Here is a 57671-nt window from a genome sequence, read left to right as displayed (position 1 = left end):
ACCGCTTCCGCCAGATGATGGATAGCGGCCAGATCGCAGCCGCTTATTATTTTGATTGGGATGCAAGCACTTACGGTGTGTGGCGTTGCGGTTCGCTGACGCCAGCCGGTAAGGCTGCAACGGTGACGAAATGAAACTCAAGACTGTAATTATTGGTGGTTCCAACACTGTTATGCTGCCCGGCTATCTGCCGACGCTTCTGTCGACGATGGCGAAACGCGGGGTGGAGCTAGATGTCGTTGCTGATCTTGCGGTCGGGGGAACGACCAGCGCGCTTGGCCTTTATCAGCTCAAGCAGTTTGAACAGCTCGAAGAGTGCGAGCTGCTGCTGATCGAATATGCGATCAATGACGCCTTCGTTTATGGCGATGAACGGCGACCGTTTCGCCATTGGGCAAGGTTTTACGAAGGGATCATTCGTTACGCGCTTGAACGCAACCCGAATTTGCGGATTGCAACACTTGTATTTGGCGCGCGCAATGGCTCGTTTCTGAATTCTGTTCCATCGATTGATGCAGGCATCAATTACATCTCGCAATGGTACGGAACGATCTCAGCCGACGTTTCGCGAATGCTGATGCAGCAATATGGTCGTGATGTCGTCAGTAATCCGGCTTTCTATCTTGATCAGGGCCATTATGCGCGCCCTGTTTCGACGACCATTGTTGCGAACTTGATTGCCGATGTTCTCGAACCGGCCTTGTCTGTTCCACATCGTCCTAAAGCACTGCCATTTGCCATTGATCCAGACCACTTCGCCAATGCGCGTGCCCTGAGCGGTGAGCAGTTATGCAAGCGACTGGGTCGCGTTCCGGTCCAATACAGCAATCGCCGCTTCTCGATCTCGGCGCTCGATCTTGGTGCGGACAGGATGCGCTTTGAGGTTGATAACGGACAGTTGCTGGCACTTGGCTATGTCTGCGATCCGCGTATTCCGCCACTGGATGTGGCGATAGGCGGGGAGGTGCATCGCGCGGCAATGATGAAGGGCGGTGTACGCGACGGAACCTACAAATTCCTCGTTTCGATGCTGAGTTTCGAGTTTCTGTATGGCACGAAATTGCTGGATGCACGTGGGAATGTGGCGCTTGTCATGTCAGGTGCTGAAGGCGGAACCGAGCACAAGCTGCATGTTCCCAAAGACAGTGCTCACCACGAGGAACTGCCTGCGGAACCGGTGCTTCCGATAACCGGCATCCTGTTTTCCGGCAATTTGAAAGTCATGTCGCTGGAGAAGAAAGCTGCGGTAGACGCCGTTCTATCGGAAGCTGCTCAATAGGCTGTTATTCAACAAAAATCTTGACGCTGGCGGCTCGCCCGGCAGCATCAACCACAGTCAATGTTGAATAACCGGTTCCATCCGGTTGCCAGTTTGTTGTCCGCCTCCGCTCAATCTCAGCAATGGGTTTGCCATTGGCAAGCCAGCGAAACGGTGCGCGACCGCCTTGCAACTTCAGCACCAGCGGCGATGCATTGTCGGTCAGGGCTTTCAGTTCTACATGCGCGCCATCCGGTGGAAAGACAATACGCGGTGCAGGCTCAATCGTGGCTTTGAGAACCGGCAGCGGATCGCTGCTCGATGAAAAGCGTATCTGCGTTACAGGAAGATCGGCGCGTGCTGTGCGAAATGCGCCAGCAGGCGCACGCGGCAACGGTACGGAAGCAACACCTGAACGCACAAAGGCTTCAAACAGGATGGGCGCTGCCGAAACATAACCAGCAAGGCCCGGCACCGAGCCGCCATCGGCACGCCCGACCCAGACACCCAGCACATAACGCCCGTCATATCCGACCGACCAAGCATCGCGATAGCCATAGGACGTGCCGGTCTTGTAAGCGAGGCCGAGGCGTTTCGCACCTTGCGGCGGCACGACACCGGCCAGAATATCGCCAATCTGCCACGATGCCTGCTCGCTCAGAATAGGAGCCGATGGCTGCACAGGTTCTGAACCTTCGGTGCCGTCACGAAGGGCTGCCCCTCGCCCGCCATTGGCAAGGCCAGTATAGAGCTGCACCAGATCGCGCAGGCTAATGCCCGCGCCACCAAGGCCGATAGCCAGTCCCGGCGCTTCACCTTTCGGCAATTGCAGATTGACCGCCGCCTGACGAATGCGCGTGGTGAGCCGCGCAGGACCGATTGCATCGAGCAAGCTGATGGTCGGCACATTCAGCGACATTTGCAGCGCCTGACGGATGCTGACATCGCCCTGATAGCTCATATCGAAATTGCGCGGACGATAGCCTGCAAAATCCTGCGGGCGGTCTTCGATTATGGTTTCCTGCGCAATCAGTCCTTGCTCGAAGGCCAGCCCATAGATGAAAGGCTTGAGCGTGGAACCGGGCGAGCGCACGGCGCGTGTCATATCGATCCAGCCCTGCCGCTTGCCGTCAAAATAATCAGCGGAGCCGACTTCGCCTAAGATATTGCCGTTGCGACTGTCGGCCAGCACCATGGCGACCGATACTTTTGGCCCAAGCTTCGCAGCAGCTTCGCGTGCCACAACTTCAAGCCCAGCCTGCACCGACTTCTTAAGCGTCAGCTGATGCCGGGCCTCGGTCGGTGCCTGTTTCAAAGCGAGATCGGCAAAGTGAGCGGCCAATGAAGGCAAGGGATGACGCGTAGCGTATATGCGCTCACGCGATGCACGCTCGGCTTCTTCGCTCGTGAAAACATCAGACGAAACCATGCGTTTTAGAACGCGATCCCGTGCGGCAACCGCGTTCGCCATCTCGCGATCCGGGCGGCGGCGCTCCGGCAATTGCGGCAGGGCCACAAGAAGCGCTGCTTCCGATATGCTGAGGCGCAGCGGCTCCTTGCCAAAATAGGCTAATGATGCCGACCGTACGCCTTCCAGATTGCCGCCATAGGGCGCGAGTGTCAGATAACGTTCGAGAATTTCAGATTTGCTCAGCCGTCGCTCAATTTGAACTGCACGCGCCAGCTGGCGGAACTTCGAGCCGAAGCTGCGGCTTTCGCGGGGCTCAATAAGGCGTGCAAGCTGCATGGAAAGTGTGGAACCGCCGGAAACAATACGGCCGCTCCCTGCAAGCTGATACGCGGCCCGAAGAAGCGCTGTGAAATCAATACCGCCATGCTCGTAAAAACGCTTGTCCTCATAGGCGATCAGCATTTTCACGAATTTCGGATCGACATCTTCGATGCGGGTATTCAAACGCCAATAGCCGTCCGGCGTTGCATAGGCGCGCAGCAAAGCGCCGTCGCGATCCATAACTTCGGTGGAAATGGTCAGCCGTTCCGGCAAAGGCGGAGGATAGGCGCGGTCGAGCCAGTCAAGCCCGACCACGGTTCCGAGTGCAGCGATGCCGAGAAACGCGGCACCGCCAATCGCTATTTTCCAACGCCTTTTCATTTGTTTGAGCATGATCTTGTCCGAAAACCGGCTCCCACTTTTCGGGATCATGGCTTACGGTGCCGCCACCTCCATCATGCCTGTCGCCGTGCGCGCTGCAAATTGCGGACGATACATATCCTCAACCGTTGCCGCCGGATGGGTGTAAAGACCCGGCGTCACCGCACGCACAACATAAGCCAGCGTAATCGGATTCTTCTCGCCTGCAGAGCGATCGAAAGCGGCCACAAAACGATCATTGCGGAATTCGAGATGCGCTGCCTGCGTGCTTTCAAGCCATGGGAAATTGCCAAGATCGGCACTGGAAACAAGACCCGGATTGTCGATCTCGAAACCAGCTGGCAGCAGATCGGTCACAAGCAGACGCGACTGCCATTCCTGCAGATCGTCGATTTTCAGAACAACAACATAGCGCTCATTCTGATTGACCCCGGTGACATTGGCCGGCTCGCCATCAAGCGTATAATAAGTGCGCTCGATGTTGAAACCTTCTCCACCCGCAGGCAGTGACTGAGCGGGTGCCGCAACAGCCGTGACGACCGCATCAACCGAACCCTGACCCTTGTTGGTGACGACCAGCGGCTGCGTTTCAAGGGCTGCACCATTGAGACGCTCGGAGAACGCCCCCTGATGCGCTGTGCCATTGATGTCGAGGCTGATTGCGCCATTGTCATCCTGAAGCCCGCGTGCTGCAAGCAGCATCCATGCCTGATCCTGCGTGCTGAGATAACGTGCCTTTTCGCGCTGGAACTCGACCAGTGTAATCAGCGATGGCAGCACTTTCGGCGCAGGCTTGGTTTCTGACGCAAGAGCCAGCATTGCCGCGCCATCACGCAGCGGCGAACCATAATCGGAGCGATTATAGTCGTAGCTGGACTGGCTGGTTGCGAGCTGGAGCGACGCATTGAACACGCGTTCCGAACGCGGCTGATCACCATAAAGGGCAAGTGCTGCACCAAGCTGGGCAACGGCCATCGGGCTTGCAAAGTTTTCAAGCTGGGTATCGGCAAAGTAACGCAGATCGCCAACAGAAGCCTTCTTGTTGCGTGCCAGAACATAGAGCGCATAGGCAATGTCGTTGCCGCGTTCCTTGACGTCGGTGGTATAGCCGAGCGCATTTTGCAGATTAGAAAGTGCGGACAGCATCGCCTGCTGCGGCACGTCATAGCCCTTTTCGCGGGCACGCGTCAGGAAGTCAGTCACATAGGCGTCCATCCAGAGATCACCCGATCCCGGCGACCAGAGGCCAAACGAACCACTCGAAGACTGGTTGTTGAGCACGCGGAAGATGGAATCCTGTACGCGCTTTTTAAGTTCTTCCTGACTTTCCAGACCCGCTGCCGCTTCCGTACCTGCAGCCATTTCGCTCAAATAAAGCAGCGGCAGTGCGCGGCTGGTGGTCTGCTCTGTGCAGCCATAAGGATAGCGGTCGAGCGCCATCAACAAAGCTGGCACATCAAATGCGGCACTTCGCGTTACACCAACGCTGACAAAAGCACCATCAAGCAGGCTTTCAGACAGAAGGCCGCCATCGACTCGCACACTTCCGCCATTGGCCGTGAGATTGACGACATGGCGGCTCGTGACCGGCAGATCGACCGGACGCACCGGCAATGCCAAAGCCTGTTCAACATTGAGGCCTGCATCGTTGGAAAGCCGGATCGTCACACCACCCGCACCCGTGGCCACAGCATTGAGTGGAACGGTGATCGACTGCCGCTTGCCACCTTTAAGCGCGATGCTTTCAGGATAAGAGCCAACCTCAACACCGAGATTATCGGTGGTCTCAAGGCTCACACGATAATCGCCGTCCGGTGCATCCGTATTGGCAATATCGAAGCGGATATTGGCCTGATCGCCAGGGGCCATGAAGCGTGGCAGACCAGCGGTGATGACCACAGGATCGCGGATGATGACATCGGTCACCGCATGGCCAACAGCCTTCTTGGTCCATGCCACCGCCATGACGCGCGCGGTGCCGTTGAACTGCGGTATGTCGAAAGTAATTGTTGCCTTGCCGTCACTGTCGAGTTCAACCGGACCGGAGAACAGCGCAACCAGCTTTTCGGTGGGCGGGCTGCCTTCCGCTGCCATATTGCCACCATCGCCACCTGTGCGCAGCTTGCCGGTGACGCCGAGCGAACCATCGATCAGGCGACCATACATATCGCGCATTTCAAGGCCCAGCTGACGCTGGCCGAAGAACCAGTTTTCAGGGTTCGGCGGCTGATAGCGTGTCAGATTAAGAATGCCGACATCGACTGCCGCGACCATGACATAGGCCTGTTCGCCACCCGCATTTTCAACCGAAACCGGGATGGAAAGTGTGGAACGCGGCGTGATCTTTTCAGGCGGGGTCAGCTTGACAGCAAGCTGCTTGTCGGCAGGATCGACCTTCAGCCATTTAAGACCAATCGCACGGGCTGGCATACGGCTTTCAATAGCCTCACCCGGACGGAACAGCGTTGCCGTTACATAGGCGCCCGCACCCCAATCCTCACCCACCGGAATATCGATGGTCGTGCCACCTTCCGGCACGCTTGCGGTGATTGTCTTAAGCAGCTTCTCCGCACCAATGGTGATGAGCAACTCACCCGCAAAACGCGGGGAGATTTTCAGTTCTGCCGTGTCACCTGCCGCATAATGTTCCTTGTCGAGCGCGATTTCGAGCCCGTCCGGCGTTTCGGTCGAGGTTGAGCTGACAAACCAGCCTGCATCGAATTCATAGCTTGTGGCCGGGCCCGAAGCATCAGCTGTTTCGATTTCCAGACGGTAACGGCCCCAATCGACCGGCAGACTGATTTCAGCCTCGCTATCGGTTGTAAGGTCAATCTTGCCGTTGGCAATCGCCTTGGTGAAAGTGACCGGCTCATAGTTCCAGCTGTTGCCACTGCGATACCACTGATAATTACGCTCGATCTTGACCAGCGACCATTGTGCGCCATCAAGCGCCTTGCGATCACCCTTGCTGTCAGAGGCGATCAGGCTGAACTTTGCAGTTCCGCCCTGCGGAACTTCATCGCCAGCAAAATCCGGGCGAATGCCGATGAGATCAGTTTCCGGCTGAATGGCCACATCGATCTTACGCTCAACGGCACGACCACCGGTTTCGCGCATACGAACGGTCACGGCTGCGTTTACGAGACGCGTCGTTGACGGCATTTCATCGACTGTAACCGGGAAAGTCGCTTTGCCATTGTCATCGACTTTTGACAGGCCATCGAGCGGCAGGCGCGTGGCTTCGCCCTGTTCTTCATCGGCGAGGCCGAAATAATAGCCCTTGAAACGGTCCCACTGACGCTTGGTCGAAAGCGTGACTTCGCCTTCAAGCGCAAGACCGGCGGCAGGTGCGCCATAGAGGAAACGACCGTCCACGGTGATATTGGCGGTTTCGCCAACAGCGATTTCCGGCTTGTCAGACGTCAGATCGAACTCGATCCGGTCCGGCACGAAATCTTCAACCAGGAACATCTGCGTGGCAATCGCTGGCTGCTTGGGATCGGTATAGACCGAAACGTTCCAGGTGCCGCGCATGGCGTTCGACGGCAAGGTCAGGTCGATGGCATGACCACCGGCCAGTTTGCTGTCGGAAACAAGACGGCGATCTTCCACGCCATCGGGACGCGTAAAGATGAAGGTGAGCGGCAGATCATCGATTGCGGTTGCGGTGTCGTCACGCGCAAGCGCGCCTACATGCACAACTTCGCCCGCACGGTAGATACCGCGCTCTGTCCATGCATAAAGATCAAGCGCTTTCGGCACGGCACGGCCCGTCACACCACGATCTGAAAGATCGAAACCGGCGCGCGCCATATCGAGGAATGTGAAATCCTCATCATCGCTACTTGCCATCAGCACCGCTGGCACCATGCCGTCTGTGCCACGTGTCAGTCCCGGCGTAAACGTCGCACGGCCATCGCTGTCGGTGGTCGCTTCGCCCAGCACTTCATTGTTGCGTGCAAGCAGCGTCAGCTTCACGCCTTTAAGCGGCTCTGCGCTTTCCAGCGAACGAGCAAACACATTGATGCCGTCCTGTCCGGTATAGGTCGAAAGGCCGATGTCGGAAACGACAAACCACTGCGTTGCCTTGGTGCCATATTCATCATCGGACTTCTGAACCAGCGGCTCGGCGGTCAGCACATAGACGCCGGGCTTGCGTTCCGGCAGCGCTTCATCAACCGGGAAACTGGTCGTCACTTCCTTGTTCAGCTCATTGCCTGCAACCTCGATCTCACCTTCCCAGACAGGCGCACCCATCTGATCGGAAACCGTGCTGATGTCGTAGCTGTCCAACTGGCGCAGGAACTGATAGCCGGAGAGAAGCTGTGCCAGCGAACGGTCGCCGACGCGGTAGAGCTTGACCTTGGCTGTGCTCAAATTGACGCTGACCAGCGGAATGCCGCGACGGGCTTTCGCAGGCAGCACGAAGCTGTCGCCGGTAAAGCGCACCGATGGCGCGCGGTCCTGCACATAGATCGAAAGATTGACCGGAGCTGGCAGCACTTCGCCAACAGCCGATGGCAGGCCCTGACGAAAAGTCACCGTATAATTGCGGCCATGTTCCAGACCCTCGACGCAAATCTGGCGGTCCTTGGCGTCAACAGCTTTTGGCGCGCCATTATCGAGCGTAACGAAGCTCGAATAATCGACACCGCTTTTCACCAGTTCTTCCGAGAACTGCGCGCAGATGCGCGGCGCGGCATTATCATTATCGACCGTATTATTGACGATGCGGAAGCCTTTGCGGGCCTTCAGATCTTCATAGGCGTCACGAACGGATGCGGAATTGACGAGATCAAGGCTCGCTTCATAAGCCTGCAAGGCCGGGCGCGATGCATCGCGCTTTTCGAGTGCCTGCGCCATGACGGCAAGCGCTTGCGCGCGCTCATCCTTGGTGCGTGAGGTCTGGTAGGCAAACCACGAGGCCGACGTCGCATCGCGCTGGAATTTGGAGCGTTCCTGACCATTAGACGGCTCGGTCGCAAGCGCTGACAGTGCATATCCGGCCCAGATTTCGCTTTCGTCCGGCGACATGCTGGCAGCCAAGCGGAATTTTTCCATTGCCGTGCGCGGATCGCCATTCATGCCAGCAGCGCCTGCTTCATTGCGCAGATCGCGCAGGCTGTCAGAGCTTTCAAGGCCGCTGATTTCGCGCTTCAGACGGCGGGCTTCATCAACCAGATTGGTGGCAAAGAACGAGATGCTGGGTGGGGCACCGATATCTTCAACTTCACGCGCGGCTGCGGATTGCGTTACGACCTTGCCCGCAATGGAGCCAATGGACTGATTGAGCTTGTTGAAATCAGATTTCAAGAAGCACCATTTCACCTTCGGATTATAGGTGAAGGCGAGGCATGCATTGTCGCCCAGACAAATGCCTTTGCACTGGTCGAGCGAAACATTCTTCTCCGTACGCAAGTCGAAGCCGAAATAATCACTATCTTTGGTAATCTCTATCCGCCGGGTTTCGGCAGCCTGTGTCGTGTATGGAACTGCCGACAGACAGGCTGCGACCGCAAAAGCCGATAAAAGCCGGTTGAAACCAATACGCATTTGCATCCCCTCACGACGACCGGTGCCATTTCTAATTCTATTAGAAAAGGCAAAAAGAATTCGGCTCATGTGAAGCCTCACCGCGACAAACTGTCAAGGCGAATAGGGGATATCTACAACTATTAGGATAACTCTAGGGGAAAGTGCGTTCTGCGAGATAATACGTGCATCGCAGAACGTAGCCAGTACTTCAGATGACACCGCCATTGGCACGCAATGTCTGGCCGTTTACCCAGCCGCCATCCGGTCCAGCCAGGAATGCGACTACCGCCGCGATATCTTCCGGTGTGCCGAGACGTTCAAGCGGGCTCATTTTGGCCATGCGCGCGATCAGTTCTTCAGACTTTCCATCCAGAAAAAGATCGGTCGCCGTGGGGCCGGGCGCAATGGCATTGACGGTTATGTTTCGCCCGCGCATTTCCTTGGCCATGATGGCTGTCAACATTTCAACTGCGGCCTTGGTTGCGGCGTAGATACCGTAATTTTCCAGTTTCAAGCCAACGACGGTAGTGGAAAAATTGATGATACGCCCATTGTCGCGAAGACGTTTTCCGGCCTCCCGCATGGTATTGAAGGTGCCCTTGAGGTTGACTGCGACAAGATTATCGAAATCAGCGTCTTCAGTCTTGGCAATAGGTGAGAGGGCCATAATCCCGGCATTGTTGACGAGAACATCTACGCCGCCGAACACGTCTTCGGCAGCATCGAACATTCTCTTTACTGCGGCGGGATCGGAAACATCTGCCTGTGCTGCTCGCGCAATGCCGCCGGAAGCCTCGATTTTGCTAACCACTGCATCAGCAAGAGCGGCATTGCCTGCATAATTGACGATAACGATAAAGCCATCGCGGCCCAGCCTTTCGGCAATAGCCGCGCCGATACCGCGCGATGCTCCAGTGACGATGACAACCTTGCTTTTCGTATTGGACATTGTCCTCTCCGTTCGCGTGATTTGATTTTGTGCAACCCACAGCAAGATTGCACTTTTCTGCATCCGCTTAATCGGGCATTATTTGTCATCACTATCCGAAAATACCGAACAGTGAGATGGACAGATTTGACGCGATGCGGGTGTTCACCCGCGTAATGGAACGGCGCAGTTTCACTCTGGCGGCGGAAGATCTCGGGATACCCCGTTCAACGGTTACGGACGCGATCAAGCAGCTTGAAAAGCGCTTGGGCGCACAGATGTTTCTGCGAACCACACGTCATGTCAATCCGACGCTTGACGGTCAGGCATATTATCAGCGCTGCATAGAAATTATCGCCAATGTTGAAGATGCAGAAGGCGGATTTTCGGGGGCAACCCCCAGAGGCTTGCTGCGCGTAGAAGTGCAGGGGACGCTTGCGCGTCATTTTCTCCTGCCGGAGTTACCAGCCTTTCTGGAGAAATATCCGGAGATTGAATTCTATATGACCGAGGGGGACAGGTTCGTTGACCCAGTTCGGGAAGGTATTGATTGCGTACTGCGCGTCGGCGCATTGCAGGATAGTGACATGATTGCCCGGCGTGTTACGACGCTGGAAGAAATCACCGTTGCATCCCCTTCTTATATCGCGCGATTTGGACATCCCAAACATCCAGATGATCTGGCCGTTGGTCATCGGATGATCGGTTTCAGGACCAGCGGTAGTATTGCGCCTATGCCATTGGAATTTATGGTCGAAGGCAGGTTACGGACAGTCACGATTCCAGCGCCTGTAACGGTCAATGCCGCTGAAAGCTATACAGCCAATGCCTGCTTGGGGCTCGGCATTATTCAGATACCCCGTTATCACGCGATGAAACATATCGCTGGTGGAAAATTGGTGTCGATACTCACTGCTTATCCTCCAAGCCCGTCACCTGTATCCGTTGTATATCCACGCGATCGGCAGCTTTCTCCACGCGTGAGGGTATTCATCGATTGGCTTGTCGCAATATTTGCCCAACAGAATAGCGGGGACTGTTAACCTCCTATTAAGAATATGGAACAAGCGGCGCTTTTACGTGTTAGAATAGAAGCTGCAGAGATGCAGGATGCACATCGCTACGCACCATGGGAGGGAGGGCAGAGATGAGCAATATTCTATTCTGGACCGCTTTGGTAATCGTGCCAGTGCTTTTGGGTACTGCCTATGCCTATCTGCAATCGATCCGGCATAGGGACGATTTCTAGAAGCTGAAAAATAACTTCAGTGTGGTTTGTCTGGCCTGGTTGAAATCAAGTCAGATGTTTTTGTTTGCAAAGACGTTGCGCTTATCACACTGCGATTCTTTACTGATTTTCAGATTCAATCAATTTGCTTCCCTATGTCGCGTCAGGCGTATAGTGGAGAGCCGCGTTGCATGTACTTTTTTTCCGACAAAGTTAATGCCTATCTCAATGTGAAATCTTTGACTTCATACAATTGTAGATTGCTTCTTATTTGATAAATCAATCATTGGTAGCTGTTTTTATGTCCCCGCATATTCCCCTATTCAGGGGGATTTTGACAAATTTTCTAATAAAATTAATATTTTATAGGTGTAAGTATATGCGATAGCGGTTTACTCAGCATGAATATACTCCATATTGAGGCGTTCCACGCGGTTGTTTTATTTGTTTGATTATCCTTGGTTTTACAGAAGTAGTTTTATTTTCCATCTGATATTTTGCGTTGCCTAATGAAAGAAAATGCCCTTCTATTGTTACGAGTAATGCATTGCTAGTAACTGAGGGGTTTCAATGCATCGTCGCAGCGTTGGCTTTAGCGCGTTTCATTTTTTATCGAGTACGGCGCTGATTTCTTTGGGCGCCGCCTTGCTGCACGGCACCCCTTCCTTGGCTGCATGTTCGTTCTCTCCAACGCTCGGCGATGACACATTCATCTGCGATAGCGGCACATCTTCCGGTGGCCTTGCCGATACTGGCGGCAACAACACATTGCTTTTGCCATCTGGAGGAGCAGGAACCATAAGCGGGGATGTTGTCTTCGGCTCCGGCGTTGATCGTGTGGAAGTCCATTCCGGTTCGATCGTGGGGAATGTCAATCAGGGTGACGGTCTCAACAGTTTCCTCATTACGGGTGGAAATGTCACGGGCAACGTTCGTCAAGGAAACGATATTGACGAATTCCGCATAACGGGCGGCGAGATTGGTTCGCTCAATCAGGGCAATGGTTACGACCGTTTTTTCATGTCGGGCGGGCGTATCGTCGATGCCTTTGACGACGGTGACTATGCCGTGATGACTGATGGGCGTATCGGACGTGTTAATCTCAAGCTCGACAATAACTATTTCAATATGTCCGGCGGAACCATTGACCGCAATCTTATTGCAGGGCTTGGCAACGATACGATTATCGTTTCGGGTGGCATGATTGGCGGCAACATAAGTATCAGTAGCGGAACCGACAGTGTCACCATGACGGGTGGAACAGTCGCGGGCGACGTCCTGCTTGGTTTCGGTAACGATCAGTTCTCTTGGAACGGCGGCGGTATAATCTATGGGGCGATTGATCTCGGCCCGGATAATGATACCGCAATTCTCACCAACCTCACGGATGCCAATATTGGCGCAACCAAACAGCTTACCGGTGGTGCGGGGACCGATGTTCTCACGTTCAATAATGTAAAGACGGGAAAAGTCGCCCGTTTTGATAGCTGGGAAACGATCAATCTTACCGATGACACACGTCTTCTTTTCGATAGCGCTCTCACGTTGGGCGACGCCGGAACAGGGACAGGGGTGCTCAACATAGACGCGACGAGTACGGTCTATGGCGGTGCGGCAAAGGGCGGTGTAAATCCGTTCGCGGCAGGACAACTGGCCAATGTTTTCAATGCCGGGCGCATTGATTTGACCAATGGCGGAACCAGCGTCGCTGACACATTTACGATCAAGGGCAACTATGACGGCCAGAACGGTCTTCTGTTCGTAGACACAGTACTCGCTTCCGACAGCGCACCTTCGGACAAGCTTGTGATCGATGCGGGCGTTGCATCGGGTAATACAAGCATCGCCGTCACGAATGTTGGTGGCGCAGGCGCTGCGACGAATGCCGACGGTATCATGGTTGTGCAGGCGTTGAATGGTGCCTCGACTAACCAGAACGCATTTTCTTTGAATGGTCGTGCGGCTGCCGGCGCTTACGAATACTTTCTGTTCAAGGGCGGTGTATCGGCAAATACGACTGAGAACTGGTATCTGAGATCCACATTGGTTCATGGAAGTGAACCGCCTGCCTCGACAGGCGGAACTTCCGTTACACCGGAAGAACCTGAAACGACTGCTCCACCCCCTGCACTTGAGCAGCCGCCAGCAACCTTGCCAGCCGATCCGGACACAGAAACTCCGGTGACTGAAGGTGCCATCGCTCCTGAAGCTCCGCCACCGCCAGATTCGGCAGAAGCGCCTCATCCCCCGAATAATGCGATAGGGCAGCAGCACGAGGTTGGCCTTCCATTTGATGGAGCAGTTCCGCCTTCTCCGGGAGCTACACGGGTTCAGGGCGACGTAGTGCCGCTTTATCGTGTGGAAGTGCCAGTCTATTCGGCTTTGCCGCCAGTGGCACACCATCTGGCACTTTCCACGCTCGGTACGTTTCATGAGCGTCGCGGTGAGCAGGATTTGCTGGACACCGCCGGCTATCTGCCTGCGAGCTGGGGCAGAGTCTTCGGGCAGGATGTCGACATGAAATGGCGGGGGACAATTGCACCGGGCCTCGATGGAAAGCTCTTTGGTATTCAGGCGGGACAGGATATTCTTGGTCGCGAAACGGGTGGCGGACATTCTGACCGTTTCGGCCTGTTCTTCGGCTATTCCCGCGCAACAGGTGACATTACCGGGCAAGCGCTCGGCTGGAATGATCTCGCAGTTGGTGATCTCGAAGTTACAGGTACAAGTTTCGGTGGGTACTGGACTCATATCGGGCCACAGGGCTGGTATCTTGACGCCATACTTATGGGAACCTGGTTCGGTGGTGATGCAGCCTCGAATGCGGGCCAGAGTATCGATCTCGACGGGCAAGGGGTTACGGCTTCGCTCGAAGGGGGCTATCCTGTTGCCCTGAGCGAAAACTGGACACTGGAACCGCAGGCGCAATTGATATGGCAGCGCCTTTCGCTCGACGATCAGGCGGATCGATATTCTTCGGTAGAGTTTGATACAAATGATGCTTGGACGGGGCGGATCGGGTTCAGACTGCAAGGCAGGCAGGAAACATCGGTCGGAAAATTGCGACCGTATCTAAAAGCCAATCTATGGCAGAATTTTTCGGCGGATCAGACTGTGCGTTTTGCCACTGATCCGATTGTGACCGATCTCAAAGGTACGTCGCTGGAACTGGGTGGCGGACTGACCTTGGATATCACCGAGAAAGCCAGTCTGTTTGCGACAGCTGATTATACGACCAATCTTGGCGGGGAGCGCAGCCGGATATGGGAAGGCAATTTGGGGCTGAATGTAAAGTGGTAAAAACAATGGTGATCGAAATCAATCGCCAGATTTCAGAGGAGGGAACAACGACAATGGGTAGACGTGCATACGAAAAGCTCGCGAGAATATGTGCATCCCTGAACACTTCCGAGCAAGAGTTGGCGCACTCTCTCGGTATCTCGCGAGTTGCGCTGAAGGCGATAGATCGCACAGACGCGCCTCTCTATCTGCGGTTGGCATTAGCTGCTCTGGTATCAGAAATGAATCCTGATGAAGTGCTGAACTCCAAACGCGAAGGTTCAGAATTGGAAGCACCTCGACAGCTCTTGTCGGTGAGGTAATCATCAAAAGTTATGGGTTTCAAAGGTGTTGTGGTGGCAAAATCTTTCGCCTTGCTTCTTTTGACTGGACTGCTTTGTTTTCCGCAATTGGCTGCCGCGTCTTGTACGCGAGCAGCCGGTGCTGCGGATATGATGACGCAGCGCCAGCTTTCGGCACTGCGCGCGCTGGAACGCAGTCGAGGTTGCAAGGGCGGGGACGAGCGCGGTGGTTTTTTCAATCCTTGTCGCGATCTTTCGCAGCGAATAGCTGAAATACAGCGGCAGCTTTCGTCCAGTTCGCTTTCTTCCCGTTCTTGTGGTGAGCAGCCCGGTGCCAGTCAAACCACAAAGGTGAAGCTTGATCGACCAAAGATGTCGGCGGTTGCAACGAACAGCAAACCATGGGTGCCGAACGGCATCAAAGGCGCTTTGACTTACTGTGTTCGTTTGTCGGATGGCTATCTGTTTCCCACCCCGCATTCTCAATTTCAGAAATCTGACAATGTGGCGGAAACGATGGCACAATGCCGGTTCATCTGTCAGGGGCAGAATGTCGATCTCTATGTTCTGAACGACCCGAACGGTGAGACAGCCGATATGGTGTCAGTCTCGAATGGCAAACCCTATATCGAGTTGCCCACTGCCTACAATTATCAGGGTAGCAGCGAATTCCAGAAATGTGATTGGGCTGGCTATATCGGCAAGATCAGCGAGTTGCGCGCCAATAACAGAGGCGGTCGAGCACTCAAGAATGTGGTTGTTCCCATGCCGGATACGCGTCCCGCGCGTAACGATGTTGTCAGTGTTTCAACTGCGTCTTTCGCACCCATAACCGACCGCAACGTGCGCATAGTCGGCTCTGCTTTCATTTTTGATGAAGGTGGGGAGAACGTGAAGCCTTCTGTATATTGACGGTGCGACCTTCATTCTCCCACGGTCAATTTGAATGAGACGTGTCGCGATTGAGACTGAACAGCTCGCTGTCAGTCTGTAACCTCCGTGAAACGGGCATTTTCAATTCATGCCCGGAAACTATCGATCATTGCATTGCTTGAAATCTGTCAGTGTTGTTCGACCTGGAGGAGGTAGACATGAGCAAGAACCGTGGTGTCGTTTATTTGCGGCCCGGGACAGTCGAAGTACGCGATATTGAAGATCCAGCGTTGGCGGCACCTGATGGGAGGAAGCTGGGGCATGCCGTCATACTGAAGGTGATCTCGACCAATATTTGTGGTTCCGACCAGCATATGGTTCGAGGACGCACCACTGCGATGCCCGGCCTTGTGTTGGGTCATGAAATCACGGGCGAAATCATAGAGAAGGGCAGCGATGTCGAGATGCTCGACGTGGGCGATATCGTCTCGGTGCCGTTTAACGTTGCTTGTGGACGCTGCCGCTGCTGTAAATCCCAGGACACTGGTGTCTGCCTGACGGTCAATCCATCGCGTGCTGGTGGCGCCTATGGATATGTTGACATGGGCGGGTGGATTGGCGGGCAGGCACGCTACGTCATGGTGCCCTACGCTGATTTCAATCTGCTCAAGTTTCCTGATCGTGAACAGGCGATGGAAAAAATCCGCGACTTGACCATGCTTTCCGACATCCTGCCGACGGGCTTCCATGGCGCGGTCAAGGCCGGCGTCGGGGTTGGTTCCGTTGTGTATGTCGCAGGCGCGGGACCGGTCGGTCTTGCCGCTGCTGCTTCAGCACGTATTCTGGGCGCTGCGGTTGTCATGATTGGCGATTTCAACAAAGAGCGCCTCGATCACGCTCGAAAAGTTGGCTTCGAACCTATCGATCTTTCGGCAAGCGACCGCCTTGGCGATATGATTGCTGAGGTCACAGGCAGCAATGAAGTCGACAGCGCGATCGATGCCGTCGGTTTCGAGGCGCGGGGACATAGTGGCGGTGAGCAACCGGCAATCGTGTTGAACCAGATGATGGAGATAACTCGTCCAGCCGGGGCAATCGGTATTCCGGGACTTTATGTCACCGAAGATCCGGGCGCCGTCGATAACGCTGCGAAACAAGGTAGTCTTTCGCTGCGGTTCGGCCTCGGTTGGGCCAAGGCGCAGTCGTTCCATACCGGACAGACCCCCGTTTTGAAGTATAATCATCAGTTGATGCAAGCGATCCTTCATGGGCGCTTGAACATCGCCGAAATCGTAAACGCTCAGGTCATTTCACTTGAGGATGCAGCGAAGGGCTATGAAAGCTTCGATCAGGGTGCTGCGAAGAAATTCGTGCTCGATCCGCATGGCCTTTTGAATAAGGCTGCCTGATTTAAGTCTATTTCGAAAAGCGAAAGGACGTCCTCGCGGGCGTCCTTTTTGTTTGCGGCTTACGCAATCTGTAACGTTACAGATTCTTTCTAAATGTGTGTTCTATGCTGAGTTGGTCATGAGGAAAAACACAGGCTGATGCTCTCACAAGCAAAAATATATCAAGGAAAAATAAGGGAGATTCAATTAGTTAATCTCCACGCAAGCGTTGAATTCTGTCCGTTGGAAATTAAATACTTGCAAGAGAGATTGTTTCGAATACCATATCTGTAACGTTTCAGATTTGGGAGGATATGAAATGTTAATTGAAAGAGCAAAGCTTCTCGCCGCATCCGCTTGTCTGGTTATGACAGCGTTGACAATGGCAGATACAGCTTCGTCGGCCAATCTTGAAGTTACGCATTGGTGGACATCTGGCGGTGAGGCTGCGGCGGTCAAAGTTCTCGCTGAAAAATATGATGCACTCGGTGGCGACAAGTGGGTCGATGGAGCGATTGCCGGTAGCGGGTCTACCGCGCGACCGATCATTATCAGCCGTATTCTCGGTGGTAATCCGATGGGCGCAACCCAGCTCAATCACGGACGGCAGGCCGAAGAGCTGGTTCAGTTCCGCATGGAAACCAACAGACCAAGACACTTGGTGTCGGCATTATCGGTTGCGGTAATATATCTGCTACCTATCTACGGCTGTCTCCGTTGTTTCGAGGTATCGAAATAAGGGCATGTGCCGATATCAATCCTGCCGCAGCAAAAGCGCGTGCGGAAGAGTTTGGTGTTAAACCACAGACTATCGATGAACTGCTTCTGAACGACGACATCGATATCATCGTCAACCTTACGGTTCCCGATGCTCATTATGCTGTCACAAAGAAAATTCTGACTGCAGGCAAACATGCTTATTCGGAAAAACCTCTGGTTCTCTCGATGGAACAGGGCCTGGAACTGAAAGCGCTTGCCGATGGCCGCAATCTCAAAGTAGGTTGCGCGCCGGATACGTTTCTGGGCGGAGCGCACCAGTTGGCGCGGCGCGAAATCGATAGCGGTAATGTCGGGCGCATTACGTCAGGTACATGCCATGTCATGAGCCATGGCATGGAACATTGGCATCCGAACCCCGACTTTTTCTTTCGACAGGGTGGTGGACCGATCCTTGATCTAGGGCCCTATTACATCGCCAATCTCGTTAATCTGATTGGCCCTGTAAAGCGCGTCGCAGCTTTGACCTCGGCGGCTACACCAACGCGAATGATCAGCTCGGAACCACGCAAGGGCGAAACCATTCCAGTGGAGACGCCGACGACCATTCACGCATTGCTGGAGTTCGAGCAGGGGGCCACAATAACGCTTTCAGCGAGTTGGGATGTCTGGGCGCATCGCCATGCGAACATGGAGTTGTATGGCACCGAAGGATCGCTCTATCTGCCGGATCCCAATTTCTTTGGTGGAGAGGTTCAACTGACGAAGCCGGGCAAGCCAGCTGAACCAGTTGGTAATTGGGAGCACCCCTTTGGAATTGCCAATGAACAGCATTCTCAAGGTATGATGGCTAACTATAGAACAGCTGGTTTGGCAGATATGGCGGCTGCTATTCTGGATGGCCGTGATATGCGTTGTTCGCTGGAACGCGCACTGCATGGGGTCGATGTCATGCTGGCTGTGCTAAGATCTGGTGAAGAAAGGCGTTTTATCGACATCGAAACGCGCTGCACGCGCCCGGAAGCACTCAACATTGCGGCAGCAGAAGCTTTGCTGCGGCCAGCAGAAAACGGAAAGAATCGGGTGGCAAACTGACTTTGCATCGCTCCTCCCGAGCGATAGGAGGCTATTCCGGTTCTACGGGGTCGGAGTGGCCTCCGCCTATTCTTACCCGATGGTCTGCAAAGACCTGACATCGACGCCGTTGATCCGGCCAAGAATGGCTTTACCGAGCTGTTGCCCGGCGAGCTTGAAACTCTCTTCAACGACGATCAGCCCTGGTCGAAACCAATGCAGAATCTGCGTTGATTGTTTGGCTGCGACATCGACCTCATTGCCAATGTTCAATCCGGCATCTTCGACGCCTGCAACGATTGCCAACGCAGCCGCACTACCGGAACAGATGATACCATCCGGTCGATCAGGTCTTTTCATCAATTGAGCAATATGCCGCCGCAACTCCTCAAGCGGCGTATCGAGATCAACACCTTCAAGGGGCGACCCGCTACAGTGAAAGGCAAGAAGTCCTTCATAAAACCCGCCCACCATATGCCGGAAATAGGTGAGATGGGCCGGTGGAGTCAGCAAAGCGAGCCGCTTTCGTCCACGCGATGATAGTTTACCGACCATATCCAGCGAGAAATTGAAATTATCAAAGTCGTGAAAAGGGTGCTCAATGCCCGTATCAGTACGACCATGGGTGGCGAAAGGAAAATCATGTTCCGTCAGAAAATGGACTCGCTGATCGTCCGGTTCTGTACGCGAGAAAATAATGCCGTCGGCTGAACCCGTTTCCACGATGTAGCGGATCGGCTCGATCGACGCCTTCGAATGAAAATAGGGCGTGAGAATGAGATGGTATTGTGTTTCAGCTAGAACATCGGCGACGCCATGAATGACCTGACTGGTGAAACCCATGATCTCGTCCTGTGTATTCAGGACCAGCGCAATGACATTTGTCTTACCTGTTCGAAGACGCACACCCGCACGATTGGGACGATAGCCGATCTGTCGGGCGATCAATTGTACGCGTTTCCGCGTTTCCAAACCAATTTCTGGTGCATCCTTCAAGGCACGGGAAACCGTGGTCACGCCAAGGCCGGTCATGAATGCAATTGTCTTCAGTGTCGGACGTTCATTCTCAAGGAATGATTTGGTTGGATTTTGCGGCTTGGAAGCCTGTGAGCTCCGTTTTTCATTCATGCGCATTTCATCCGGCGACGATGAGCGATTTATATAGGTGAACGATAGAATTCACTTTAACTATCAATAGCTTGTTTTGAGGGACTTGTCATCTTTTATGAGGCGATATTGACATCTTCCGATGCTATTTCGGGCACAATGCATTGCGCGACATCAGCGTTCGTTGAGGCATATTCTCCGTTGTTCGGATGTTGTGCTCGTTAGGCAGGATGACTGCTTCCTAATTGCTGTTTTGACTGGATTGTCATGATAAATTTCCAGTATGATAAGACAATTATAGATATGTCATGATGGAGTCAGTGGACGTATGTGGGAACCCATGTTGGAAATGCGCAAGGGTGTCACAAAGCACCGACTTTTGACGGACAAAATCGTTGACGATGTCGAGAAAGGTATTCTTCTGCCCGCCACGCGCATGCCTACCCATCGCGATTTGGCTCACAAGCTCGGGCTTTCTGTGCAGACAGTCAGTATCAGTTACAAGGAGGCTGAACGGCGCGGTTATCTGCGCGGTGAGGTCGGGCGAGGAACATATGTTTGCAATCGAGTGACGGAGCGAGCAGACCGGTTCATGCTTGATCGGGATCCCAGCGGGACAGCCGACCTGTCGATCATTCGGGCGGTTTATACCGAAGTGCATGAGAATGCCTCGCGTCGCTTGCTCGAAGAAATGAGCCGGTCGGATAATGCAAGCTTCATGCGTCCTTGCCGTCCGATTGCGGGACTGGATCGACATCGCGCGGTCGCACGGGAGTGGCTGCGTGGTCTATCCGTAGATGTCGATCCGGGCCGGATTATCATCACAAACGGTGCCGCACATGGGCTGTTTCTTGCCGTCGCCGCGGTTGTTCAGCCGGGGGAGGTAGTGCTAACGGAAAGCCTGACCGACCATGGCATCATTGGTCTTGCCAATGTGCTTGGATTTGCCCTGCGCGGGCTCCCGATTGACGAACAAGGCATTTTGCCGGATGCGTTCGAAACCGCCTGCAAAGCTGGAGACGTTCGTGCACTTGTAATGATTCCGACACTCGGCAATCCGACCAGCCATTTGATGGGGGCCGAGCGTCGCATAGCCATCGCAGAAATCGCGCGGCGATATGACGTCTGCGTTATCGAGGACGAGGTTTACAAACCCATCCTTGAAGAGAAACTGCCTTCGATGCCGGAGCTGCTTCCAGACCTTGGCTTCTTTGTGACCAGCTTTACCAAGACGGTCATGACTGGCTTGCGTACGGGTTATCTCGTTGTTCCGACGCAATATTCCATTCGGGTTACATCCATTCTACGCGTAACAAGCTGGAGCGGCGTCAATCTCATGGGAGAAATGGCCAGCCGTTGGATCGAAGATGGTACGGCTGAGGAACTTATCGACATCCAGCGTAGCGAGTTGAGATCCCGTCAGGCGCAAGTGACCGACATTCTGGGCACACTGGTGGCAGGCAGTAATCCGCTTTCTCTATGTGCCTGGCTGAAAATTCCTCGCAACTGGTCTGAGGATGGGCTGGTGCGCGCGCTTGCCAACAAAGGTGTTGCAGTCACACCGTCCGATCCTTTTGTTGCTGGTGCGGATCGGGGAAACGGGGGCATCCGGGTCTGTCTTGGCGGACGGCTTTCGCGTTCGGCTTTGCAGACTGCACTTGAAACGATCCGTGAAACCTTTGCCCAACTGCCGCCCGTTTATGATGTTGGTTCGATCGCTTAGCGCATCCCGAAAAGTGTGAAACGGTTTTCGGAAAAGATACGCGTCAAAACAAAGAGATAGAGCGCCGATCTGATCCAATCAGATCGAAACGCGCTCTAAACGATCAATCTCAAAGTACAGACTGCAGGAATTCCTTGGTGCGAGCTTCTGTCGGTGACTGGAATATCTGTTCCGGGGTGCCTTGCTCGCAGATACGTCCCTTGTCAAAAAAACAAACGCGGTCGGATACTTCCCGGGCAAATCGCATTTCATGTGTGACAAGAAGCATGGTGAGATCATGTTCTTGTGCCAGGCTGCGAATGACGGAAAGCACTTCGCCCACCAACTGCGGGTCAAGCGCCGAGGTCGGTTCATCGAACAACAGGACACGCGGGCGCATGGCAAGCGAGCGAGCGATAGCAACGCGCTGTTGCTGGCCGCCTGAAAGTTGCGAAGGATAATGATCTTTCTTGTCGGTCAACCCGACAAGCGAGAGCAGGTCAAGGGCACGAGCCTCCGCTTCATCGCGTTTCATGCCCAGAACATGAACCGGCGCCTCGATGATATTACGTAGCACCGACATATGCGGAAACAGATTGAAGCTCTGGAACACCATGCCAACATGTGATCTGATCTTGCGCAAATGGCCTTCGCTCGCCTGAAATTGCCCTTTCCCGCTCGGCTCGTGATAGGACATGTCTGCAAGCTCAAGCGTACCCTCCTGAAACGGCTCCAGTGTCATGAGGATACGGAGGACCGTTGACTTTCCCGATCCAGAGGGGCCGATCAGCGTGACCTTCTCGCCTGTCTTGACCGAAAAATTGAAGCGATCCAGTACAGTCAGGGCCCCGAAGCGCTTGGTTACGTCCTGAAAGCGGATAATTTCCTGGGTCATTTGAGAGCGATCCCGTTCTTTGGAAGTGTGCGTTCGAGCAGGCGTATAAGCGCCGAGCAGATGAGGGTCAGCACAAGGAAGATCAGGCCGACCATCGATAGTGGCACTAGATATTCGAAGGTGCGGTCGCCGATCAAATTGGCGAGGTTCAGCATGTCGACAATGCTCACGACAGACAGAACTGGTGTCTCTTTCAGCATGGAGACGAGGTAATTGCCCATGGCCGGGATGATCCGGGGTATGGCTTGCGGAATGACAATATCCCGATAGGTCCGCCATGGCGTAAGATTGAGCGCCCGCGCCGCTTCCCACTGTCCGCGCGGAATGGCTTCGATACCTCCACGATAAACTTCCGACGTGTAGGCAGAATATTGAAGGCCAAGTGCCATTGCGCCAGTCAGAAAGGCAGGCAGAACAATGCCGTAGACCGGCAGCACATAGTACAAGAAAAACAGTTGCACCAGCAGCGGTGTATCGCGAAGGAATTCCACTACGATTGCTGTCGGCCAGGATATGATCTTGTATGGGCTGCGGCGCAGAAGCGCGAAGACAAGACCGAGAACCAGCGCAATTGCGAAGCCGGTAGCGGCAGCCTTTAAAGTTACAGTCAAACCAATCGCCAGAATTGGCAAAATGGAAATCGCGAATGAGAGCGTGGACGAGGTGTCCCAGGCATAGCCGTAGATCATGCGAAACCTCCAGCCATCGTCTGACGTTTCAGACGCCGTTCCAGCCAACGAATGGCAGCGGCCAGCACGAGCGCCATCGCAAAATAACCGAACAAGGTCAGCGTATAGATCGTCACACTGTCGAGCGTCAGATTGCGCAAACGTTGGGCCTGGAAGGTCAGGTCACTGATCGCGATCAGTGAAGCAAGCGCGGTATCCTTGAGATTGTGGATTGCAAGGTTACCGAATGCCGGCATCATTTCGACCACCGCTTGCGGCAGGATGACGTGAAATAAGGTGTGCCCCTTGCTGAAATTGAGTGCGCGTGCGGCTTCATGTTGTGCTTCAGGAACTGCCTGTAAGGCACCACGAACCACTTCTGCGCCATAGGCGCCGATATTGAGCCCAAGCCCCATGATGCCGGTCGTGATCGGATCGAACGAAATGCCAATCAGCGGCAGGGCGTAATAGAGCCAGAACAGTTGCACGAGCAGAGAGGTGCCGCGGAATATCTCGATATAGATCACCGCAATCGTGGATAGGATCGGTCCGCCTGCAAAGCGAGCAATTCCGGCTGCAAATGCCAGTATGGTGCCGATGGCCATAGAACTGAGGGCAAGAATGGCGGTGATTTGCGCCCCCTTGAAAAGGGCGGGAAGATATTCCGTCCAATGCATATGGTCGTCTCCCGGTTGAGATGAGACAATGCCCGCCGAGCCGTCAACCGGTTCAGCGGGCAGCAAATCGACTTACTTTGCGTTGCAGAGGCTGGCAGTATCCACGGTTCGTGCAGCTTCTACGCTTTCTTCGCTAAGCCCATAATTCATAAGGATTTTCTTATAGTCGTCAGTCTTTTTGAACTCGATGAGCTCTTTGTTGAAGGACTCATAGAATTCCTTATCTTCCGGACGGAAGCTGAAAGCGCCGAAGCTTCTGGCAGATTTGCCATCGACAACCGGATCGGTAAATGGATGCGCCTGTTCCAACTCTGGTGAATTGTCGACCAGCTTGGCGACTGTCAGTTCCGTTGCGGCATAGGCATCAGCTCGCCCGGTCTGGACGGTCGATGGTGCATCGGCATTGCCCTGGATCATGACGATCTGAGATTCATCGATACCCATTCCATGCAGGAAGTCGATCTGATCCGCACCGGAAACGATTGCGACTTTCAGGGATGGATCTTTCTTGATGTCTTCATAGGAATGGATATTCTTCGGGTTGCCCTTGGGTACCAAAAGACCTTCACCATAACTCGAATTTGCAACGGTGAAAGTTACCTGCTTGCAGCGATCAGGCAGGACATTCTGCTCGGCTGCGACGAATTCGAACCGCTTTGCCTTCAGGCCGGGAATGAGCGAGCCGAATGGGGTAACCGTCCAGTCGATTTCCTCGATACCGAGTTTCTTGAAGATCGCAGCCGCGACGTCGGGGCCAATGCCTTTGGCAGCGCCGCTCTCGTCCATATAACCATAGGGCACTTCGTTCGCTGTTGCCCCGCGAACGAAGCCCGCACTCTTGAGTTCATCGACCGTGACGGCGTGCGACGGAAGCGTAAGTGCTAGGACTGCCGCAGCCGAAAACAGGGCGGAAATCGTATGAAGTTTCATGCGCATCGTGTTCACTCCTCTTTTTGAATGCCGGTTGTTTGTCTGTCCGGCTTGTCGGTTGGCTGGTATTGATAGGTTTATTTCGAGGCTGGTTCCTTACTGATCGTGGCAATGACCGACAGGCAGTCACCGATCTTGATGAGGCCTGGAAAGTGCCGGGCCGCGAGAACTCCGTCGAGTGCGGCGCGGTATTCCTGCGGAGCCGCACCAGTGCGGGTTATGGTATGAACGCGGGCAATGAGGTCGCCTTTGCGTATCTCGGCGCCGAGATCGACCAATGGTTCAAGCAAACCTTCGGTATCGGCAAAGCCAAAACATTCCTGCGATGGCATGTCGAGCCATGTCGTGGGTGAAAGCTCCACATCGCCATCGAGAATGCCTGCATGGCGCAAAAGGTTGCGAATGCCGCGCTTGGCTATGGAAGCGGTGCGGGCAGAAATTGTGCCGCCGCCCGAAAGCTCGGTCGTCACAAACACTTTGCCCGCTTCTTCCGCTATCGTATCGTACATGCCGACGGCGTCGATCTCGATCATCCGCATGGAAAAAGGAGCAGAGAAGGCTTTAACAGCGGCAAAGCAGCGAGCTTCCTGTGCCGTATCGGGCAAGGCATGTGCGGCAGCGTAAGGCAAAAAATCAAGTGTCCGTCCGCCGGAATGAAAATCCATGACAATATCGGCTGCCGGTAAAAGGTAGCGGGTGAAATAGTCCGCGATCTTTTCTGTGACGGTGCCATCCGGGCGACCGGGAAAACTGCGATTGAGATTGCCCTTGTCGATAGGGGATGTTCGCGTCCCGGCTAGAAATGCCGGGAAGTTCATTGCCGGAACAATGATAACACGTCCGCTGATCTCTTCCGGTTTCAGATTGGCGGCGAGATCGTAGAGGGCGACCGGACCTTCATATTCATCGCCGTGATTGGCGCCAGTCAGGAGGGCGGTAGGGCCATCGCCATTGCGGATTACGCAGATGGGCAGCATCAGCGAACCCCATGCGGAATCGTCTCTGGACCATGGCAGCCGCAAATGTCCGTGCTGAACGCCGTCGCGATTGAGATCGACGGTCGGTGTGATCGGGGAGGGACGTGAGGGAGGCGAGGTGTGCATCATCGCAGCGTCCTAATCCTTGACCACGAGCTTGCGTGGCACATTCGAAAGGCATTCCACGCCCGTTTCGGTGATAACGATACTCTCGGTAATCTCGAGCCCCATGGTTTCCAACCAGAGACCCGTCATGAAATGAAAGGTCATGCCGGGTTGCAGTTCGGTGCGGTCGCCTGGGCGCAGGCTCATCGTGCGTTCACCCCAATCCGGCGGATAGGACAGCCCGATTGAATAGCCGGTGCGGTTGTCCTTGATGATCCCGTATTTCTTCAACACGTCAAAGAAGCCGTTGGCGATATCTTCGCACGTGTTGCCGGGGCGGGCTGCGGCAAGTCCTGCCTCCATCCCTTCGAGTGTGGCTTTTTCGGCGTCAAGAAAGGCCTGTGTCGGCTTGCCGAGAAATACGGTACGCGACAGCGGGCAATGATAGCGCCTATAACAACCAGCGATTTCGAAGAAGGTACCTTCGCCAGTCTTCATCGGCATGTCGTTCCACGTCAGATGCGGCGCGGATGCGTCCGGTCCGGAAGGCAGCAGTGGCACGATGGCAGGATAGTCGCCGCCGAAATCATCAACGCCGCGCGTGCCTGCATCGTAGATTTCAGCAACCAGATCGCATTTACGCATGCCCGGCTCGATTTTTTCGACAATACGCCGGTGCATCGCTTCAACGATACGACCGGCCTTGCGCATATAGTCGATTTCAGTTGGGCTTTTGACGGCGCGCTGCCAGTTGACCAGCCCTTGCGCGTCCTTGAAGCGGGCATTCGGCAGATGTTTCTGCAAAGCATGATGCGCGGCAGCCGTGTACCAATAATTGTCGAACTCGACAGCTATGGTTTTGTTACCCCAACCCTTTTCTTCCAGCATCGAGGCCAGGAGATCCATGGGGTGGCGCTCCAGCGATTGCACGTAATGATCGGGATAGCCGATAATATTGTCGTGGCGGAGCCATGCGGTGCGTTTCGCACCGTTGCCATCCTGACCGCGACCGTACCAGATCGGTTCCCCTTCCATCGAAAGCACAACGCATTGATGGACATAGAAGGACCAGCCATCATAGCCGGTTAGCCAATGCATATTGGATGGATCGGTGACAATGATAATATCGAAGCCTGCCTTCTCCATGGCGCGACGGGTTTTGGCTATCCGCTGATCGTATTCCGCGCGGGTGAAGTTGAGTTCCACACTCATCGACTGGCTCCTGCAGTTTTGGTTGAATCGATTTTCGTGCCTGCATCGCGCAGGCTGGCGCGCTCCGTTGCAAGACGGGCGATAGCCGTATCCTGAACGCCTGTCCCGGTGAGGTCGCAGAAGGTTATGTCTCCCGCCTTCCGCTGGAATACGGCTGCACCGAGAGCGATCTGGCCCAGTTCCGGGAAAACAGTATCCACTGCAACAATTCCTGCCGAAATTGCATGATGCAATTCGCCAAGCCTGCGCGTTTGGGCGAGACTGTCGGCAACATAGGTGATCGGTCGCCGGAACAGGGCGGGATCGATCTCGTTCTTATGTTCGGCATCTGAACCCATCGCAGTAACGTGTTGGCCGGGTGCAAGCCATTCAGCCTTTATAAGCGGCGTTTCCGACGGCGTCGTCGTGACGATAATATCAGCAGCGTCGCAAGCCTCTTGCGCATCTGCAACTGCCGTCACCGGTATTCCAAACTTCTCGGTAAAGTTTCGCGCGGCTTTTTGGGCGCTGTCGAAATTGCGTGCCCAAATCCTTGCTTCGGTGATGGTGCGCACCAGCGTCAGCGCTTCAAGCTGCATTGCAGCCTGCATGCCTGCGCCGAAGATGGCGGCCACATGGGCGTCTTCCCGCGCCAGATATTTTGCGGCGACAGCACCTGCTGCCGCAGTTCGCACGTCGGTCAGATAGCCATTATCCAGCAATAGCGCTTCAATAAGCCCGGTCCTTGCCGAGAACTGGATCATCAGTCCGTTGGTAGAGGGCAAGCCGATGGAAGGATTGTTGAAGAAACCGGGACTTACTTTGATGGCAAAACTGTCAAGTCCGGGAATATAGGCCGTTTTCACATCGACTTCGCCACGTTCGGCGGGGATGTCCAGCCGTAGAATTGGCGGCATGCTGACACCGCCACGGGCAAGTGCCTGGAAGGCATTCTCCACGCACGTCACGCTTTCAAGATCGAGGGCTATGATCCCTCGCAGATCAGCTTCGGTCAGAATTCTCATTTCAGCCATCAGCCAGCCCTCCGATAGCGGTCTTCCATAATCGCGCGATGTTGTTCGGGATCGATATTGCCGCCTGAGATAATGATGGCGGTGGGGCCCGTTGGTCTGATCTTGCCGCTCAACAGGGCGCCAATGCCGACGGCAGCAGCGCCTTCGACAATTTCCCCTTCGTGTGTCGCAGCGTATCTGATCCCTGCGGCAATCTCCTCTTCATCGAGCAGGACCACCTCGTTCAGCAACGAGCGACACATCGCAAAAGACCAATGGTTGTTAAGCCCGATGCCTCCGCCCAATGAATCTGCAAGTGTCTCCAGTTCCTCGACATTGACTGGCTTACCGGCTTCGAGACTGGCATTCATGGCGGCACCGCGAGACATGGAAACGCCGATCACACGGCTATGAGGGCGTAGGACTTTGACTGCTGCGGCGATGCCAGCAGCAAGTCCCCCACCTGAAAGAGGAATAAGAACAGTTTCGGTGTCGGGTTGATCATCAATGATCTCCAGACCGATTGTGCCCTGTCCGGCAATAATTCGCGGATCATCAAAGGGCGGAATGATGTTCATTCCTTCTTCGCGCGCCAGTCGCGCCACCTCGTCCATGGCGTCATCCTGCGATTTCCCGACGATGCGCACATCCGCACCAAGATCGCGGATTGCGTCGACCTTGTTGCGAGGCACGAGCGATGAAAGACAAACAGTAGCGATCAACCCTTGTTCGGAAGCGGCATGCGCAACAGCACGCCCATGATTGCCGGTTGACGCGGTCACCAGTCCACGTCTGCGATCATCGGACGACAGACTAAGGACAGCGTTGGTCGCACCACGCAGTTTGAAGCTGCCGGTCGTCTGCCGATTTTCCAGTTTCAGATAAACCGGAGTCCCGGTAAGCTCGCTTAGACTATCGGAGCGTGTCAGCGGCGTTCTCAGGACGAGGCCCTTCAGCCTGTCGCGCGCTGCTTCGATTTCCTCAAGACCAATCATTTCATTAGTCATTCTTGGCACGGCGCTGCCTCTCATAGCGTCATGGCAATGGGGAAGGCAGCATTGAATTTTGTCGAACGCTGCAATGGATGAGCGGACTGAAGGTGTAATAATGCACCACGTGCGAAACCGTAAGGTCGCATCCTCGTTCCCCATATGTTTGATTTTTTATTCTTGGCTCTATGTGTGAAAGACCAATAGGATCATGTCAATAATTATATTGGATCATTACAATTTTGATCTGTAACGACTTTTCGGTGTCGGAGCCTTGTCAGCGGCGCAGGGGCGTGCCAATGAGAACAGGAATGTTTGCAGATGCTGGATCAACAGAATGAAAGCCGCCTTGAAGCTCGACGCCGTCGATTTGCGTATTCTCGAAGCCGTTCAGGAGAATGCGCGGATCACCAAGCTTGCCTTGGCCGAGAAGGTCGGACTTTCCGCGACACCTTGCTGGCTGCGACTGCGCAAGCTGGAAGAGGCGGGCATCGTGACTGGCTATCACGCCCGCGTCGCCTATCGAAAAATAGCACCGATTGCGCATGTAATTGTGCAGATCACTCTGGGTAATCATCGTCAAAGCGATTTTGAGCGGTTCGAAAGAGCCATCACAGTTATACCCGAAATCGTGTCCTGCTGGTCGGTTGGCGGTGGCGTGGACTATTTTCTGATGATTGTGGCACCCGACATTGACGGCTATCAGCGTCTGATTGATCGTCTTCTGGACCAGAATATCGGTATAGAACGCTACTTCACCTATATCGTGACCAAACTGGTCAAGGACGAGAAGGCGAGCGCACCTTTGTCGCTGTTCAAGGAAATCGCGGACTAGCCCAAACAGACTGTCTCGCTTTTAAATTTAGTCCAATTCGCATGTCCGTCAGGATGTCTTTGGTCCGAACCCGGAGCTATCTTGTGACAAACTTCTTTCTGAATTGGGAGAAGAACAATGAATGCCGTTCTGGATCATCCGATACAACATGACGGGCTTGGCAGGCTTCGCGATAAGCATCTTTTTCGTGAATTGGGCTATGTCGAAGGACGCTGGGTGGCGGGAGAAAAGGCCGAAACCTTCGCTGTTCTCGATCCTGCAACAGGCCAGCGGCTTGCCCGTGTGGCAAGTCTTGGCGAAGCGGAGGCGACGCTTGCGATCGATGCCGCAGTAAAGGCGTTTCCAGCTTGGCGTGATAAGCTACCCCAGGAACGCTCCGCAATCTTGCGGCGGTGGTTTGATCTGGTCACGGCAAATCGCGAAGATCTAGCATTTCTGATGACGCTGGAGCAGGGTAAGCCGCTGGCGGAATCGCGCGGTGAGATCGACTATGGCGCATCTTTCATCGAGTGGTTTGCTGAAGAAGCGAAACGGCTCAATGGCGAAACCATAGCGAGCCATCTCGCGAATGCAGAAATGCTGGTGCGCCGTGAGGCGTTGGGCGTCGTCGCGCTTGTTACCCCTTGGAATTTTCCGCATGCCATGATTACACGCAAGGCGGCTGCAGCGATTGCCGCCGGTTGCCCGGTGGTGGTGCATCCGTCTTCAGAAACACCGCTTTCCGCGCTTGCCTTGGCCGAACTGGCCGAACGTGCCGGAATGCCTGCCGGCATATTCAATGTTGTAACAGGCAAGGCTGCGCCCATCGTTGATGTATTGTGCCGTGATGAGCGCGTGCGGGGACTGAGCTTCACCGGTTCAACGGAAATAGGCAAGCTGATTGCCACCAAAAGCGCAAACACGATGAAACGGCTTGTCATGGAACTCGGCGGCCATGCGCCGTTAATCATCTTCGATGATGCCGATATCGAACGGGCGGTAGAAGTTGCTTTGGCTGCCAAGTTCGCGACATCCGGTCAGGATTGCCTTGCTGCGAACCGCATCTTTGTCCAGCGCGGAATCTTAAAAGCCTTCACCGAGGTGTTTGCGGCGCGCATTGCGGCGCTGAAGCTCGGTAACGGGCTAGATCCGGCGTCTGACATCGGTCCTCTGATGCATAGTCGGGCGGTCGATAAGGTCGAAGAACATGTGCGGGATGCTCAGCAACGGGGCAGCAGGATAGTCGTGGGCGGTAACCGGAGAGGGGAATCTGGGCTTTTCTTCGAGCCGACTTTGCTGGTCGATGTGCCGGATGATGCTGCGATCATGCACGAAGAGACATTCGGACCTGTTGCCGCCGTCACGGTATTTAACGATGAAGACGAAGTCGTCGAGCGTGCCAATGCCACACAATATGGTCTCGTTGCCTATGTCGTAACGGCAAACGGCGCCCGACAGCTCCGTATGGCCCGGGCACTCGAATACGGAATGGTAGCCATCAACCGCGCGAAGATCACCGGCGCGCCGATCCCTTTCGGGGGGTGGAAACAATCCGGTCTTGGCCGCGAAGGCTCCCATCAGGGCATAGAGGCCTTCACCGAACTCAAATATCTCTGCATTGATACCGCCGCGTGAGAGCGTGGCGACAGGAAAGGAACATAACCATGTTGAACAATAGCAATGAACTCACCGCCTGGGACCGGGATCATTTCTTTCATCCCTCCACTCATATGGGTATGCATGCGCGGGGCGAAACACCGACGCGCGTGCTGGAAGGCGGCGAGGGCGTTTATATTGCCGATGTGAACGGTCGCAAGAGCCTAGATGCCTTCGCAGGCCTCTATTGCGTCAATGTTGGTTATGGCCGGACAGAAATCGCCGATGCAATTGCGGAGCAGGCGCGCAAACTTGCCTATTATCACGCTTACGTCGGTCATGGCACAGAAGTATCGATCACACTCGCCAAGATGATCATCGACCGCGCACCAGAGCATATGAGCCGCGTTTACTTCGGTTTATCTGGCTCGGATGCGAACGAAACCAACATCAAGCTCATCTGGTATTACAATAATATTCTGGGCCGCCCGGAAAAGAAGAAGATCATTTCCCGTTGGCGCGGATATCACGGTTCAGGCGTGATGACCGGCAGCATGACCGGTCTTGCGACGTTCCATAATGCCTTTGATCTGCCGCGTGCACCGGTTTTGCATACGGAATCGCCGTATTACTTCCGCCGCGCAGATCGCTCTATGAGTGAAGAGCAGTTCTCACAACATTGCGCCGACAAGCTTGAGGAAATGATCCTCGCAGAAGGCCAGGATACGATCGCGGCCTTCATCGGTGAGCCTGTTCTGGGCACCGGAGGTATCGTCCCGCCACCCGCTGGCTATTGGCAGAAAATTCAAACCGTTCTTGACCGCTACGATATTCTGCTTGTTGCAGATGAGGTCGTTACCGGATTCGGCCGTCTTGGCAGTATGTTCGGTTCCGACCACTACGGCATGAAGCCCGATCTGATTACCATCGCCAAGGGACTGACTTCGGCCTATGCACCGCTTTCCGGTTCGATTGTATCGGACCGGATGTGGCAGGTGCTGGTTCGAGGATCGGACAAGATGGGACCAATCGGTCACGGCTGGACCTATTCCGCCCATCCGATCTGTGCTGCAGCAGGCGTAGCCAATCTCAAGCTCATCGACGAATTGAAGCTCGTTGAAAATGCCGGTTCCACAGGCGCCTATTTCCGTAAGGCATTGCAGGACGCTCTTGGCGATCATAAGCACGTCGGCGAAATTCGTGGTGAGGGCCTGATGGCGGCAATCGAATTCGTGGAAGATCGTGATGATCGCAAGTTTTTCGATCCGTCGCTGAAGATCGGCGCACAGGTTTCAACGGCGCTTCTGGCTAACGACGTTATCGGACGCGCCATGCCGGAAGGCGATATTCTGGGATTTGCGCCACCGCTTTGCCTCACGTCTGAAGAGGCGGACAAGGTTGTCGCAGCTACGAAAAAGGCGATCGACACCGTTTTTGCTTGAGCCATAGTCCTCGGAGGCAGGTCTTCCGGGGACTATTCCCGCCAGGCAGGCAGATGTAACTCGGCGACCAGTCCGCCTGATGGATCGTTCTTCAAAAAGATTTCACCAGCGTTAGCATGCGCCACGTTGCGGGCGATAGTCAATCCAAGGCCGAAGCCGCCGGAGTCCCGATTTCTGGATTTGTCTGCCCGGTTGAAGGGCTTGAACATTTCCTCGATCTGGTTCTCAGGAATACCCGGCCCATTATCCTTCACAAGCAACACGAGCTCATTACTGTCTTGCCGAAGTGAGAGTTTGGCCTTGCTACCATAAGCAAGGGCATTATCAATCAGATTGGTGATGCAGCGCTGGATCGAGACAGGCTGGCAGTAGGCTACAGCGTCCAGTCGGTCGGAATTTCTCTCATCCAGCGTTGCCTGCGGGTAATTGTCGGCAATGGACAGGAGAAGCGACCAGAGATCGATTTTCTCCCTCTTTTCATTGGCAAGTTCGGATGTCGCAAAGTCGATTACCGAACGCGAAATCGCCTCAATATCATTGAGATCTTTGGCGAGTGACTTTGCCAGAACTTCATCTTCGACCAGTGCCAGGCGAAGCCGAATGCGTGTGAGCGGGGTGCGCAGGTCATGCGCAAGAGCGGCCGCAAGCTGTTCGCGTTCAGCAACATAATCAAGCAGCTTCGATTGCATCGTGTTCACGGCTTGCGCAGCAGCTTTATATTCACGGCTTCCATCTTCAGGCAGTGGCGCGCTTTTCAAGTCGCCACCAATCCGGTGCACGGCGCGTTCGAGCACCCGATAGGGTGCTGTCAGACGGCGGGTCGCCCATATCGCCACGAGAACCACGCTCAGCGCCACAAGCGCAAACAGAGGAATGGTTTCGATCGTGATGATCGGATCAGCCGGTGTGATCCGTGTCGCGAAGTTCATCCAGCGCCCGTCGCCGAACTGTAGTGAGGTAGTCAGGCTCGCGCTCAAGTTCGTTGTTGCTGCAAGATCGTTGATCTGCTTTTCGACATCGCCGATATCACTGTTGTCGGTGGTTTGTGTCGAAGCGGCGCGGAATCCATGTGCAACTTTATCGCGGCGTATACGGGCGTCGATAACGCCATAACGTGCCAGACGCGCGACAAGCACGTCTTCGAGTTCAGCGAGGTCATCTTCGCTGGCCAGCACGGTCGGCACATCGGGTTGTGTCGTGATGGTGATGCCCTGACCGGAATTCGTCAGGCGAGTGGCAAGACTGTTCCAGTCGCTGACTGGTGTTGTGCTGAGCAGTTTGACGAGAGCCGTTGCTCTTTCGCTGAGACGGAACAGCTCCAGCGCATTGTTCGCATCCTTGCGATCCTGCGAAACAATCCAGAGCGTAGCAATCTGTGTAATCAGGAGGCCGCTGATCAGAATTGTGAGAAGCCAACTTGGCAGGGAACGAGGGAAGGGAAACCTCATTCCATTTCGACCTCATGGCCGAACTGGTAGCCGCCGCCGCGAATGGTGAGGATCAGTTTCGGGAAGCGAGGATCGTCATTCAATTTGCGCCGCAGTCGACTGATTAGGATGTCGACGCTTCGATCATAGCCGTAAACAGCCTGATTTCCGGCCATTTCCATCAACTGATCACGGCTAAGGATGTGTTGCGAACTTTTGACGAAAGCTTCAAGCATATTGAACTCTGCCGTGGTCAGTTCGACGCGCACGTCGGACGGAGACGTAAGACGCCTGCGCGCGCAGTCGAGTGTCCAGCCAGCGAAGCGGTAGCTGTGCGTGACGGGGCGGCTGGGACCACGGTTGTTTTCCAGGCGCCTGAGCACAGCGCGGATACGAGCAAGAAGCTCGCGCGGATCGAACGGCTTTGCCAGATAGTCATCGGCGCCGATCTCAAGGCCTAATATCTTGTCGGCGGCATCAGCAATTGCCGTCAGCATGATGATCGGAACACGCGAATGACGGCGGATATCCTGACATATTTCGATGCCGCTTCTGCCGGGAAGCATGACGTCCAAAATGATCAGATCGATGGCCGTGCGGCTCATTACATCATGCATCTCCTCGCTGTTCTGAGCGATGGAAACGCGCATGCCACGGCGCTTGAGAAATTCGTGCAGAAGGTCACGTATATCTTTGTCGTCATCGACAATCAGAACGTGGGCGTCTTCTTTCAATTTGCAGCTTCCATAATAGCTAAAAGTCTCCTGATAGTAGCGCCCGGATTGCGACGATAAAAAGCCTGAAGCTTTGGTTTTCAACCGGCATTTGCATGGCGCTACAATTCAGAAACAAATTGCAACAGATGCGAAAAACAAGGGCAAACAAGGCGTGCAATAACGGTCTCGCTGAAGAAACTGAAGCCCAATGAAAGATCGAATTCGTATGTTCAACTCGATTTTTATATCGAAAACATCTGCGAAAGCGTTTCTTTCAACACTTTGTCTAGCGGGTCTGCTGTCCTTTCCGCTTCCCAACGGAGCAATGGCAGCGCAACTCGTAACACGCAGCGAACGGTGTGACAGGCTTCAGCATCAACTGCAAACCGCACTTTCCGGTCGTGTCGAAACTCGGCAGGCTCGTCAGGCGGAGACCTTGCAGAAGAGGGGGATGAAATTCTGCGCAAGCAGAAGAGAGGCACAGGGCCTGCGAGCCTATGCCGAGGCCCTCAAGCTTCTAGGGGGCAAACCTGACATGGCCGATACAGGCGGACAGGAAATTGTTTTACCTCCGGCGGGGAAGACCCCGAACGGAAAACCCAATTGAGGAACCGGAAAATGAAGAAGTCCCTTATTTCTGCTCTTGGAATGGCTGTTGTTCTGGGCCTGTCTGCTCCTGTCCTGACGGCAAGCGCTGCTAACGCTGCTCCGGCTGCTGCGGCTCACACGACCACCGCCAAGCATCATGCGAAGAAGCATACAGCTCACAAGAAGCATCACACTGCGAAGAAGTCGCACAAGAAGGCCGCTCCGGCCAAGAAGAATTAAGTTTTCCGTTTCGTGCGATAACCGGCGGCTCCCTCGCAGTCCGGTATTCGCAATCAAAAGGCCGTTGCCTGTCGGACATGAAATGTCTGATGTGCAGCGGCCTTTTTCTTTCGCGTTCTTTTAAGTTGACTTGTCGAAGGCTTTTGCTTCGCCATATGTGTCAACAGGGTACTGAGGAGCCATTCCTATGACGACGATTGACTTGAAGCGGATTTATGAAGCTCCTTCGGCGGATGACGGCTATCGTGTCCTCGTGGACAGGGTCTGGCCGCGTGGCATGACGAAGGAAAAGGCAGATATAGACCTCTGGGCCAAGGACGTGGCTCCATCGACTGATCTTCGTAAATGGTTTGGCCACGACCCTGCCAGATGGAATGAATTTCAGGAAAAATATCGCGAGGAGCTTGAAGGAAACAAGCCAGCGCTCAAGGATTTGATTGCGAAGGCAAAGGGTGGCCGGCTGACGCTTCTATATGGTGCGCGGGACGAAGAGCACAACCAAGCTGTGGTTCTGCATGAGTTCATGCAATCCCTGTAGGCCAATCTGAAGGGGCTGGCTTCTCAGTCTCTGCCTTCTTCGGGTGCACCCAATGGAAAAAGACGACGAAACGGTCGCGCCTCATCCAGCGCGCGTGCATAGCTTGGTCGCGCAAGCAGGCGTTTGCGATACGCCCACACATTGGCGAATTTTTCGGGAATGGCATAAGTCCAGTCTGCATAGAGCAGAGAAGGTGCCGCAGCACAGTCGGCAAGACTGAAATTGTCGCCGGAGACCCATTCACGCCCCGCCATGTGCCGATCCAGAAATGCGTAGGCTGTATCGAACGCCGCCCGCCAGCGGTCACCACCGTCGTCATGTTCACGACCAAGTGCAATGTAAACGAGGCGTTGTTGTGGGTAGTTTATGTAATTATCAAAGAAGCGATCCCACATTCTAACGTCCGCGCTGACCAACGGGTTTGATGGGATCAGCCGTCTGGTATGCGGGTAGGTGGCTTCTAGATATTCAATGATGCCCGTCGCCTCAAACACCAGTTTTCCATGGTCCGTTAGCACAGGAAATTTACCGAAGGGCCAAAGTGAGGTGAACTCGCTGGCCACTGGTTCTGTGCCGTCCAGTATTCTTGCTTCGAAAGCTATGTCCTTTTCATAGAAGGCTGTTATTGCTTTCTGGCAGTATGACGAAAAGGGGTGAAGGTAGAGTTTCAAGGTCATCGTGGTCCTCCCAGACAAATGGCGGATGAACTTCAATCACCATTGGCGCGGTAGTCCGCGCGATTTATGCCATGGCGCTGCATCTTATCGTAAAAGGTCTTTCGAGGAATACCGAGCGCCTCAATCGTTTCCTGAACATTGCCATGATGCGCGGCAAGGGTTTCGCGAATGAGCGTTTCTTCGTAGCGCTCGAGCCGCTTTGGAAGCGCTTCTTGACTGCTGGCCATGGATTGCGGCGAATGTCCCGGTTTTGCAATACCAAGCGCAACACGGTCGGCAAAATGTGCGAGTTCGCGGACATTTCCCGGCCAGTTGTGGCTCATAAGATGGCGGTGCGTGGTGGCGTCGATCGCAGGTACATCGCGATTGAAGCGCTTCGACGCCCGCGTCAGGAAATGTGCGAAGAGTAACGGAATGTCGTCCCGCCGTTCTCTTAGCGGTGGGATGGAAAGCGTGACGACATTCAACCGGTAATAGAGGTCTTCACGAAAGTCGCCTCTTTGGGTCGGGTCGCCGAGGTCTATCTTTGCCGCTGCCACAACCCGCAGGTCGAGCGGGCGAACCTCATTCGTGCCAAGTGGCGTGATTTCGCGCATCTCAAGCACGCGCAGTAGCTTCACTTGCGTTGCTGCAGGCATGCTCTCGATTTCATCGAGAAACAGAGTGCCGCCGCTTGCGTGTTCAATCCGTCCGAGCCGCTTCTTCTGGGCACCTGTAAAGGCGCCTGCTTCATGACCGAACAGCTCACTTTCAATCACCGTTTCGGGCAAGGCTCCACAATTGAGTGCCACGAAATTGCCTTTGCGGCGGCGGCCCCAGTTGTGCAGCAATTGTGCGACCACTTCCTTGCCACTACCGGTTTCACCAGCCACCAGCACATCGACATCCGTATCTGCTATATCGCGCAAGGTTCGGCGCAGATTTTCCATCGCCGGTGTCTGGCCGATCAACGGTAGATCGCCCTCCACATTCTCAGCGGCTTCGCGCAGGGCACGGTTTTCCAAGATCAACTGGCGTTTTTCCCATGCGCGACGGATGCTGTGTACGAGCCTGTCGGCTGCAAAGGGCTTGGCAATAAAATCATAGGCGCCGTCCTGAATGGCCTGCACAGCCATGGGAATATCACCGTGGCCCGTAATCAGGATTACAGGCAAATCGGGGTCGATGGCCTTGATCTGAGCAAAGAATTGGAGACCGTCGATCTGCTGCATGCGGACATCGGTAACGACAACGCCATCATATTCAAAAGTAACGCTATTCAAAGCATCCAGAGCGTTTGAAAAGTCGGCAACTTCGAAACCAGCCAGTTCGAGCGTTTGACGGGTGGCGCGACGCAGCGCCTTGTCATCGTCGACGAGAATAACGGAAAGGGACTTGTCCATCATACTTTTCTCAATTCAATGCGGAAAGATGTACCTGCGGTGCTGCTTTCGGCGGATATGGTTCCGCCATAGTCGGTGATGATCTCCTTGACGATCACAAGACCGAGGCCGAGCCCTTTTTCTTTCGATGTATTGAATGGCGAAAACAGATTGTCGCGAATATGCTGTGGTATGCCGGGTCCATTGTCTGAGACCGTGATGATGACCTTATCGTTATTCACCTGTGTACGAACTTCTATTCGTCCGTCATTTTCTTTTAAATCAACAGCTTCCAGCGCATTCTGGAATAGGTTTATGAAAACCTGTTCAAGTCGGAGGGACTGGCCTGTCACGCGCAGTTCGGACGGCGGCAGCGCGATATCAAGCTGATCCATGCGTCCGGAGAACCGACTTCGTAACAATATCAGCGCGCCTGAAATGACCTGACTGAGCGAAGTCGGCTCTGAAGGAGAGCGGCCCTTTCGGGCGAGTGCTTTAAGGTCACCTGTGATTGTGCCGATACGGTCTGTCAGTGCCGCGATTTCATCGAGATTCTCGGTTGCATCGGAGAGGCGCTTCCGTTTGATAAAAGTTTTTGCATTGTCAGCATAGGCGCGAATGGTTGCAATCGGCTGGTTGATTTCATGTGCTACTCCAGCCGCAACTTGGCCCATGATGGCAAGCCGGTTGGCATGAACAAGATCCTGCTGGACGCCTTGCAGCATTGTTTCGGTGCGACGATGGTCGCTGATTTCGGCCTGCAGACGATCACGCGCCAAGCTGAGATCGCGGGTGCGCTCCTCCACGCGCTCTTCCAGTTCTGCTTGCGTGCGTTGGGCATCGGCAATGCGTGCTGCGATTTTCTGCCTGCGTCGCAAAAGAAGTCCGGCAACCGTGGCAACTGTTGCCAGAACAATCAAGGTAAACAGACGCGCTTCACGCATGGCTGCGGTAATTTGCGGGCGGATTGGAGCGAGACTGTACATCTGCCATGGAGTGGATGGCACGGACGAACGAATGGCGAGAAAGTCTGTGTTGCGGGCGTTACCCGGCAGCAATGCATCGATCAGCAGAACATCGCCGCTGCCGATTGACTTAACCGTCAGCGGCAGTGCGGTGAGAGGTGCTTCACCAAACTGCAGGCTATCACGGATGGACTGGAGTTGTTCCTGACCGATTGAACCAACGGTCATGAAGCGCCAGGACGACAGACTGGTAATCAGAACGATGTTGCGCTCGTCTGTGACGAATGTCGGTCGTCCGGCATTGTTCCAGTCGCTCTCCAGACGGTCGAATTCCAGCTTGACGACGATCACGCCCAGCGGTCCGTTCGGCCCCTCGATACGACGGGATATGTAAAGGCCGGGACGATTGCTGACATTACCGAGTGCGAAATATTCGGCATCCCCATTCTTCAACGCTTCCTGAAAATAGGGCCGGAACTTGTAATCGTTGCCGACGAAGCTGGTCGGTCCGCGCCAGTTGCTCGCAGCAATTGCAATACCATCCATGCCAACTAGATAAATGACGGCAGCCTGCGTACCTTTCGCCAACGTCTCCAGCTTCTCGTTTAAAGGATCGATTGTCGCGGAAGTTTTGTCCTGAAGTGCTGCTTCAAGTGCCCTGTCCTTTGAAAGCACCAGAGGTAGGGCGCGCTGTTTATCGAGAACGGCACGCAGTAATGCAGTGTTGAGATTGGCATCGATCCTTGTCTGCTCGCTCAATGCCAGAATGGCTTTGTCCCGCGCAAAATCGCCGACAATCCACAAAGCAAATACGAAAACCACAACCCAAAACAACCCAAACAGCGCCCATGTGCGGCGGTTGGAATTAGCGGATTGGGCCGTGATGCCCTCTGTCGAAGAGTTCGAATTCATTGCTTCCATGGTGCATTATTCCACACATATTGAAAATAAAAATGTGCGGATATTCGCACTTTTGTTGGGGGGTGGTCGTTTGGATGGATAATAAATCTATATAAAACAATACCTTATATAAAACTGACCAAACTGGCACGGACATTGCAAACAAAAGGTTCAGCAGCGGCTCAGACCGCTGGAATTCCAGACTGAAAGGCTCGGGAGGCCGGACAGGTTCCGGACTGGGTCGAACGGAGGACATCATGATTGCAGTACCGACAGGCACCGCGGCAGAGCCGCGCGGTCCGATCCCACTTTATAAGCATCTTTATGTACAGGTATTGGTAGCTATTGCTGCCGGTATTCTGCTTGGCCATTTTTATCCCGAGTTGGGCACGCAGCTAAAGCCGCTCGGAGATGCGTTCATCAAGCTCGTGAAAATGATTATTGCACCTGTCATTTTCCTCACCGTTGCGACAGGCATTGCCGGGATGACCGATATGAAAAAGGTCGGTCGCGTTGCCGGTAAGGCGATGCTCTACTTCCTGACCTTCTCGACACTTGCCCTGATTATCGGTCTCATCGTGGCTAACGTTGTGCAGCCGGGCGCCGGAATGCATATCGATCCGGCTTCGCTGGATCCGAAAGCTGTTGCCAATTACGCCGCCAAGGCACATGAGCAAACCATCACCGGCTTTCTGAGCAATATCATCCCGACAACGATTGTTGGAGCATTCGCAGAAGGCGACATTCTGCAGGTGCTGTTCTTCTCGGTCCTGTTCGGTATTGCGCTGGCTCTCGTCGGCGACAAGGGGAAGCCTGTTACCGACTTTCTTCATGTCTTGACCGCACCTGTTTTCAAGCTGGTTGCGATCCTTATGAAGGCGGCTCCAATCGGCGCTTTCGGTGCCATGGCATTCACCATCGGTAAATACGGCATCGGTTCGATCGCCAATCTCGCACTTCTGATCGGCACATTCTATCTCACGTCCTTGCTGTTCGTGCTTGTCGTTCTAGGGGCGGTTGCACGTTACAATGGCTTCTCAATCCTTGCCCTTATCCGCTACATTAAGGAAGAACTGCTACTGGTTCTGGGTACATCATCCTCAGAAGCAGCACTGCCTGCGCTGATGGACAAGATGGAAAAGGCTGGATGCAAGCGCTCCGTTGTCGGCCTCGTTATCCCGACCGGTTATTCGTTCAATCTCGACGGCACAAATATCTATATGACGCTGGCAGCCCTCTTCATCGCGCAGGCGACGGATATTCCACTGTCACTGAGCGACCAGATTCTGCTTCTGCTGGTGGCGATGCTAAGCTCCAAGGGCGCTGCGGGGATTACCGGGGCCGGTTTCATCACGCTTGCGGCGACATTATCTGTCGTTCCGGCCGTTCCAGTCGCGGGTATGGCCCTGATCCTCGGTATAGACCGCTTCATGTCGGAATGTCGTGCTCTGACCAATCTCGTTGGTAATGCGGTCGCAACAATCGTCGTGGCGCGTTGGGAAAATGAACTTGATGCGGACAAGCTCGCTGCGGCGATGAACGGAACGCCCGTTATTACAGACCTTGTTCCGCAGCTTGAGCCAGCTGAATAGAGTTTATCGGGCAGAAAGTGCAACGGCCTGCTTTTGGCGGGCCGTTTTGTATTCAACGTTCGACTGGCTTTCCCTGTGTTATCAACCGGGCGCTATGCTGGCCGGAGATGTAAGTCCACAGCCAGCTCCAGGCGACAGCCGCACGGCTTCTCGTTCCAATGAGGAAGAAAATGTGCGCAATTCCCCAGAACCACCAGGCGATGATCCCTTTAAGCTTGAAGCGCCCCATATCGACAACGGCAGCACCTCTACCAATAGTCGCAAGGTTGCCCTGATGCTTGTAACGGAATGGCATCGGTGGCGTTTTTCCTTCAATACGGCTTTTGATGACTTTGGCAACATAAGCCCCTTGCTGCTTGGCGGCAGGCGCAATGCCCGGAACCGGCTTGCCATCTGGTCCTTCCACCCAGGCCGTATCGCCGATGACGAAGATATCATCATGCCCCGGCACATTAAGGTTGGACAGCACCTTCACACGTCCCGCGCGGTCGCTCTCAGCGTTCAGCCATGTAGCAGCAGGAGAGGCGGCAACGCCCGCCGCCCAGATTGCCGTATGGCAGGGAATGAACTCTTCGCCGACAGTTACGCCCTCGGCTGTAATATCCTTGACCGGAATTCCGAGCCGCACTTCGACGCCCAGCTTTTCGAGCGCTTTCAGCGCATAATCGGATAGGTCTTCTGGAAAAGCCGCCAGAATGCGTGGACCTGCTTCCAGCAGCATTACGCGTGTCAGCCGCGTGTCTATATTGCGAAACTCCGGCCATATGGTTTGCTTGGCTAGTTCCGCGATAATGCCTGCAAGCTCCACACCGGTCGGTCCGCCACCTACGATGGCAAATGTCAACAATGCCTGCCGCTTTGCTTCGTCTGTCTCACGTTCGGCACGCTCAAAGGCCAAAAGCAGGCGACGGCGAATGGTGGTTGCATCTTCAAGCGCTTTCAGCCCGGGCGCCAGCACTTCCCATTGATCATTGCCGAAATAAGCGTGGCGAGCTCCAGTGGCAAGTACGAGCATGTCGTACGAAATTTCAGTGCCGTTTTCGAGCTGCACCTGACGGCGTCCGGTATCGACATCAGTAACTGTGCCCAGCAAGGTGGTTACTTCCTTGCGGTCACGAAACAGATGGCGGATTGGCCATGCGATTTCGGACGTGGCGAGGATGGTTGTTGCGACCTGATAGAGAAGTGGCTGGAAGAGATGATGATTACGCTGATCGATCAGCGTTATCCGCACGTTGACGTTTCTGAGGTCGTGGATCAGTTGCAATCCGCCGAAACCGGCGCCGACAACAACGAGATGGGGGACACGCTTATCACTCATTATTTCAGCCTGCTTTCATCTTTAAACTGATCGCAATTGTTTCGTTGCGAAACGGGGGGCTTTAGACTTATTTTATGCCCGAGCCACACGTTTTCCAGACCTTACGTTCTTAATATTTATGTCTGTCAGGCTTTTCATCATCGAGATGTGTAAGAATATTGTCCCAGTTCTGAAATAGGAAAGCTCCGGAAAACACTTTCAACTTTTCAATCGAAGTGTGCCTGACCGCCATTGCTTTTCCATATAGTGCACGAAACCAGCATTGTTGTGTTGCCGGGCGCCGGCTTTGGCACCCTGCAGGCTGTATTTCGCTGGCGAACCCCAATGAATATGCCGCCATCGGGCATTCGCTCCGACGTATTGCGGAAAAGGCTTATGGCAAGAAATTCAATCTGCCATCAGACCGACGATAGAACCAGCAAGTCCCTGCGCACTTTATCGCCATTGCCGCTTATGAGCTGCTTCTCGATATCCGCATGCGTGGCCTTCCATATAGGTACCGCTGCAGCGAGAGCTGTCTTTCCCTCAGACGTGAGCTGCAATAATCGTTCGCGCCTGTCATTCGGGTTGACGATGATCTCGACCCAACCTTGCCGCTGCAAGGGCTTCAAGGCTGCCGTCAAAGTGGTCTGATCCATTGCCAGAAGTTCCGCAACAGGCTTCATCGGTGGCGGTGCCGGGCGGTTGAGCGACATCATTAAAGAGAATTGGCCGTTGGTCAGCCCGACCGGACGTAGAGCATCGTCAAAGCGGCGGGCGAGGGCGCGTGCGGCGCGCTGAACATGCAAACAAAGGCAGGTATCACGAACCAGAAGTGTTGTTTCAAAAGGTACATCGAGGCTATTTGACATGACTTATTAATATTGATATCAATGTAAATCGTCAAGCGGGAACATTCATATATGGGCATAGACAGGGAGCAAAAGCCGGAGGAGGGCTTGCACCATGAACAAGGTCGTATCCCGAGAAGTTTGGCTGGAAGCGCGACGCGCGCTTCTGGCAAGCGAGAAAGAAGCCACCCATCTGCGCGACAAGGTCAATCGTGAGCGGCAGGCTCTGCCGTGGGTGAAGGTTGATAAGGATTATACATTTGATACGCCTTCAGGACGGAAAACGCTTTCCGATCTGTTCGATTGGCGTAGCCAGTTGCTGATCTATCATTTCATGTTCGGACCAGACTGGGATCAAGGCTGCACAGGATGTTCGTTCCTCGCCGATAATTTTGACGGCGCGGTCACACATCTCAACAATCACGATGTCACGCTTGTTGCCGTTTCGCGTGGCCCGTTGGCAAAGCTCGAAGCATACAAGAAGCGGATGGGTTGGCACTTCCCCTGGGTTTCGTCAGAAGGCAGCGATTTCAATTTCGATTATCACGTCTCCTTTACAAAGGATGAGCTCGAGAACAATCGCGTTTTCTACAACTTCGACAAGCTGGCAGCAGAAGATGCTTTCGATGAGCTGCCCGGCATGAGCGCTTTCTACAAGGATGAAAGCGGTGCGATCTATCACACCTATTCCAGTTATGCCCGCGGTATCGAAGAATGGATCGGCACTCTGATGATCCTCGACCGCGCGCCCAAGGGTCGGAATGAAAATGGCACGATGCATTTCGTCAAACGGCACGATGAGTATGAAGCACAGGCTTCCAAGCACAGCTGCTGCGGCTGATCATTCAACCGCGAAATAAATCCAAGGGAGTACTTTCAATGAAAAACGGTTCTTCTCCGTTCGTCTGGTACGAATTGATGACAACAGATGCTGACAAGGCACAGGATTTTTATACAAAAGTCGTCGGCTGGACGGCAAAAGACGCCGGTGTCCCCGGCATGAAATATACGTTGTTTGAAGTGCCCGGATGCATGATTGCGGGCATGATGTCGATGGCCGACATGCCCAAAGAGGACTGCGGCGGCGAGCCCGGCTGGATCGGCTATGTCGGTGTGGCAAATGCTGATGACTACGCCCGGAAAGTTGAGGCGGAGGGCGGCAAAGTTCTCAGAGCTGCGCAAGATATTCCGAACATCGGGCGATTTGCGATTGTGTCGGACCCACAAGGTGGTGTCTTTGCACTTTTTGAGCCGAAAGACGAAATGCCGCCACCGGCCGACTTCGGTTCGCGCAAACCGGGACATCCGGGCTGGCACGAACTCTACGCCCAGAACGGCGAGACAGTATTTCCTTTCTACGAGAAGGTCTTCGGCTGGAAGCTCTCACGCAACTTCGACATGGGGCCTATGGGGAACTACAAGGTGTTCAGTGTCGATGGCGCCGATCATGGCGGTATCATGACCGCGCCTCCTGGTACTCGCGTCGGCTGGGGTTTCTACTTCATGGTCGATGGCGTGAAGGATGCTGCCAGCAGGGTCAAGTCTCTCGGTGGAGCCGTTTTGCAAGAGCCGATGCAAGTGCCCAACGGCGAATGGGTTGTTCAATGCAAGGACCCGCAAGGCGTGAACATCTCGCTTGTTGCCTCGAAACCGTAGGATAGATTGTGCCTCCCGATTGACTGCCGTTACATTTACGATGATTGGATGGAACATCGAAACGTATCGGCGGATGATCAATGATGCACGACAGAAGGACGCGTCAGTCTCAACGGGCTGGAACAGTTTTCGCCGCTGATGTTGGCGGGTCCTTCATTCGGCTGGCGCGCTCAGCCAATCCGGGCGATATCGAGCTGCTTGAAAAACTGCCAACGCCGGCCAACAGTTGGGATGAGTTTGGCGGGGCATTGGAAACTGCGCTCCGAACCCACGCACCGGACGACAGGGGGCCACTTGCACTTTCCATCGCTGGATTAGTTGATCCGGATACAACTACCGCTTTCTCTGCAAATATCCCATGCATTACCGGACACAGGCTAAGCTTTGAACTCGGCGAGCGATTACAACGGCAGGTAATTGCCGCCAATGATGCCGATTGTCTGGCGCTTGCTGAGGCAATCGAAGGAGCGGGTAAGGGACATGACATAGTCTTTTGCGCAGTGCTGGGAACAGGCGTCGGCGGTGGGCTTGTTATCGACGGTCAATTGGTTCGCGGTAAAGGTGGTTTGACTGGTGAATGGGGGCATGGCCCGATCCTCAACACGTGTGTAGAAATAGACGGGCAAACAGTGTCGGTTCCTCGCTTCGATTGCGGGTGCGGTCAAAGCGGTTGTGTCGACACGATCGGCGGTGCACGCGGGATCGAAAAGCTGCACCAGCTTCTGAATAGTATCGACGCGAATAGCCATACGATCCTGCAGGAATGGCTGGAAGGCAGACCGGAGGCGAGACGGACAATTTCGGCCTATCTCCAGTTGGTTGCCGATCCGCTTGCTGCCGTCGTCAACATAACCGGCGCATCAATCATACCGGTTGGAGGTGGACTTGCTACCGCTTCCGAATTGATCTCAGCAGTCGATGAGGCGGTCAGGGCTCGAATTCTGCGGAAGATAGACAAGCCGTTAGTTGTTCCGGGCATATTCGGCAGCGATGGCGGTTTGGTCGGGGCAGCAATATTGGGGCATCAGACGTGAGCGCACTACTTGAGGTCTGCGTGGATAGTGCCGATGGCTTGCGGTCGGCAATTGAAGGTGGTGCTGATCGGATTGAGCTCTGCTCTGCGCTCGAGCTGGGTGGCTTAACCCCTTCGCTGGGGTTGATTGAGCTTGCCTCGAAAGCACCAATCCCGGTTTACGCAATGATCAGACCGCGCGGGGGCAACTTCTGCTTTTCGGCAGAAGATGAAGCCATAATGCTGGCTGATATTCGCAACGCTAGAAATGCTGGTTTGGCCGGTGTCGTTGTCGGTGCATCGCTGAGCGACGGCTCTCTCGATGCGGTTATGCTGGAAAGACTGATTGCAGAGGCAAAGGGCCTTGGAGTAACGCTCCATCGCGCATTCGATCTTGTTCCCGATATGGAGATTGCGCTGCAGCAAGCAATTGCGCTCGGCTTTGAACGTATTCTGACATCCGGCCTGTCACAAACCGCCGAGGACGGCCTTGATAAACTGCGGCGGCTAGCTGAAATGGCTGGCGAGGGTATCAGCATTATGCCCGGTAGCGGCGTGAATGCTGAGAATGTGGGACGGATCATGGAGGCAACTGGCGCCGCAGAAGTTCATGCTTCATGCCGGGTCCCGGTCGAGGAGAAGGATCCTCGTGCTATCGCCTTCGATTTTGCTGCTGAACAATCATTTCGGACATGCGTTCAACGCGTTAGAGCTTTGAAAACTGCAATCGCGCGCGCTTAAAGGCCATTCAATCCAAATTCGCGGCGTCTGTGAGAGTAGTATTCGCATATTGATCGACGCCTGAAACGGAAATTTCTCATACACTTTAAGGTGACACTTAATCCCTATTGCCACTCCCAAAGAGTTTGAGTAGAAGTGTCGTCACATCAAGAGTTGGGGAGACGCCCAACGCCAACCTGCCTCTCCGGGCAAGGTGGTACTCTCTGCAAGGAGAGGATGTGGCCAAACCGGCAAATATACGGATAAAGCCACTCGCGTCCTCACCAACATAAACTAGGGACCGACGCGACATGCCGATTAAAATTCCTGACGATCTGCCAGCAACCAGTGTTCTCCAGTCCGAGGGCGTCATGGTCATGCGTGAAGCAGATGCCGTTCGTCAGGATATTCGCCCGCTGAAGATCGGCCTTCTTAATCTGATGCCCAACAAGGTCACCACCGAGACGCAGATTGCGCGGCTTCTCGGAGCAACGCCGTTGCAGGTGGAGTTGACCCTTGTTCGTATCACCAACCATGTGGCGCGCCACACGCCCGCCGATCACATGCTGTCCTTCTACCAGCCGTGGGAAGATGTGAAGGATCAACGCTTTGACGGTTTTGTCATCACCGGGGCTCCGGTCGAACGCCTTGAGTTCGAGAAAGTCACCTATTGGGACGAAATGCAACGCGTGTTCGACTGGACACAGACCCATGTGCATCGGACACTGAATATTTGCTGGGCTGCGCAAGCTGCCGTTCATCATTTCCACGGCATGGGCAAATACGAACTACCGGGCAAGGCGTCGGGCGTCTATAGCCAACGCAACCTTGCGCCATCGTCTCCCTACCTTCGCGGCTTTTCGGATGATTTCAAAATCCCGGTTTCGCGCTGGACCGAAGTGCGCAAGAGCGACATTCCGTCCGACAGCGGGTTGAAGGTGCTGGTCGATAGCCCAGAGACGGGGCTTTGCCTGTTGGACGATCCGCGTCATCGCTCACTGCATATGTTCAATCACGTGGAGTATGACACGACGTCACTGGCGGACGAATATTTCCGTGACATTCAGGCCCAACCTGAAACAAAGGTTCCGGCGAATTATTTCCCTGGAGACGACGCAACGCGCCAGCCGGAAAACCGCTGGCGCAGCCACGCGCATCTTCTTTTTGGAAACTGGATCAACGAGATGTATCAATCGACGCCTTACGACCTGGAAAATATCGGGAAGCGCTAAGAGCACGGAGCGGACGCGGCCTGAATATAGCGGCCCAAATGAACGAACCCGGCATGGCGATATTGCATGCCGGGTTTTGAGCGGTTAACTGGCAGCGCGCGCCAGCCATCTGTGCCAGTCGTCCTCTGAGCCGTGGAAGACATTCAGGTCAATCTTTTCGCTTACACCCTGCGAAAGCCCTGATCCTGAATACTGCCAGAAGGTCCATGGACGCCCCGGATAAACCTTGGACGGATGTTGGGCGACGGCACGTAACCAGAATGGATAGTTGGTGAAGGCACCTTTCAGATTGTCGTCATAGAAATCTGGCGCGGTATAGATGATTGGCCGCTTGCCGTAGTGCTGTTCCAGCCTGTCCATGAAGACCTGCATCTTTTCCCGCACCTGCGCCGGAGAAGGCCGCCGCTTGCAGGAGGAATCGCCGTTCCATTCCACATCGATGACAGGTGGAAGCGCATCGGCTTCCTTGGGAACATTGCGGATGAACCAGTCGGCCTGCTGGCTTGCCACGCGGCACCAGTAGAAGAAGTGGTATGCACCGCGTTTGATGCCTGCGGCTTTCGCCTCACGCCAGTTCTTGCGGAACATGGGATCGAGATGGTCGCCGCCATCAGTTGCCTTGATATAGGCGAAGTTTGCACCTTGTGTACGCAGCTTCACCCAGTCGATATCACCCTGCCAGCGCGAGACGTCCACACCGTGAACTGCCAGCTTGCGCGGCGAAGAGCGTCCGAAATTGATCGGTTTTGCATCGCGGAAACGGTGGCTGTAGATTTTCGAGCGTTCTTGCGGCGTAAGGCGTACCGGCGGGTAGGCTGCGACTTCAGGCTTCGGAAGCGAGATGCGCGCCTGGGGGCGTTCCTGCGGCTGTGGTTGCGGCGTAATGCGGGCTGGCGGCTCTGCCTTGAACGGGCCTGCATCAGGTATGGGGCCTGCCCAAGCCAGAACTTCTTCCTGTTGGGCTGCTGGCATCGGCTGCGAAGCGCTCGCCATTTCGCTCAGAGGAGCGGGCGGCACCGGGCGAGCCACCGAACTCGTTGTCTCAGCCGAAGTCTTCGACTGGAGCATGATGCTGTCGATGCCGGAACTTGACGTACAGCCCGTCAAAGCGGCGCAGGCAAGGGCGATGACTGATACAACCGAAGAACGCATGAGCACCCGTAACGCAAAACAAGTGGGCTGCAACGCTCCCTCTGAGCTAATTGCTAATCAAAGCTTACCGGGAAATGCTGAATCCAAAGTTTACGAAATTGCTAATGCACACTCTCTAATTTGATTGCGCGAGAATTTTAATCAGTGCTGTTGCAGAATTCTCCAATACGGTTTCATCAAATCCTGAGAAGCCGAGGATAAGCCCCTGGCGCGGCTTCAGTTTCGTGTAGAGTGTCGATAGTGCATGAACCTCAATACCAGACTCTGACAGAATGCCTGCGAGACGTGTATCGCTTTGCCCGTCCGGTAAAGCCAGAAGCAGTGAAAGCCCAGCAGGAGGAGCCTCAATCCGGAACAGTTCCGGCTCTCCGGGGGCAAGTGCTGCCATCAGTTTACGCCGCCGCGATGCATGTATGCGACGCATACGCCTGATGTGCTGCGCAAAGGCTCCCGTTTCTATGAAGCTGGCCAATGCTGGCTGCGCCAGTGGCGACGGCGCAGGAAACAGGGTTTGTCGCAAAGCTCTGAATTGAGCGGTCATATGTGCCGGTACGATCAGGAAGCCTAGCCGCAGGAGTGGCGAAAAGACCTTGGAAAAGCTTCCAATGTAAAGAATACGGTCTGGGTCCAGCGACATCAACGCCGGCAGGGGCTGGCCGATATAACGGTGTTCGCTGTCGTAATCGTCCTCGATGATGACAGCATCACGCTCTCTTGCCCATGCAATCAATTCAAGACGGCGCCCCAACGTCATGGTTACGCCTGTCGGGTGATGTCGAGCCGGTGTGACGAACGCCCCACGTGCGTCGTTGGCTTTATCTCGCCCCGTCGAGACATCGAGACCGCCGACATCGACGGGAACGGCTATTATGTCGAGGCCATTGGTACCTAGGATCTTGCGCGCAGGCGGATATCCGGGTTCTTCCATCCAGAGTCTGTCACCCGGCGCAAACAGCGCTTCCCGGATAAGGCCAAGAGCGTCTGCGCTGCCGTTGGTGATGATAATCTGTTCCGGTGAGACAATCATACCGCGCCATTCGTGCAAATGACGGGCCAAAGATGACCGCAGAGGATGAAAGCCAAACACATCGTCGCTGCTTAATAGATCAGGGGAGGGATTGCGCCAGATGCGTCCTAACAGTTTGCCCCATTCGTCGTGCGGGAAATGATCGCTATCGAACATACCGAGCCGGAAGGCTTTGGCTTCCTCACGGTGTAACCGCTGCTGGGCTATCGTATGAAGAGGCGGTTGGTCGACTGTCAGGCTGGTTTCGGGAAGTTCGGCGGTGACATGGGTTCCGGAACCTTGACGTCCTTCCAGATAGCCTTCGGCGATCAATTGGTCGAAGGCCGCAAGAACGGTTGTTCGTGACAGGCCGAGTTCCAGAGACAAGGCACGGGTAGAAGGCAGTTTTGCATTGGGTTTCAGGCGTCCGGCCAAAACCGCTTGTCTTATCTGACCGACCAGTTGTGCAGTAAGCGAGACATCGCTGGCGCGATCAATCCCGAATTCCGGAAGCGTATTGGAAATTGGCATTATCGTATTCGTTGAAAGTGGTTATTTTCTCAAAACCACTATGGCGGCAGTTTGGCCAAACATAAAGGAGAAATATCGGCCATGACGACACCCCCTTCCGAACGCAGCCGCGTGAAGCGCATGCATGAGCGCGGTGCCTATGATGCAGCCACGGTTCACGCAATCATCGATGCTCAGCCTCTGGCGCATGTGGCTTATGTGTTCAATGGAACGCCCTATGTCACACCAACGCTGGTCTGGCGTGAAGGCAATTTCATTTACTGGCACGGATCATCCGCCAGCCGCATGCTGGAAAGCTGCGACGAAGCGGAAGTGTGCGTGAGCTTTACACTGCTCGATGGGCTGGTCCTTGCCCGATCAGCGTTTCATCATTCCTGTAATTATCGCTCGGTCATGGCTTTCGGGACAGCGCATAAAATCTCGGATGTCGCGACGAAGGAACATCACTTGCGCAGTTTCGTAAACGGACTTTTTCCCGGTCGCTGGGAGGGACTGCGTCCGATGATGGCAAAGGAGCTGAAAGCCACCATGCTTTTGGAACTGGAATTGAATGAAGCCTCGGCAAAGGTTCGTTCCGGTCCGCCGAAGGATGATGACGCCGATTATGCACTGCCAATCTGGGCAGGCGTCATTCCTATGACTACCCGGATGGGGGCTCCGGTGGATGACGGTCATATTTTGCCTGGCGTTGCTGCGCCGGACGCCATTTTGCAGTTCGGTTATGTGGCAGAAGCTGCGGAATAGAGGGTCGAAGATTCAGGCGGGTCCGAGAAAGATGTGCGTCTCGGACTTAGCAATCCCGTCCATGGCGCGGATTCCTGTTACCAGCCGGTGAAATTCATTCATGTTTGGGACTTCGATCTCGGCGATCAGGTCCCATGTACCATTCGTGGTATTTACAGCGGAGAAGCCTGGGTTCTTGCGTAAAGTCGCTATCACGCTTTTGATGTTTCGTCCGGTCAGTTCGATCATCATGATACCGCGGATCATGTCGGTGGCGCCATGATCCTTCAATCTGACTGTAAAGCCTGCAATGACCCCTGATGCGATCAAACGTTCCATACGGCTTTGGATCGTGCCTCGCGCCACCCCCAGAATGCTCGCAAGCGTCGGGATGGATGCACGCGCATTGATACGCAGTTCCGATATTAAGCGCTGATCCAGATCATCCATCACCAAACCACCATTTGACGATTTCGTCAGTTTGATTGCGTTTATCGCAAATTACTGGATATTTCTATACCGAATTGACGTTTTCGTTGATCCTTTGCTCCGTTAGCGTGCTTGAAAACAAACAAGCCGGATAAGCAGCAACGCAACTGGCAGGGGAATTTCGGAGGTGGATCGATGGAGTTTTTCTTTCTCCCGCTCCTGGGTACCAGAGCGCGTCGATCTTGCCTGTTCCGAATCGGTTTTCCCGACAAATTTGCCGCCGCCCGTCGGGCGTCGACGATCTGGAAAGATGCGTCCATCCGGGCGCTCGGAACGGGCATTGCCCGTGATCGCGCACGATCACTTAGGAGAAAATAAAATGAAAACCCTTCTGTCGTCACTCGTTGCAGCTAGCGTCGGCGCGCTGATGATGCTCGCTCCCGCTCACGCTAACGACCTCGAAAAAGTCAAGCAGAGCGGCGAATTGCGCATCGGCATGAGCGGTGTTTTTCCGCCGTTCAGCTTTGTTGATGGTCAGAACCAGGTTGTCGGCTTCGACGTTGATATCGGTGCTGAAATCGCCAAGCGCCTTGATGTAAAGCCGGTTGTCGTGACCACCGCTTTCGACGGTATCATTGCAGGGCTGCGTGCAGGTAAGTTTGATGTCGTCGTCGGCAGCATGAGCATCACGCCGGAACGCGAAAATGCTGTCGATTTCGCAGGTCCTTACTATCGCGGTGGTCGTGGTATCTTCGTGACGGAAGCATCGCCGGTCAAGTCCATGGACGAACTGAAGCAGGGCAAGACCATTGCCGTTACGCTTGGCGAAACCAGCGACAAGTGGGCGCGCGAGCAGGGCGGCTGGACCGTCCGCACCTATAAGGGCATTCCGGAACTGCTGCTTGAGCTTCGTTCGGGCCGCGTGGACGCCATTGCCTCGGATGACATTCCAATCCTGATTGCCATCAAGGAAAGCGGCGAAAAGGTTCGTCAGCTCGATACGCCTGAACTTCAGGGTACCGACAATGTTGGTATTGCTCTGCGCAAGGGTAACCCTGAGCTGAAGGACGCGATCAACAAGGCTCTCGATGACATGAAAGCCGACGGCACCTACGAGAAAATCTCGACCAAATGGATCGGTCGCGATATCCGCTAACCGCGTGAAACCCCATGCCGGGACGGCTATTAACGCAATTGTCCCGGCAAAGTTTCTTTCCGGCTTGGTTTTCCAGACAGGAAAGGGGAGATAATGAATTTCTCTTTGATGGCGGAGGTCTTTCCATACTTTCTGGAAGCCGCCCTGGTTACCGTCGAAATCTCGGCGCTTGCCATTCTGATCGGGTTGAGCGTCGGTGCGCTTGCAACATCCGCAAAACTGTCGCGCTTCTGGCTGCTGCGGTTTGTCGGAACAGCCTATGTCAGTGTTTTTCGCGGCACGCCCTGCCTATTGCAGCTTTTTGTTCTCTATTTCGGCGGACCGCAGATCGGCATCAATCTTGAGCCCTTTGCAGCCGGTGCCATCGGTCTCGGACTCAATATTGGTGCTTATTACGCCGAAGCCATGCGCGGCGCTATTCTGACGGTTGATGCCGGGCAGAACGAAGCTGCTCGTTCCATTGGTTTCAGCAGTGGACAGTCGATGCGCTTTGTGGTGTTGCCGCAGGCAGCCCGGCTCATGATCCGCTCGCTCGGTGTCAACACTGTCATGCTGATCAAGGGCTCTGCTCTTGTTTCCGCAATCTCCGTAGTCGAACTGACCTACACAGCCCAGCGTTTCATCGGCTCGACCTATCGTCCGTTTGAAATTTTCGGCATCGCCGCGGCCATCTACATGGTCCTCATCTATATCGTTGCACGCTTCGTCGATTTTCTCGAAGCCCGCTACGCACTCAAATAGGCGGTGATATCATGCAACTCGATTTCTCCATCGTCCCGCCCTATACCGAACTCCTGATGACCGGCATCTGGTGGACACTCATCATCGCTGTGTCCTCATCTATCGTTAGTTTTTTCGGTGGCATCGCATTTGCCCTGCTTGTTCTCTACGGCAACTGGCTGGTGCGCTATCCGGTCCGCTTCTTCATCTGGCTGTTCATGGGCACGCCGCTGCTTCTGCAACTGTTTCTGCTCTATTACGGCCTCTCGCAGATCGGCATCAACATTCCTGCCGTATGGACTGGTATCATCGGACTTGGCTTGCATTTTGCGGTCTATAATTCGGATATCTTCCGCACCGCAATCCTGACTGTCGATCCGGGGCAGAATGAGGGTGCCCGTTCGTTGGGCTTCGGCAGTGGCCAGACGCTGCGCTACATCATCGTGCCGCAAGCTGTCCGCAACGCGCTACCGCAGGTGGGCAATAATCTGATTGCTCTCTTGAAGGACACGGCACTCGTGTCGGTGATCGGCATCACAGAGCTGGTGCATGCGTCACAGCAGGCAATCAGTGAAACCTATAGCCCGTTTGAATTCTACATCACTGCCGCAGTGATCTTCTACGTACTCAATCTCATCCTGGAAGCCGGATTGCACTGGATGGAAAAGAAAGTCGAGGCTTACCGATGAGCAACAGCAAACCCATGGTGGAAGTGCGCGACGTCCACAAGGCTTACGGCGCACTCGAAGTTCTCAAGGGCATCAATCTGTCGGTCGAACGTGGACAGATCATCGCCATTATCGGCCCTTCCGGTTCCGGTAAAAGTACGTTGCTTCGCTCCATCAACCACCTGGAAACGGTCAATTCGGGCCAGATACTGCTGGACGGCATTCAGGTGAACCAGTCGTTGAACGGGCGGGCATTCGAGCGGCATATCAATGCCGTGCGCCAGCAGATGGGCATGGTTTTTCAGCACTTCAATCTGTTTCCGCATCTCAATGTCATGGAAAACATCACGCTCGGCCCCATCAAGTTGAAGGGCAAGAGCAAGCAGGAAGCGCAGGAACTTGCCGTTTCTCTTTTGAAAAAGGTCGGCCTCGCCGACAAGGCCAGTATGTACCCGTCGCGACTGTCGGGCGGTCAGAAGCAGCGCGTGGCTATTGCCCGTGCGCTTGCGATGCAGCCCAAAGTCATGCTGTTCGATGAAGCAACTTCCGCACTCGATCCGGAACTGGTCGAGGAGGTCAATCAGGTCATGAAGCAGCTCGCACAGGAGCACATGACCATGCTCATCGTGACCCACGAAATGCGTTTTGCCGCTGAAGTCTCCGATAAGGTGCTCTTCATGGACAAGGGCGTTGTGGTCGAGGAAGGCAAGCCGGATGTTATCTTCAGCAATCCGGAAAATGAAAGAACGAGAGCGTTCCTGAGAAAGCATCTCAACCAGTAAGTTGATGTTTGGAGCAGTTCCGGCAAAAGTGTGAAACGGTTTTGCGTCTGGAACTGCGAAAACAATTAGTCAGATCGTGAAAACCTGCCTGTGCCTTGTTCGAGGTACGGAGGCGGGGAACTATTGAGCGAGGAAAGACCGTGGCATCCCCAAATGAATGGAACCCGACAGAACGGGTGAGAGAACTCTCCTATCGCATGGTAAAATGGCCAAGCGAGACCGGAACACCTGACGAGGCATCGTTCGGTCCGAAGCTTGCCGAACTTTTGCGCGAGATTCCATATTTCCAGAAAAACCCGGACAACATCGCTGTCATCGATAGCCACGGTTCACCGATGACCAAGAATGTCATCGCGGTCGTCCGCGGCACGGGGCGCAGAACCCTGGCTCTGGCGGGCCATTTCGACGTGGTGGAAACTGCAAACTACCGTGATTTGAAGCATCTGGCCTTCGAGCCGGATGCCTTGCTTGAAGCGCTTCTCGCCGACCTTACCAGCCGCCCGCTTGCTCCGAACGAGGAAAAGGCACTCGCCGACTTCCGGAGCGGACATTACATTCCAGGACGCGGCATGCTGGACATGAAGAGTGGCGTTGCCGCTGGCATCGCCACACTCGAATATTTCTCGCAGCAGCCGGATCGCGAAGGCAATCTGATCCTGTTTGCAACACCTGACGAAGAGCGCGGTTCGCGGGGAATGCGCAGCCTGCGCGATGCTTTGCCGGAACTTGCCGAACGCTGGGACCTCGACATCGTCGCCGGTATCAATTTGGATGCAACAAGCGATCAAGGTGACGGTGCGGAAGGCCGCGCCATCTATCGCGGCACTATCGGAAAGCAACTTCCCTTTGCCTTCGTGGTCGGGCAGCCTTCGCATGCGAGTTATCCGTTCGAAGGTGTCAGCGCGCATCTCATCGCATCGGAAATCATGCGGGCAGTGGAAGCCAATGCAGCTCTTTGCGATACAGCGGATGATGAAGTTTCGCCGCCCCCGATCTGTCTTGAAGCGCGGGATTTCCGCGGTGGCTATGAAGTGACCACGCCGGAACGAACATGGATTGCCTTCAACTGGCTCACCCATTCCGTCTCGCCTGATGCTTTGTTCCAGCAGTTCAAGGCGGTTGTCGGCGAGGCACTGGATCGTGCGATCAAGCACTTCAATGTTGAGGCTGAACGCTTCGCAAAGCTGGTTGGCAGCGATGCAGACGCCAATCACAAGGGTCGAATTCTGACCACTGCCGAGCTGCGCGACGAAGTCCGGCGTATTGGTGGTGACGCGGCACTGGAACGGATAGCCATATTGGAAGCCGAGCTTTCAAGCAGCGACAACCCGCTTCTCATCACGCGGGAACTCCTCAATGCGATGGTTGCCGAGGCGCGTATTACAGGCCCGACGATCATTATCGGTTTCGGGAGCCTTGTCTATCCACATGTTCGGATGGGGACCGAAACGGCAGAAGAACTGCGTTTTGCGGAAGCTCTGGAAACCGCACGCGTGGATGCGGAGCGCCAGTTTGATACGACGATCCGATATAGGGAAATCTTTGCCGGGATTTCGGATATGAGCTTCTTCGGTCATATCCCTGACGCGATGGATAGCGAAGTCATCGCGGCCAACACGCCCGCTGCTCAGTTTATCGACCGTGCCAATCCAAAGGCGCTTTCTTATCCCGTAGTAAATATCGGCCCATGGGGACGCGAGTATCATCAGCGGCTGGAACGGGTCTATGCGCCCTATGCCTTTACGGTGCTGCCACAGTTTCTTTATGGCATCGCTGTGCGCTTCCTTAAGCCTTAGAGGTTCACGAACGACACGGTGTCCTTCACCTGGCCTGATTGACTGTTATAGCGATCATGTGGAGGACATCGTCAGCGCTGCAGCCGCGCGAGAGGTCGTTTGCGGGTTTGGCGAGGCCCTGGAGCACGGGGC

General features: G+C 54.6%; 50 protein-coding genes, 1 pseudogene and 1 riboswitch (1 of these 52 running past the window's edge). Of the genes and pseudogenes, 28 read left to right on the top strand and 23 right to left on the bottom strand.

Annotated elements, in window-relative coordinates:
* A protein-coding gene (locus tag F9K91_RS14530; protein WP_412842167.1) for a glycosyl hydrolase crosses the window boundary here: on the top strand, nucleotides 1-134 show its final stretch. The gene continues 970 nt to the left of window position 1, outside the view; the window shows 134 of its 1104 coding nt (coding positions 971-1104); its start codon lies beyond the left edge, outside the window; the stop codon is at nucleotides 132-134.
* Nucleotides 131-1279 carry an SGNH/GDSL hydrolase family protein gene (locus tag F9K91_RS14525; RefSeq protein ID WP_151678048.1) on the top strand — a complete coding sequence of 383 codons (1149 nt, stop codon included), beginning with the start codon at nucleotides 131-133 and terminating at the stop codon, nucleotides 1277-1279. The genes F9K91_RS14530 and F9K91_RS14525 overlap by 4 nt, the downstream gene beginning before the upstream one ends.
* A gap of 4 nt (nucleotides 1280-1283) precedes the next feature.
* Here the strand turns inward: F9K91_RS14525 and pbpC are convergent, their stop codons facing one another.
* The 3 genes from pbpC to F9K91_RS14510 all read right to left on the bottom strand — a co-directional run bounded on the left by pbpC (nucleotide 1284) and on the right by F9K91_RS14510 (nucleotide 9855).
* Nucleotides 1284-3383 carry a penicillin-binding protein 1C gene (gene pbpC, locus F9K91_RS14520; RefSeq protein ID WP_151678047.1) on the bottom strand — a complete coding sequence of 700 codons (2100 nt, stop codon included), beginning with the start codon at nucleotides 3381-3383 and terminating at the stop codon, nucleotides 1284-1286.
* A gap of 42 nt (nucleotides 3384-3425) precedes the next feature.
* Nucleotides 3426-8930 (bottom strand): alpha-2-macroglobulin family protein, encoded by a 5505-nt coding sequence (locus F9K91_RS14515; protein ID WP_151678046.1) that lies wholly within the window; start codon nucleotides 8928-8930, stop codon nucleotides 3426-3428.
* A 184-nt stretch (nucleotides 8931-9114) separates the two neighbouring features.
* On the bottom strand, nucleotides 9115-9855 hold the full coding sequence (locus F9K91_RS14510) for an SDR family oxidoreductase (protein ID WP_151678045.1): 741 nt from the start codon (nucleotides 9853-9855) through the stop codon (nucleotides 9115-9117).
* A 116-nt stretch (nucleotides 9856-9971) separates the two neighbouring features.
* Here F9K91_RS14510 and F9K91_RS14505 point away from each other — a divergent pair, with 116 nt between their 5' ends.
* From F9K91_RS14505 to F9K91_RS14475, 7 genes and pseudogenes are all read left to right on the top strand, one after another.
* Nucleotides 9972-10877, top strand: a complete 906-nt coding sequence (locus tag F9K91_RS14505) for a LysR family transcriptional regulator (protein ID WP_151678044.1) — start codon at nucleotides 9972-9974, stop codon at nucleotides 10875-10877.
* Between the two features lie 755 nt (nucleotides 10878-11632).
* On the top strand, nucleotides 11633-14362 hold the full coding sequence (locus F9K91_RS14500) for an autotransporter domain-containing protein (protein ID WP_151678043.1): 2730 nt from the start codon (nucleotides 11633-11635) through the stop codon (nucleotides 14360-14362).
* 5 nt (nucleotides 14363-14367) lie between these two features.
* On the top strand, nucleotides 14368-14664 hold the full coding sequence (locus tag F9K91_RS14495) for a hypothetical protein (RefSeq protein ID WP_235913013.1): 297 nt from the start codon (nucleotides 14368-14370) through the stop codon (nucleotides 14662-14664).
* A 129-nt stretch (nucleotides 14665-14793) separates the two neighbouring features.
* Nucleotides 14794-15555, top strand: a complete 762-nt coding sequence (locus tag F9K91_RS14490) for a DUF2865 domain-containing protein (protein ID WP_235913011.1) — start codon at nucleotides 14794-14796, stop codon at nucleotides 15553-15555.
* Between the two features lie 179 nt (nucleotides 15556-15734).
* Nucleotides 15735-16925: a formaldehyde dehydrogenase, glutathione-independent gene (gene fdhA / locus F9K91_RS14485; protein WP_151678042.1), complete on the top strand. Its 1191-nt coding sequence runs from the start codon at nucleotides 15735-15737 to the stop codon at nucleotides 16923-16925.
* A gap of 346 nt (nucleotides 16926-17271) precedes the next feature.
* Nucleotides 17272-17532, top strand: a pseudogene (locus F9K91_RS14480) (carbohydrate ABC transporter substrate-binding protein); the annotation flags it as partial.
* Nucleotides 17533-17573: 41 nt separating this feature from the next.
* Entirely contained in the window at nucleotides 17574-18716 is a 1143-nt protein-coding gene (locus F9K91_RS14475) for a Gfo/Idh/MocA family protein (protein ID WP_151678041.1), read from the top strand.
* A 72-nt stretch (nucleotides 18717-18788) separates the two neighbouring features.
* Here F9K91_RS14475 and F9K91_RS14470 read toward each other — a convergent pair whose 3' ends face one another.
* A complete protein-coding gene (locus tag F9K91_RS14470; protein ID WP_151678040.1) occupies nucleotides 18789-19823 on the bottom strand; it encodes a LacI family transcriptional regulator in 1035 nt (344 codons plus the stop codon).
* Between the two features lie 307 nt (nucleotides 19824-20130).
* Between F9K91_RS14470 and ehuR the strand changes: the two genes are divergently transcribed.
* Nucleotides 20131-21525: a MocR-like ectoine utilization transcription factor EhuR gene (gene ehuR, locus F9K91_RS14465; protein ID WP_151678039.1), complete on the top strand. Its 1395-nt coding sequence runs from the start codon at nucleotides 20131-20133 to the stop codon at nucleotides 21523-21525.
* Between the two features lie 109 nt (nucleotides 21526-21634).
* Here the strand turns inward: ehuR and ehuA are convergent, their stop codons facing one another.
* From ehuA to eutB, 8 genes are all read right to left on the bottom strand, one after another.
* Nucleotides 21635-22399, bottom strand: coding sequence for an ectoine/hydroxyectoine ABC transporter ATP-binding protein EhuA (gene ehuA / locus F9K91_RS14460; RefSeq protein ID WP_151555805.1), 765 nt, complete (start codon nucleotides 22397-22399; stop codon nucleotides 21635-21637).
* Complete coding sequence (gene ehuD, locus F9K91_RS14455; protein WP_151651540.1) at nucleotides 22396-23088, bottom strand: ectoine/hydroxyectoine ABC transporter permease subunit EhuD; 693 nt, start codon at nucleotides 23086-23088, stop codon at nucleotides 22396-22398. The genes ehuA and ehuD overlap by 4 nt, the downstream gene beginning before the upstream one ends.
* Nucleotides 23085-23744, bottom strand: coding sequence for an ectoine/hydroxyectoine ABC transporter permease subunit EhuC (ehuC, locus tag F9K91_RS14450; RefSeq protein WP_061347876.1), 660 nt, complete (start codon nucleotides 23742-23744; stop codon nucleotides 23085-23087). The genes ehuD and ehuC overlap by 4 nt, the downstream gene beginning before the upstream one ends.
* A 72-nt stretch (nucleotides 23745-23816) precedes the next feature.
* Complete coding sequence (gene ehuB, locus F9K91_RS14445) at nucleotides 23817-24680, bottom strand: ectoine/hydroxyectoine ABC transporter substrate-binding protein EhuB (protein WP_151555802.1); 864 nt, start codon at nucleotides 24678-24680, stop codon at nucleotides 23817-23819.
* Between the two features lie 71 nt (nucleotides 24681-24751).
* On the bottom strand, nucleotides 24752-25780 hold the full coding sequence (gene doeB / locus F9K91_RS14440) for a N(2)-acetyl-L-2,4-diaminobutanoate deacetylase DoeB (RefSeq protein WP_151651539.1): 1029 nt from the start codon (nucleotides 25778-25780) through the stop codon (nucleotides 24752-24754).
* A gap of 9 nt (nucleotides 25781-25789) precedes the next feature.
* Nucleotides 25790-26968, bottom strand: coding sequence for an ectoine hydrolase DoeA (doeA, locus tag F9K91_RS14435; protein WP_151678038.1), 1179 nt, complete (start codon nucleotides 26966-26968; stop codon nucleotides 25790-25792).
* Nucleotides 26965-27981, bottom strand: coding sequence for a cyclodeaminase (locus F9K91_RS14430; protein ID WP_151555799.1), 1017 nt, complete (start codon nucleotides 27979-27981; stop codon nucleotides 26965-26967). Before F9K91_RS14430 ends, doeA begins: the two co-directional genes overlap by 4 nt.
* Nucleotides 27981-28967, bottom strand: a complete 987-nt coding sequence (gene eutB / locus F9K91_RS14425) for a hydroxyectoine utilization dehydratase EutB (RefSeq protein ID WP_235913033.1) — start codon at nucleotides 28965-28967, stop codon at nucleotides 27981-27983. The genes F9K91_RS14430 and eutB overlap by 1 nt, the downstream gene beginning before the upstream one ends.
* Before the next feature lie 331 nt (nucleotides 28968-29298).
* Here eutB and F9K91_RS14420 point away from each other — a divergent pair, with 331 nt between their 5' ends.
* The 3 genes from F9K91_RS14420 (at nucleotide 29299) to F9K91_RS14410 (ending at nucleotide 32801) form a co-directional block, all read left to right on the top strand.
* Nucleotides 29299-29784: an Lrp/AsnC family transcriptional regulator gene (locus F9K91_RS14420; RefSeq protein ID WP_192800793.1), complete on the top strand. Its 486-nt coding sequence runs from the start codon at nucleotides 29299-29301 to the stop codon at nucleotides 29782-29784.
* Between the two features lie 117 nt (nucleotides 29785-29901).
* Nucleotides 29902-31398, top strand: coding sequence for an NAD-dependent succinate-semialdehyde dehydrogenase (locus tag F9K91_RS14415; protein ID WP_151678037.1), 1497 nt, complete (start codon nucleotides 29902-29904; stop codon nucleotides 31396-31398).
* Between the two features lie 29 nt (nucleotides 31399-31427).
* Nucleotides 31428-32801, top strand: a complete 1374-nt coding sequence (locus F9K91_RS14410; RefSeq protein WP_151678036.1) for an aspartate aminotransferase family protein — start codon at nucleotides 31428-31430, stop codon at nucleotides 32799-32801.
* A 32-nt stretch (nucleotides 32802-32833) separates the two neighbouring features.
* On the opposite strand, the gene F9K91_RS14405 is transcribed toward F9K91_RS14410, so the two are convergent.
* Nucleotides 32834-34249 carry an ATP-binding protein gene (locus F9K91_RS14405; RefSeq protein WP_151555795.1) on the bottom strand — a complete coding sequence of 472 codons (1416 nt, stop codon included), beginning with the start codon at nucleotides 34247-34249 and terminating at the stop codon, nucleotides 32834-32836.
* A complete protein-coding gene (locus F9K91_RS14400; RefSeq protein WP_151555794.1) occupies nucleotides 34246-34962 on the bottom strand; it encodes a response regulator in 717 nt (238 codons plus the stop codon). Before F9K91_RS14400 ends, F9K91_RS14405 begins: the two co-directional genes overlap by 4 nt.
* Before the next feature lie 307 nt (nucleotides 34963-35269).
* Here F9K91_RS14400 and F9K91_RS14395 point away from each other — a divergent pair, with 307 nt between their 5' ends.
* The 3 genes from F9K91_RS14395 (at nucleotide 35270) to F9K91_RS14385 (ending at nucleotide 36310) form a co-directional block, all read left to right on the top strand.
* A complete protein-coding gene (locus F9K91_RS14395; protein WP_235912997.1) occupies nucleotides 35270-35551 on the top strand; it encodes a hypothetical protein in 282 nt (93 codons plus the stop codon).
* 11 nt (nucleotides 35552-35562) lie between these two features.
* The gene (locus F9K91_RS14390) at nucleotides 35563-35772 is read left to right on the top strand and encodes a hypothetical protein (protein ID WP_061347887.1); all 210 of its coding nucleotides are present in this window, start codon (nucleotides 35563-35565) and stop codon (nucleotides 35770-35772) included.
* 187 nt (nucleotides 35773-35959) lie between these two features.
* Complete coding sequence (locus tag F9K91_RS14385) at nucleotides 35960-36310, top strand: DUF488 domain-containing protein (protein WP_151555792.1); 351 nt, start codon at nucleotides 35960-35962, stop codon at nucleotides 36308-36310.
* A gap of 23 nt (nucleotides 36311-36333) precedes the next feature.
* Here F9K91_RS14385 and F9K91_RS14380 read toward each other — a convergent pair whose 3' ends face one another.
* The 3 genes from F9K91_RS14380 to F9K91_RS14370 are packed head-to-tail and all read right to left on the bottom strand — an operon-like array spanning nucleotide 36334 to nucleotide 40234.
* Entirely contained in the window at nucleotides 36334-36987 is a 654-nt protein-coding gene (locus tag F9K91_RS14380; protein ID WP_151555791.1) for a glutathione S-transferase family protein, read from the bottom strand.
* Nucleotides 36988-37019: 32 nt separating this feature from the next.
* Nucleotides 37020-38369, bottom strand: coding sequence for a sigma-54-dependent transcriptional regulator (locus tag F9K91_RS14375; RefSeq protein WP_151678081.1), 1350 nt, complete (start codon nucleotides 38367-38369; stop codon nucleotides 37020-37022).
* Complete coding sequence (locus F9K91_RS14370) at nucleotides 38369-40234, bottom strand: sensor histidine kinase (protein ID WP_151678035.1); 1866 nt, start codon at nucleotides 40232-40234, stop codon at nucleotides 38369-38371. Before F9K91_RS14370 ends, F9K91_RS14375 begins: the two co-directional genes overlap by 1 nt.
* A 236-nt stretch (nucleotides 40235-40470) precedes the next feature.
* Here F9K91_RS14370 and F9K91_RS14365 point away from each other — a divergent pair, with 236 nt between their 5' ends.
* Entirely contained in the window at nucleotides 40471-41805 is a 1335-nt protein-coding gene (locus F9K91_RS14365; RefSeq protein WP_151678034.1) for a dicarboxylate/amino acid:cation symporter, read from the top strand.
* A 52-nt stretch (nucleotides 41806-41857) separates the two neighbouring features.
* Here F9K91_RS14365 and F9K91_RS14360 read toward each other — a convergent pair whose 3' ends face one another.
* Nucleotides 41858-43126, bottom strand: coding sequence for an NAD(P)/FAD-dependent oxidoreductase (locus F9K91_RS14360; protein ID WP_151651534.1), 1269 nt, complete (start codon nucleotides 43124-43126; stop codon nucleotides 41858-41860).
* A 398-nt stretch (nucleotides 43127-43524) separates the two neighbouring features.
* Nucleotides 43525-43977 (bottom strand): MarR family winged helix-turn-helix transcriptional regulator, encoded by a 453-nt coding sequence (locus tag F9K91_RS14350; RefSeq protein ID WP_151555787.1) that lies wholly within the window; start codon nucleotides 43975-43977, stop codon nucleotides 43525-43527.
* 94 nt (nucleotides 43978-44071) lie between these two features.
* Between F9K91_RS14350 and F9K91_RS14345 the strand changes: the two genes are divergently transcribed.
* The 5 genes from F9K91_RS14345 to metA all read left to right on the top strand — a co-directional run bounded on the left by F9K91_RS14345 (nucleotide 44072) and on the right by metA (nucleotide 48576).
* Complete coding sequence (locus tag F9K91_RS14345) at nucleotides 44072-44797, top strand: DUF899 domain-containing protein (RefSeq protein WP_151651533.1); 726 nt, start codon at nucleotides 44072-44074, stop codon at nucleotides 44795-44797.
* 38 nt (nucleotides 44798-44835) lie between these two features.
* Nucleotides 44836-45612, top strand: coding sequence for a VOC family protein (locus F9K91_RS14340; protein WP_151555785.1), 777 nt, complete (start codon nucleotides 44836-44838; stop codon nucleotides 45610-45612).
* 83 nt (nucleotides 45613-45695) lie between these two features.
* Nucleotides 45696-46646 carry an ROK family protein gene (locus F9K91_RS14335; protein ID WP_151678080.1) on the top strand — a complete coding sequence of 317 codons (951 nt, stop codon included), beginning with the start codon at nucleotides 45696-45698 and terminating at the stop codon, nucleotides 46644-46646.
* The gene (locus F9K91_RS14330; protein WP_151678033.1) at nucleotides 46643-47365 is read left to right on the top strand and encodes a copper homeostasis protein CutC; all 723 of its coding nucleotides are present in this window, start codon (nucleotides 46643-46645) and stop codon (nucleotides 47363-47365) included. Before F9K91_RS14335 ends, F9K91_RS14330 begins: the two co-directional genes overlap by 4 nt.
* A 138-nt stretch (nucleotides 47366-47503) precedes the next feature.
* Nucleotides 47504-47613: riboswitch (SAM-I-IV-variant riboswitch) on the top strand.
* 42 nt (nucleotides 47614-47655) lie between these two features.
* On the top strand, nucleotides 47656-48576 hold the full coding sequence (gene metA, locus F9K91_RS14325; RefSeq protein ID WP_151678032.1) for a homoserine O-acetyltransferase MetA: 921 nt from the start codon (nucleotides 47656-47658) through the stop codon (nucleotides 48574-48576).
* Between the two features lie 84 nt (nucleotides 48577-48660).
* On the opposite strand, the gene F9K91_RS14320 is transcribed toward metA, so the two are convergent.
* Nucleotides 48661-49728 (bottom strand): glycoside hydrolase family 25 protein, encoded by a 1068-nt coding sequence (locus F9K91_RS14320; protein ID WP_151555782.1) that lies wholly within the window; start codon nucleotides 49726-49728, stop codon nucleotides 48661-48663.
* A gap of 115 nt (nucleotides 49729-49843) precedes the next feature.
* On the bottom strand, nucleotides 49844-51265 hold the full coding sequence (gene pdxR, locus F9K91_RS14315) for a MocR-like pyridoxine biosynthesis transcription factor PdxR (RefSeq protein ID WP_151678031.1): 1422 nt from the start codon (nucleotides 51263-51265) through the stop codon (nucleotides 49844-49846).
* A gap of 81 nt (nucleotides 51266-51346) precedes the next feature.
* Between pdxR and F9K91_RS14310 the strand changes: the two genes are divergently transcribed.
* Nucleotides 51347-52009, top strand: coding sequence for a pyridoxamine 5'-phosphate oxidase family protein (locus tag F9K91_RS14310; RefSeq protein ID WP_151678030.1), 663 nt, complete (start codon nucleotides 51347-51349; stop codon nucleotides 52007-52009).
* A 12-nt stretch (nucleotides 52010-52021) separates the two neighbouring features.
* On the opposite strand, the gene F9K91_RS14305 is transcribed toward F9K91_RS14310, so the two are convergent.
* Entirely contained in the window at nucleotides 52022-52438 is a 417-nt protein-coding gene (locus F9K91_RS14305; protein WP_010658693.1) for an Lrp/AsnC family transcriptional regulator, read from the bottom strand.
* Between the two features lie 358 nt (nucleotides 52439-52796).
* Between F9K91_RS14305 and F9K91_RS14300 the strand changes: the two genes are divergently transcribed.
* The 5 genes from F9K91_RS14300 (at nucleotide 52797) to F9K91_RS14280 (ending at nucleotide 57539) form a co-directional block, all read left to right on the top strand.
* The gene (locus F9K91_RS14300; protein ID WP_151678029.1) at nucleotides 52797-53573 is read left to right on the top strand and encodes a transporter substrate-binding domain-containing protein; all 777 of its coding nucleotides are present in this window, start codon (nucleotides 52797-52799) and stop codon (nucleotides 53571-53573) included.
* A gap of 93 nt (nucleotides 53574-53666) precedes the next feature.
* Nucleotides 53667-54314: an amino acid ABC transporter permease gene (locus F9K91_RS14295; RefSeq protein WP_061347902.1), complete on the top strand. Its 648-nt coding sequence runs from the start codon at nucleotides 53667-53669 to the stop codon at nucleotides 54312-54314.
* An 11-nt stretch (nucleotides 54315-54325) separates the two neighbouring features.
* Nucleotides 54326-54982, top strand: coding sequence for an amino acid ABC transporter permease (locus tag F9K91_RS14290; RefSeq protein ID WP_010658696.1), 657 nt, complete (start codon nucleotides 54326-54328; stop codon nucleotides 54980-54982).
* The gene (locus tag F9K91_RS14285) at nucleotides 54979-55743 is read left to right on the top strand and encodes an amino acid ABC transporter ATP-binding protein (protein WP_151651529.1); all 765 of its coding nucleotides are present in this window, start codon (nucleotides 54979-54981) and stop codon (nucleotides 55741-55743) included. Before F9K91_RS14290 ends, F9K91_RS14285 begins: the two co-directional genes overlap by 4 nt.
* A gap of 197 nt (nucleotides 55744-55940) precedes the next feature.
* Nucleotides 55941-57539 carry a M20/M25/M40 family metallo-hydrolase gene (locus F9K91_RS14280; protein ID WP_151678079.1) on the top strand — a complete coding sequence of 533 codons (1599 nt, stop codon included), beginning with the start codon at nucleotides 55941-55943 and terminating at the stop codon, nucleotides 57537-57539.
* 25 nt (nucleotides 57540-57564) lie between these two features.
* Here the strand turns inward: F9K91_RS14280 and F9K91_RS14275 are convergent.
* Nucleotides 57565-57671, bottom strand: a 107-nt coding sequence (locus F9K91_RS14275; RefSeq protein WP_268878389.1) for a phosphate acyltransferase, incomplete at its 5' end; no start/stop codon positions are given.

It is taken from the genome of Brucella tritici, assembly GCF_008932295.1.
Lineage (GTDB): Bacteria > Pseudomonadota > Alphaproteobacteria > Rhizobiales > Rhizobiaceae > Brucella > Brucella tritici.
This window is presented reverse-complemented; position numbering and strand designations above follow the sequence as displayed.

What these genes read in the sequence shown, in the direction of transcription:
- F9K91_RS14525 (WP_151678048.1), top strand. Translation starts at nt 131, where the DNA reads ATGAAACTCAAGACTGTAATTATTGGTGGTTCCAACACTGTTATGCTG.
- pbpC (WP_151678047.1), bottom strand. Translation starts at nt 3,383, where the DNA reads ATGCTCAAACAAATGAAAAGGCGTTGGAAAATAGCGATTGGCGGTGCC.
- F9K91_RS14515 (WP_151678046.1), bottom strand. Translation starts at nt 8,930, where the DNA reads ATGCAAATGCGTATTGGTTTCAACCGGCTTTTATCGGCTTTTGCGGTC.
- F9K91_RS14510 (WP_151678045.1), bottom strand. Translation starts at nt 9,855, where the DNA reads ATGTCCAATACGAAAAGCAAGGTTGTCATCGTCACTGGAGCATCGCGC.
- F9K91_RS14505 (WP_151678044.1), top strand. Translation starts at nt 9,972, where the DNA reads ATGGACAGATTTGACGCGATGCGGGTGTTCACCCGCGTAATGGAACGG.
- F9K91_RS14500 (WP_151678043.1), top strand. Translation starts at nt 11,633, where the DNA reads ATGCATCGTCGCAGCGTTGGCTTTAGCGCGTTTCATTTTTTATCGAGT.
- F9K91_RS14495 (WP_235913013.1), top strand. Translation starts at nt 14,368, where the DNA reads ATGGTGATCGAAATCAATCGCCAGATTTCAGAGGAGGGAACAACGACA.
- F9K91_RS14490 (WP_235913011.1), top strand. Translation starts at nt 14,794, where the DNA reads ATGATGACGCAGCGCCAGCTTTCGGCACTGCGCGCGCTGGAACGCAGT.
- fdhA (WP_151678042.1), top strand. Translation starts at nt 15,735, where the DNA reads ATGAGCAAGAACCGTGGTGTCGTTTATTTGCGGCCCGGGACAGTCGAA.
- F9K91_RS14470 (WP_151678040.1), bottom strand. Translation starts at nt 19,823, where the DNA reads ATGAATGAAAAACGGAGCTCACAGGCTTCCAAGCCGCAAAATCCAACC.
- ehuR (WP_151678039.1), top strand. Translation starts at nt 20,131, where the DNA reads ATGTGGGAACCCATGTTGGAAATGCGCAAGGGTGTCACAAAGCACCGA.
- ehuA (WP_151555805.1), bottom strand. Translation starts at nt 22,399, where the DNA reads ATGACCCAGGAAATTATCCGCTTTCAGGACGTAACCAAGCGCTTCGGG.
- ehuD (WP_151651540.1), bottom strand. Translation starts at nt 23,088, where the DNA reads ATGATCTACGGCTATGCCTGGGACACCTCGTCCACGCTCTCATTCGCG.
- ehuC (WP_061347876.1), bottom strand. Translation starts at nt 23,744, where the DNA reads ATGCATTGGACGGAATATCTTCCCGCCCTTTTCAAGGGGGCGCAAATC.
- ehuB (WP_151555802.1), bottom strand. Translation starts at nt 24,680, where the DNA reads ATGCGCATGAAACTTCATACGATTTCCGCCCTGTTTTCGGCTGCGGCA.
- doeB (WP_151651539.1), bottom strand. Translation starts at nt 25,780, where the DNA reads ATGATGCACACCTCGCCTCCCTCACGTCCCTCCCCGATCACACCGACC.
- doeA (WP_151678038.1), bottom strand. Translation starts at nt 26,968, where the DNA reads ATGAGTGTGGAACTCAACTTCACCCGCGCGGAATACGATCAGCGGATA.
- F9K91_RS14430 (WP_151555799.1), bottom strand. Translation starts at nt 27,981, where the DNA reads ATGGCTGAAATGAGAATTCTGACCGAAGCTGATCTGCGAGGGATCATA.
- eutB (WP_235913033.1), bottom strand. Translation starts at nt 28,967, where the DNA reads ATGACTAATGAAATGATTGGTCTTGAGGAAATCGAAGCAGCGCGCGAC.
- F9K91_RS14415 (WP_151678037.1), top strand. Translation starts at nt 29,902, where the DNA reads ATGAATGCCGTTCTGGATCATCCGATACAACATGACGGGCTTGGCAGG.
- F9K91_RS14410 (WP_151678036.1), top strand. Translation starts at nt 31,428, where the DNA reads ATGTTGAACAATAGCAATGAACTCACCGCCTGGGACCGGGATCATTTC.
- F9K91_RS14405 (WP_151555795.1), bottom strand. Translation starts at nt 34,249, where the DNA reads ATGAGGTTTCCCTTCCCTCGTTCCCTGCCAAGTTGGCTTCTCACAATT.
- F9K91_RS14395 (WP_235912997.1), top strand. Translation starts at nt 35,270, where the DNA reads ATGGCAGCGCAACTCGTAACACGCAGCGAACGGTGTGACAGGCTTCAG.
- F9K91_RS14390 (WP_061347887.1), top strand. Translation starts at nt 35,563, where the DNA reads ATGAAGAAGTCCCTTATTTCTGCTCTTGGAATGGCTGTTGTTCTGGGC.
- F9K91_RS14385 (WP_151555792.1), top strand. Translation starts at nt 35,960, where the DNA reads ATGACGACGATTGACTTGAAGCGGATTTATGAAGCTCCTTCGGCGGAT.
- F9K91_RS14380 (WP_151555791.1), bottom strand. Translation starts at nt 36,987, where the DNA reads ATGACCTTGAAACTCTACCTTCACCCCTTTTCGTCATACTGCCAGAAA.
- F9K91_RS14375 (WP_151678081.1), bottom strand. Translation starts at nt 38,369, where the DNA reads ATGGACAAGTCCCTTTCCGTTATTCTCGTCGACGATGACAAGGCGCTG.
- F9K91_RS14370 (WP_151678035.1), bottom strand. Translation starts at nt 40,234, where the DNA reads ATGGAAGCAATGAATTCGAACTCTTCGACAGAGGGCATCACGGCCCAA.
- F9K91_RS14365 (WP_151678034.1), top strand. Translation starts at nt 40,471, where the DNA reads ATGATTGCAGTACCGACAGGCACCGCGGCAGAGCCGCGCGGTCCGATC.
- F9K91_RS14360 (WP_151651534.1), bottom strand. Translation starts at nt 43,126, where the DNA reads ATGAGTGATAAGCGTGTCCCCCATCTCGTTGTTGTCGGCGCCGGTTTC.
- F9K91_RS14350 (WP_151555787.1), bottom strand. Translation starts at nt 43,977, where the DNA reads ATGTCAAATAGCCTCGATGTACCTTTTGAAACAACACTTCTGGTTCGT.
- F9K91_RS14345 (WP_151651533.1), top strand. Translation starts at nt 44,072, where the DNA reads ATGAACAAGGTCGTATCCCGAGAAGTTTGGCTGGAAGCGCGACGCGCG.
- F9K91_RS14340 (WP_151555785.1), top strand. Translation starts at nt 44,836, where the DNA reads ATGAAAAACGGTTCTTCTCCGTTCGTCTGGTACGAATTGATGACAACA.
- F9K91_RS14335 (WP_151678080.1), top strand. Translation starts at nt 45,696, where the DNA reads ATGCACGACAGAAGGACGCGTCAGTCTCAACGGGCTGGAACAGTTTTC.
- metA (WP_151678032.1), top strand. Translation starts at nt 47,656, where the DNA reads ATGCCGATTAAAATTCCTGACGATCTGCCAGCAACCAGTGTTCTCCAG.
- F9K91_RS14320 (WP_151555782.1), bottom strand. Translation starts at nt 49,728, where the DNA reads ATGCGTTCTTCGGTTGTATCAGTCATCGCCCTTGCCTGCGCCGCTTTG.
- pdxR (WP_151678031.1), bottom strand. Translation starts at nt 51,265, where the DNA reads ATGCCAATTTCCAATACGCTTCCGGAATTCGGGATTGATCGCGCCAGC.
- F9K91_RS14310 (WP_151678030.1), top strand. Translation starts at nt 51,347, where the DNA reads ATGACGACACCCCCTTCCGAACGCAGCCGCGTGAAGCGCATGCATGAG.
- F9K91_RS14305 (WP_010658693.1), bottom strand. Translation starts at nt 52,438, where the DNA reads ATGGATGATCTGGATCAGCGCTTAATATCGGAACTGCGTATCAATGCG.
- F9K91_RS14300 (WP_151678029.1), top strand. Translation starts at nt 52,797, where the DNA reads ATGAAAACCCTTCTGTCGTCACTCGTTGCAGCTAGCGTCGGCGCGCTG.
- F9K91_RS14295 (WP_061347902.1), top strand. Translation starts at nt 53,667, where the DNA reads ATGAATTTCTCTTTGATGGCGGAGGTCTTTCCATACTTTCTGGAAGCC.
- F9K91_RS14290 (WP_010658696.1), top strand. Translation starts at nt 54,326, where the DNA reads ATGCAACTCGATTTCTCCATCGTCCCGCCCTATACCGAACTCCTGATG.
- F9K91_RS14285 (WP_151651529.1), top strand. Translation starts at nt 54,979, where the DNA reads ATGAGCAACAGCAAACCCATGGTGGAAGTGCGCGACGTCCACAAGGCT.
- F9K91_RS14280 (WP_151678079.1), top strand. Translation starts at nt 55,941, where the DNA reads ATGGTAAAATGGCCAAGCGAGACCGGAACACCTGACGAGGCATCGTTC.